Source organism: Mammaliicoccus sp. B-M6, from assembly GCF_022386965.1.
Taxonomy (GTDB): Bacteria; Bacillota; Bacilli; order Staphylococcales; family Staphylococcaceae; genus Mammaliicoccus; species Mammaliicoccus sciuri_A.
In genome coordinates, this window is record NZ_JAJNHJ010000017.1 from 1 (window position 1) to 50,048 (window position 50,048).

Genomic DNA, 50,048 nt, shown 5'->3' on the forward strand with positions numbered 1-50,048 from the left:
ACGATAGTACACAGTTGAAACCTATGGTTGAAAGATTAGAAGCAAAAAATATGTTGCCAATCACATTAGCAGTAGACTCTGGATACAAAACTCCATTCAATGCGCATTATTTACTTGAGAAATCGATTGTACCTGCAATGCCATATACAAGACCAAAAGGAAAGCCAGGCATATTTAAATCCAAAGAGTTTATTTATGATGAATATTACGATAGTTACATATGTCCAAATGATGAATTCCTTACTTTTAAGAGAACTATGCCGACAGGGCATAGATTATACAAATCTGATCCTACTATATGTAAAACATGTCCACTATTAAATGAATGTACAGAAAACAGAAACTATACTAGAGAAATTCGAAGACATGTTTGGCAAGACGATTTAGATATAATCGAAGATTTACGATTTATAGATACTATTAAAAAAGCATATAAACTAAGAAGCCAAACAGTAGAAAGACGATTTGGTGATGCAAAAGAACAGCATGGTATGAGATGGACAAGATATAGAGGTATTAAAAAAGTTTCCATGGACACCACGCTTATTTGTGCTGCCATGAATCTTAAAAAGTTGGCAATGTGGCTAGTAAAAGAGCCACAAATAGCCTAGATTAAACGTAGTTTAATCATGATTTTAGTGGAAATTATTAATCTATACAAAAAAACAAACTGAACTTATAAATTTAAGTTCAGTTTGTCCACAGTCTGAGGAGATGCGTTCGCATCTCCTTTTTGTTATGTTACATTTCTCTAAACAATCCAACAACTTTACCTAATACTGTAACGTTATCTAAATAAATAGGTTCCATTGTACTGTTCTCTGGTTGAAGTCTATAACGCGTTTCTTCTTTGTAAAAACGTTTAACTGTAGCTTCATCATCTTCTGTCATTGCAACTATGATATCACCATTCTCAGCGATTGATTGACTACGTACGATTACTTTATCGCCGTCTAGTATACCAGCTTCGATCATGCTATCACCGACAACATCTAATATAAAGATATTGCTATTATGTGTTGATGTGAAATGTGCTGGTAATGGGAAGTATTCCTCTACATTCTCTACAGCTGTAATAGGTATACCTGCTGTAACTTTACCGATAACTGGAACGTGAATGGTGTTCTCTTGGTTAATGTTCTCTCCAACTGTTTCTGTAATTTCTATTGCTCGTGGTTTAGTTGGATCACGTTTAATATAGCCCTTTTCTTCTAGTCTTGATAAATGACCATGTACTGTAGAGCTTGACGCTAAGCCGACTGCTAAACCAATTTCACGTACGCTAGGCGGATAGCCTTTCGTTTGTACTATATGTTTGATGAATTGATATATTTCAGATTGACGTTTAGTTAATTCTTTCATAGTCGCACGCTCCCAATTAATTATTTAAATTTATTATAGCACATACGTTTCCTTTGAACAAACATTTGTTCGTATTTTTATTGACTACGAACAGTTGTTCTGTTATTATGATAATACAAACAAACGTTCTAGGAGGAATTGAGTATGACAATTACAATTAAGAAGACAGTATTAGTGTATATCGCAGTATTCTTAATGACTCTATTAATTGGATATTTATATTTAGCTCAGTCTAATGATCTTTATAATACAGAACAAACGTACGAAATGACCGATCATCAAATTAAACAACAAAGTGATAATCAACATAACCATATATCTGATTCCAATACATTAGTAGGGTCAATAGATTGAATTTAAACACGAGTAAATCCATTTGGATTTACTCGTGTTTTTTGGTATCTTTTATGTATAAAGAAAGTGGGGATATTATGCTAGATAAAGCAAAAATAGAAAGAATCAATGAATTAGCGAACAAAAAGAAATCTGAAGGTTTAACAGATAGTGAAGCTAAAGAACAAACAAAATTACGTGCTGAGTATTTACAAGCTTTCCGCGGTAATTTTAAAAATACAATAGAGAACACTAAAATCATAGATCCAGAAGGTAATGATGTAACACCTGAAAAGGTAAAAGAAATTCAAAAAAATAATAATATAAGAAAGTAAGTATAAATTAAGTAATAATAATTAATTTTTGAAAAAATTTCATGTATAATGAAAAGGGATTACAAGAATAAAGGAGACTACATTTATGTTTAACGAAAAAGATCAACTTGCAGTAGATTCAATCCGTGCTTTAAGTATAGATGCTATTGAAGCAGCTAACTCAGGACATCCTGGTTTACCAATGGGTGCTGCACCTATGGCATATGCATTATGGACTAAGCATTTAAATTTCAATCCACAATCTAAGAACTATTTTAATAGAGACCGTTTTGTTTTATCTGCTGGTCATGGTTCTGCATTACTATATAGTTTATTACACGTTTCAGGTAGTTTAGAACTTGAAGAAGTGAAGAACTTCAGACAATGGGATTCTAAAACACCTGGACATCCAGAATTTAGACATACTGATGGTGTAGAAGTTACAACAGGACCTTTAGGACAAGGTTTTGCTATGAGTGTTGGTATGGCAATGGCTGAAAAACACTTAGCAGGTAAATTTAATAAAGATAAATACGATGTAGTAGATCATTACACATATGTTTTAGCAAGTGATGGTGACTTAATGGAAGGTATTTCTCATGAAGCAGCTTCATTAGCAGGTCACTTAAACCTTGATAAATTAATCACTTTATATGATTCTAATGATATTTCATTAGATGGTGAATTGAATAAAGCATTCTCTGAAAATGTTAAAGAAAGATTCACATCATATGGTTGGAGCTATATCTTAGTTGAAGACGGTAATGACTTAGAAGCTATTGATAAAGCGATTACTGAAGCTAAAACATTAGAAGGTCCAACATTAATCGAAGTTAAAACAGTTATCGGTTATGGTGCGCCTAATAAAGCGGGTACTAATGGCGTGCATGGTGCTCCATTAGGTGAAGAAGAACGTGAATTAGCATTAAAAGCATACGGTTTAGATCCTTCTAAACGCTTTAATGTACCTCAAGAAGTATATGACATCTTCAGTGAAACAATGCTTAAACGTGCAAATGAAGACGAAGCAGCTTGGGAAAAATTAGTTGAAGCATATACAAATGAATATCCTGAATTAGGACAAGCATTTAAACAAGCTATTTCTAATGAATTACCAGTTGATTATGATAAAGAATTACCAGTTTATGAAGCTGGAAATAGCAGTGCAACACGTGCGGATTCAGGTGAAGTGATTCAAGCATTAAGTAAATCAGTACCAGCATTCTTTGGTGGTTCAGCTGACTTAGCATCTTCAAACAAATCAAATGTTAAAGGTGAAGCTGACTTTAGTAGCGAAACTCCAGAAGGACGCAATGTTTGGTTTGGTGTTCGTGAATTCGGTATGGCTGCTGCAGTTAACGGTATGGCAGTTCACGGTGGTGTTAAACCTTATGGTGCAACATTCTTCGTATTCAGTGACTACTTGAAACCAGCTGTTAGACTTTCAGCAATTATGGGTGTACCTTCAACATTTGTATTCACACATGATTCAATTGCTGTCGGTGAAGATGGTCCAACACATGAACCAGTTGAACAATTAGCTGGATTAAGAGCGATTCCTAACTTAAATGTGATCCGTCCTGCAGATGGTAATGAAACAAGAGTAGCATGGAAAGTAGCTTTAGAATCTGAAACAACACCAACAGCTTTAGTGTTAACAAGACAAAACTTAACAGCTTTAGATGTTGAAGAATCAGTATTAGAAGAAGGCGTTCGTAAAGGCGGATATGTTGTATATCGTTCTGAAATCGAACCTGAATACTTATTAATCGCATCTGGTTCTGAAGTTTCATTAGCTGTAGATGCAGCTAAAGATATCGAAGCACAAGGTAAAGGTGTACAAGTTGTATCATTACCTAACTGGCATGCATTTGATCAACAAGATGCTGAATATAAAGCATCAGTATTACCAGCATCAATCACTAAACGTGTAGCAATCGAAATGGCATCTTCTCTAGGTTGGCATAAATATGTTGGCCTTGAAGGTAAAGTCATTACAATTGATACATTCGGTGCAAGTGCGCCTGGTGACTTAGTAGTTGAAAAATACGGATTTACAAAAGAAAATGTATTAAACCAAGTATTAAGCTTCTAAAGAATGTTAAAAAAGCCTCATCCAAGAAACTTGGCTGAGGCTTTTTCATTTTAAACATTAAGTTTCATCTTGATAAAATGTAATGAATTTAGTAAACTTTTATAGGATACAGAAAGTGGGTGAAATAATGGCAACGTGGTTAGCAATATTATTAATCGTCGTGGCATTAATCGGTGGGCTTGCACTTGGATTCTTCCTTGCACGTAAATATATGATGGATTACTTGAAAAAGAATCCACCAATTAACGAAGAAATGTTACGTATGATGATGATGCAAATGGGTCAAAAACCATCTCAAAAGAAAATTAATCAAATGATGACAATGATGAATAAGAATATGGATCAAAAAATTAAATAATCTTATATTAATCATAAGTAAAAATAAAACGTATAACCGTGATATTTTTAAACGAGTCTCAGACGTACACAACAGTCTAAGGCTCGTTTCTTATTTTGTTTAAGTTTTCACTTATTGTTCAAATAAAGGTGTTTTAACTTAATTGTTATTTGATAAAATAGAATATGAGTGAGAGGGGGATCATTGTGGAAATCACAGTATTTGTAGCTTTTGGTGCAGGCATATTAAGTTTCGTATCTCCTTGCGTATTACCCATTTATCCAGCTTTTATTTCTTATATAACAGGCATGAGTTATGACGACATCAAAACTAAAGGACTTAGTCGTAATGCAATCTTACATACGATTATCTTTTTGCTTGGTTTTAGTGTTATATATATGATACTTGGAATGGGTATAGGATATATTTCTGGTATGTTGATTAATTACCAAACGTTAATCAGGCAATTAGGTGCCATTATTATTATTGTATTTGGTCTCATTATATTAGGTGTATTTCAACCACAATTTCTAATGAAAGACCGTAAAATAAATTTCAAGACGAAACCCACAGGTTATATAGGTACTTTTCTTATAGGTATGGCATTTGCTGCAGGATGGACACCTTGTAATGGTCCGATTATTGCAGCGATCGGTACGTTAGCTGCTACTAATTCATCACAAGCATTACTGTATATGTTGTTATATGTATTAGGATTCAGCATTCCATTTTTCGTACTAACATTCTTTATAACTAAATTACAAATTATTAAAAAGTACAATGTTGCTATCATGAAGTTTGGTGGTATAATTATGATAATTATGGGAATATTACTGTTCTTTGATTTATTAACAGAGATCACGATATTCTTCCAATCATTAGGTTTAAATTAAATATTATTGATATTTCGTACTTATAAGGGGTTTTAGATATGTATTTCCTTTTTTCATTTGTAATAGCAGCTTTAATGGGATTGGCAGTTATTGTTGTTAGAATGAAAGCACAAAATTATCCAACGAATGCTAAAAAGATCGTATTACCGCCGTTTTTTATGGCTACAGGTGCATTAATGTATGTTGTACCGTACTTTAGATTAAATGGCAGTGAAATTATAGAAGCAATTTTAGTTGGTTTGTTCTTTTCTCTATTTCTTATCTTTACTTCTAACTTTGAAGTTAAAGGATCAGAAATTTATATGAAACGTTCTAAATTATTTCCGGTTATTTTAATATCGTTATTAATCATTAGATCAGTCGGTAAATTTTTCTTAAGTGATTCAATCGATCCAGGTCAATTAGCAGGTATGTTTTTCTTACTCGCATTTAGTATGATTGTACCTTGGAGAATAGCCATGTATGTTAAATATAAAAAATTAAAAGACCGTATGCCAATTGTAAATTAAAAAAACAACGCACATCTCAATTATTGAGTGTGCGTTGTTTTTGCATTTGAAATTTCTTCTCTATGATCAAAGATAGAAAATTTATTCTTCTCATCATCAGCTAATTCGAACAATTTTAAATATGGTGTATAATCTATATTAAGTTCGGTTAGCTTTTTCTTCATGAATTTGTGATCTCTTTTTGGTGTTGCTACGATATATCCTCTCATGATATGGTCAAGTTCGATTGTTGTGGCATGTTCTTCTAATGCAATTTTAGAGACACGACCACCTATCTTTTCTTTCGCAACATCCCTAAATAATTCTGGAACAGGTGAAACGAGTTCGTTTAATAAACTACGTGCTTCATCATTCCATAATGGTAAAGCTTTATTAATGTAGTAGTCTTGCCAATCAAGTTCACTCATACCATTATCTTTAGGCATACGTTTTAAGAATTTACGAAACATAAAGAATCCACCGATTGCAAGTAACGAAATAAATACGATGCACCATAAAATAATAAAAAATATAAATGCGTTACTCAATGAAATCACTCCTTAGATTTAGTATAAATGAAGCGTTTCAACCTGTCTAATAAATATTATAAAAGGAGCTATAAAATGAAAATTTTACATACTGCTGATTGGCACATTGGTAAAACCATCAATGGTCAATCCTTAATAGAAGATCAAAAGTATATACTTTCAAAATTATTCGATGCAATTAAAGAACATCAGCCAGATATTGTTGTGATTAGCGGTGATTTATATGACTTGCACTATCCTAATAAAGAGGCAATGGTTGTTCTTGAAGATGCACTTTCAACAATCAATTTAGAACTTAACACACCAATAATAGCCATAAGTGGTAATCATGATGGTAAAGAACGTTTAAACTACGGGGAAAGATGGTTCGAAAAAACAGGCTTAAAAATTATAACAGGGTACAATCAGTTGCTTGAACCTATTAAAGTGAATGATGTCAATATATACGTGATGCCTTACTTTACACCTGCTGATATTAGACATGTATTTGAAGTGAAAGATATTCATACACATCAAGAAGCGACTGAATTTATAGTTAATAAAATGAAAGAAGTTATAAATGAAGATGAAACGAATATTTTAATAGGTCATTTATTCGTTGCTGGTGGTGAATCGACAGACTCTGAAAGACCATTATCTATTGGGACTATAGAAACAGTTAGTGCGCAAACCTTTGATATATTCGATGCTGTATTATTAGGGCATTTGCATCACCCATTTGCAATACAGTCTGATTACATATTTTATTCTGGAACACCAATGCAATATTCATTTTCAGAGGCAAACCAAGCTAAAGGATATAGACTATTTGATTTTGGTCATAAATCTTTTAAACAGTCATTTATTCCAATAGAACCTAGAAGAGCATTTCAAGTGATACAAGCAAGCTATGAAGATGTCATACATGAAAAGTTAGACATCAAAAATCGTGAAGACTATTTTCACTTTAAATTATCTGATATGGACCATGTGACAGATCCACTGATGAAGATAAGAAGTATATATCCGAATACACTACAAATATCTAGGCAAGATTATGAAGTTGCAAATGATGAAATAGATGTGGATGTTCATACTTTGACGGATTTAGAAATTATTGAATCGTTTTACGATCATGTAACGGGAGAACCGTTAGAAGGTATAAAAAGAGAGAAAATTATCGCATTGTTAGAAAATGATTTAAATAAGGGGGCACAAGAATAAGATGAGACCTTTATTATTAAAGATGCAATATTTTGGACCATTTATAAATGAGGAAGTTGATTTTACACATTTATCTAAATCACAATTGTTTTTAATATGTGGTAAGACAGGGTCAGGAAAGACGATGATCTTTGATGCGATGGTTTATGCTTTATTTGGTAAGACATCGACAGAATCGCGTGAAGAAGTTGATTTACGAAGCCATTTTGCTGATCCTAAGTTACCTACAAAAGTAGAATTTGAATTCGAAATTAAAAATGAGCAATATAGCGTCGTAAGAACTGTGAAATATATTAAAGAAGGTAATAAAAACCCTACCAATGCCACTGTTGAAGTTTATAAAAAAGTAAATGATAAGTGGTCATTAGAAACCAAAAGCATTAATACAAGTAATGATTATTTAAAAGCATTATTACATATGAATGTTAAGCAGTTTAGACAAATATTGATTCTTCCACAAGGTGAATTCAAACAGTTTCTCGTTTCAAACAGTACAGATAAAAGAAGTATATTAAGAACACTATTCGATAGTAATCGTTTTGAGTCGTTACAAGAACAATTAGAACTAGAAATGAAGAAAGAAATCGCATTAATCGAAAGTCACTATCAAAAAATCACACAGTATATAAATGATATGCATGATTTTGATGATGAAACGTTACAAGAACATAAACAAGTTGAAGGGTATCGTTATGAAGTGATTCAAGATGCATTAACGTCGTATGAAGCGGTAGGACAAGACAAGTTGAAAGAAATAGCAGAATTGAAGGCTAAAAAACAGCAGCATGTAGATGAAATTGAAAATGTCTTTGAACGGGAGAAAGCATTAAAAGCAAACTTTGAAACGTTAAAAGTTAAAGAAGCAGAATTAAATCAGTTGAAAAGTGAAGAAAAAGAAATAAATGATTTAAAGAAACAAGTCAAATACTTAAAAAGTGTACAGTCTTTAACATATCAATATGACCAACTTAAAGATAAAGAAACTAATCATACAAATGAATTAAAAAATGATGAAGTACTTCAAAAACAAATAAGTGACAATGCGCGAAAATTAGAAGCAATTGTACAACAAATAAATGATCTGCATAAAGAACATGAACAAATAGAAGAATATAGAGCATTTGTTCAAAATACGAAGCATATAAAAGTAAATATTGAAAAATATATAGAAGCAGAACAAGACATCGTAAAACAACAAGAAAAACAAGTTACTTTAAAAAAGGCAATTGAACAAAATAAGCAAGAAGCGGATGAACTTCATAATAAACTTGAACACATTACTTATGATGAACAAGATGAACAAACACAATTAAAAGAACAAGAAACAATGAAGTTAACATTACAAGGTCTAGAAACAACACAAAAACTGTATGCAGATAAACAAGCATTGGAAGAGAAAGTACAAGCATATAATCGTCAATTAGTAGAATATGAAAATGAAAAAACATCACTCGAACAACAAAACGATGCCGAAAATACATTTGATATATTGAATGTTGAAGATGAAATATTAAAAATTCAAAAGCATGTTCATAAAGGTGAAGATTGTCCTATATGTGGATCGATTATAGAAACAATCAATGGAGATGTTGATTTTGAAAGCTTAAAACAAGAAAAAGCGAAGCAATTAGAAGTTGAACAGCAGTTACAAGTAGTAAATCAACACATTACGACTTATAAAGAAAGAATTAATTTAACGAATGAACAATTGAACAAGCTAAGTGATGTTAAGGATGTGCAAAAGGATATAGCATCATTGAATGAAAGACTTGAACAAATAGTGAGTACTTTAAAAACATATCAAGAGAATCGTCAGCATATTCAACATCTAAAAATAGAAATAAGCGATGCAGAAAAGCAAATGACAGAACACACATTGCAATTAAATGATTTAAATCATAAAGTATCGACATATGAAAATGATTTAGCGTACTTTAATAAAGAGACGGGATATAATGAAGTATCATCATTTGTTGAACGAGTGAATACGGTAGAACAAACATTATCCAAGTTTGATCAAAGTATGAAACAATTGAACGAACAACAAGAACACTATCAAAAAGATAAGCAAACATTACAAATGCAACATGCTACGGTTAAAGAACGTTTATCTATGATTAAAGAACAAATTAAATCTACAAAAGACTATTTAAATACCGAAATGAGCAAACATGACATTTCATCATATGCTCAGTTAGATGAATTGTTGTTACAAGTAGAGGATATTGATCGATTAGAAGAAAGCGTTCAGCAATATGATAAAAAATATATAGAAGTTGAAGCGGTCGTTAAAGAGCTTAGTAAAAAGGTAAAAGATCAAGAAATGCCTGATATCGCTAATACGGAAGAACAATTAATAAGTGCTAAAGATTCTCTGAATAATTTAGTTAAACAATTGAATCAACTGCAATTGAAGGTTGAACAAAATGATCAAAAATCTAAAGCGATTCTTAATGTGATAGATAAGATTAATCAAGACCTTAAAGAACAAGAAGAAATGATTGATTTATCGAGAACTATGAATGGGAAGAATAGCCAGAAATTATCATTGGAAAATTATGTGCTTATTTATTATTTAAATCATATATTAGATAATGCAAATAGACATTTTCTTAAAATGACGAATAATCGCTATCAACTCGTACGTAGAAAAGAAAAGTCACAAGGGTTAAGTGGTTTGGAAATAGAGGTGTTTGATAGATTTTCAAATAGGACGAGACATATTACGTCATTATCAGGTGGGGAAACATTCCAAGCGTCGTTGTCATTAGCAATAGGGTTGTCGAATGTTGTCCAGCAAGAAGCGGGTGCCATTCATTTAGAATCGATGTTTATCGATGAAGGATTTGGTACGTTAGATGCTGAAACTTTAGAAACTGCGCTCGATACACTCGTTAATATACAAATGTCCGGTCGTTTAGTTGGTATTATATCTCACGTATCTGAATTAAAGACGAGAATTCCTACCATATTAAATGTAAACAAGAATGGATTTTTAAGTACAACGGCATTCTCGAATAATTGAATGACACACCAAAGACATAAATAGCTTAAATTATGTATTTAAGTTGTGATTTTTATTTGATATATTTTAACTAACAGAGTTATGGGAGTGTTAGGATGAAAAAGGGAATATTTCTAATATTGGTTGCAAGTATGATGATGATAATGAGTGCATGTAGTAATAATGCGATTGAACCGGACAGTCAATTTGGCAATAAAATGCAGTCATTCAATGTAACTGATCAAAATGGTCATAAATTTTCACAAAAAGATATGAAAGGAAAAGTGTATATCGCTGACTTTATCTTTACGAATTGTGAAACAGTATGCCCTCCAATGACATATAATATGAGTACTGTTATTGATCAACTTGAAAAAGATGGTGTCAAAAATTATGGGGTATTAAGTTTTAGTGTGGATCCAGAAAATGACACACCGAAAAAACTTAAAGATTACGTTAAACAATATAATGTACCAGATAATAAATGGACATTATTAACGAATTACGATTTTAAATTTATTAAACAATACGCACAAGATAACTTTAAATCAATTGTGGCGCCACCACCAAAAGGTAGTACTCAAGTGACACATGGTACAAGTTTCTATTTAATAGATCAGAATGGAAAGATTATTAAATCTTATAGCGGACAGGATGCTGGGGATAAAAAATTCCCTAAATCTGAAATTGTAGCTGATGTTAAGACATTAGTAGAAGAAGGCCCTGTAGAAGATTAATAAAGATATAAAAAAACCATCGATTATTGAACAATCAATAATCGATGGTTTTTTAAATATGTAAAACTTACTTTTCGCGCAAAGCGTCGCGGATTTCTGTAAGTAATACAGTTTGTTCATCAACTTCTTCTTCTTCTTCGCCTTTTTTCATAACAGTATTTGCAATTTTAATGAATACAAATAATGCGAATGCGACGATTAAGAAGTCAATGATAGATTGGATGAATAGACCGTACTTGATACCCATTAATGACCATTTTTCAGCGAAGTCTACTTCTCCAAAAATTAATCCAATAAGTGGCATTATGACGTTCTCAACTAAAGATGTAACAATTTTGTTAAAGGCAGCACCAATAACAACGGCGATTGCTAAATCTAAAACGTTACCTTGCAATGCAAAGTCTTTAAATTCTTTTAATAATGACATATTAAACACCTCCTTATCGAATTTTATCATACATGAATATGGCGCAAAAAGAAATAGTCAATTTGATTTTAGGTGTAATATTTGTTAAAGTGGTGAATGTTGCTGTTTTCATATATCACTTATTTGAAAATATCACGAATAAAATAAGTTAAAACGGGAATACATAATTTAAAGTTTGTTATTTTGAAAGGAGAATTATAATGGCCAATATTCCAACATATCCAAATGGAAGAAAAGTTTCAAATGTTTTTACAATTAGTGCCATCGTTGTTGCAATCATTGTTGCACTTGGTGTTATTTTCCCATCTCAGTTTGGTGAGATAACGGGTAATATCAGTGCATGGATTTCAAAATACTTTGGTTGGTATTACATGATTATTACAATTGGTATGGTATTTTTCTGTGTTTTCATTATATTCAGCCCAATTGGAAAGTTAAAACTCGGTAGACCACATGATAAACCAGAATTCAATACAATTTCTTGGTTTGCAATGTTATTCAGTGCTGGTATGGGTATAGGACTTGTGTTCTATGGTGCAGCTGAACCAATGTCTCATTTTGTTTCGCCACCAAACGCAGACCCTGAAACTAAAGCAGCAATGACTGAATCAATGCGATCTACATTCTTACACTGGGGTTTCCATGCTTGGGCAATCTACGGAGTAGTTGCTTTAGCATTAGCTTATTCTCAATTTAGAAAAGGTGAACCTGGTTTATTATCTAAAACATTAAGACCAATTTTAGGTGATAGAGTTGATGGTCCTATAGGTATCATTATTGATGTGTTATCAGTATTCGCAACTGTAGTAGGGGTTGCCGTATCATTAGGTATGGGTGCTTTACAGATCAATGGTGGATTAGAATATTTATTTGGTGTTCCGAATAATATCGTTGTACAAGGTATCATCATCGTTATCGTAACGATTTTATTCTTAATGAGTGCATGGAGTGGACTTAGTAAAGGTATCCAATATTTAAGTAATTTAAATATTGTTTTAGCTTCACTTTTACTGATTGTTACTTTAATTATCGGTCCAACAATTTTAATATTAAATATGTTCACATCATCAACTGGTGCGTTATTTGATTCATTCTTTTTCAATAGTTTTGATGTAGCACCATTAAATCCTCAAAAGAGTGAATGGTTAAATTCATGGACACTTTATTATTGGGGTTGGTGGATGAGTTGGAGTCCATTCGTAGGTATATTCATTGCCCGCGTTTCTAGAGGACGTTCAATTCGTGAATTTATTTTAGGTGTTATGCTTGTACCAACTATCATTAGCTTTATTTGGTTCAGTGTATTTGGTGTAACAGGTATTGAAGTTGGTAAGTCAACACCAGAAGTATTTAAAATGACAACAGAAACTCAATTGTTTGGTGTATTTAATGAATTACCAATGGGTGCGATTCTGTCAATAATTGCATTAGCACTAATCTGTACATTCTTTATCACTTCTGCAGACTCAGCTACATTCGTTCTAGGTATGCAAACAACTTATGGATCATTAGAACCATCAGGTAGAGTGAAGATTGTATGGGGTGTTGCACAATCACTTATTGCATTCGTACTATTATTATCTGGTGGAGATGCTGGATTAAATGCATTACAATCAGCAGCAATTATTTCAGCATTCCCGTTTAGTTTCATTATCATTATGATGATTGTCGCTTTCTATAAAGATGCAAACCAAGAAAGAAAATATCTTGGATTATCGATTACACCGAATAAGCATCGTATGAAAGAATATGTAGAAAAATCTAAACGAGAATATGAACAAGAATTAAAAGAACAACGTCGTTTAGCAAGAGAAATGGAAGATTAATATAAGTGATAGGCTGAGACAAATTGATGTCTCAGCCTATTTTTATATATAGTTGATAATCATTATCAATTAATAACTAAAAATTATGTATATTTGAAAATACATAAGAAAAACTTATAGTATCCTATTATAAACTTGAATGATAAATATATTCATTTTTAAGCGCAATGTATTGTTTTACTAAAGTATTGATTATACAATTGTATATGAAGCATTAACTTGCACAATTTTAAAGGGGGAACAAATAATGAGCTCAAGTTTAAAAGAACAATCTAAAAAATCTTTTGAATTGAACGGCAAAACATACACGTTTTATAGCTTAAAAACATTAGACGAATTAGGTTTATCTAATGTTGATAAACTACCGTATTCTATTCGTGTATTATTAGAATCAGTATTAAGACAGTTTGACGGACGTGTCATTAAAGAAGAACATATTATGAATTTAGCAAAATGGGGTAAATCTAACGATGCTAATGCAGAAGTACCATTTAAACCATCACGTGTTATTCTACAAGACTTCACAGGTGTACCTGCAGTTGTAGACTTAGCTTCTTTACGTAAAGCGATGGATGATGTTGGTGGAGATGTTTCTAAAATCAACCCTGAAGTACCAGTTGATTTAGTTATTGACCACTCTGTACAAGTAGATAGCTATGCATTACCAAATTCATTAGAAATGAATATGAAATTAGAATTCGAACGTAATATCGAGCGTTACCAATTCTTAAACTGGGCAACAAAATCATTTGATAACTATCGTGCTGTACCACCAGCTACTGGTATTGTTCACCAAGTTAACTTGGAATACTTAGCAAGTGTTGTACACATTAGAGAAGAAGAAAATGAACTTGTAACTTACCCAGATACTTTAGTAGGTACTGACTCACATACAACAATGATCAACGGTATTGGTGTATTAGGTTGGGGTGTAGGTGGTATTGAAGCCGAAGCAGGTATGCTTGGTCAACCTTCATACTTCCCAGTTCCTGAAGTTATCGGTGTTAAATTAACAAACGAATTACCACAAGGTACAACAGCTACTGACTTAGCTTTACGTGTAACTGAAGAGTTACGTAAGAAAGGTGTTGTAGGTAAATTTGTTGAATTCTTCGGTCCTGGAGTAGAAAAATTACCTTTAGCAGATAGAGCAACAATTGCTAATATGGCGCCTGAATATGGTGCGACATGTGGTTTCTTCCCAGTAGATGATGAATCATTAAGTTACTTACGTTTAACTGGACGTTCAGAAGAACAAGTTAATGTCGTAGAGAAATACTTAAAAGAAAATAATATGTTCTTCAATGCTGAAAATGTAGAACCAACATATACAGATGTTGTAGATCTAGATTTATCAACAGTTGAGGCATCATTATCTGGTCCTAAACGTCCACAAGATTTAATCAAATTAAGCGACATGAAAAAATCATTTGTTGAATCTGTGACTGCACCAGCAGGTAACCAAGGTCATGGTTTCGATAAATCAGAATTTGATAAATCTGTAGATATTGAATTACAAGATGGTACGAAGACTTCAATGAAGACTGGTGACATCGCAATTGCAGCCATTACTTCATGTACAAACACATCTAACCCATATGTAATGTTAGGTGCAGGTTTAGTAGCGAAAAAAGCAATCGAAAAAGGCTTAAAAGTACCAGATTACGTTAAGACTTCATTAGCACCTGGTTCAAAAGTTGTTACAGGTTATTTACGTGATGCTGGATTACAAGAATATTTAGATGATCTTGGATTCAACTTAGTTGGTTATGGTTGTACAACTTGTATCGGTAACTCTGGTCCGTTATTACCTGAAATTGAAAAAGCGATTGCTGACGAAGACTTACTTGTTACTTCAGTATTATCTGGTAACCGTAACTTCGAAGGTCGTATTCATCCATTAGTTAAAGCGAACTACTTAGCATCACCACAATTAGTTGTTGCTTATGCTTTAGCTGGTACTGTTGATATCGACTTACAAAATGATCCAATCGGTAAAGGTTCAAATGGAGAAGATGTATACTTAAAAGACATCTGGCCATCAATTGAAGAAGTTAGAGACACTGTATTATCAGTTGTTACACCTGAATTATTTAGAGAAGAATACAAAACAGTATTTGAATCTAATGAAGTTTGGAATCAAATTGAAACGACAGATCAACCATTGTACGACTTTGATCCTAATTCAACATATATCCAAAACCCTACATTCTTCCAAGGTTTATCTAAAGAACCACAAGATATTCAACCTTTAAGTGATTTAAGAGTTATGGGTAAATTTGGTGACTCAGTTACAACTGACCATATTTCTCCTGCAGGTGCAATCGGTAAAGATACACCAGCTGGTAAATACTTGCAAGACCATGATGTAGCAATTAGAGACTTTAACTCATACGGTTCTCGACGTGGTAACCATGAAGTTATGATGAGAGGTACTTTTGCGAACATTCGTATTAAGAACCAATTAGCACCTGGAACTGAAGGTGGATTCACAACTTACTGGCCAACAGAAGAAGTAATGCCTATCTTTGATGCTTCAATGAAATATCAAGAAAATGGTATTGGTTTATGTGTACTTGCTGGTAATGACTACGGTATGGGTTCTTCACGTGACTGGGCAGCTAAAGGTACAAATCTTTTAGGTGTTAAAACAGTTATTGCTCAAAGTTACGAACGTATTCACCGTTCTAACCTTGTTATGATGGGTGTATTACCTTTACAATTCAAAAAAGGTGAATCAGCAGATAGCTTAGGTTTAACTGGTAGAGAAGCCATTTCAGTAGATATTCATGAAGGTGTTAAACCACGTGATATTCTTAAAGTAACTGCTACTAGCGAAGATGGTAAAGTGACAGAATTTGAAGCTTTAGCAAGATTCGACTCTGAAGTTGAAATTGACTACTACAGACACGGTGGTATTCTACAAATGGTATTAAGAAATAAATTAGCACAATAATATAAAGCTCATTCATATTAGAGCAGTAGATATTCTTTGTAAATTGAATGTCTACTGCTTTTTATATAAACATTAAATATATGTATTTAAAAGAATATAATCACAGGCGCAATTATATTTATGTTATGATTAGGTTAAGGAATTTAGAAAGAGGGATTGAATCATGATTTATAGTGAAACACCAATAGATGTTAGATATGCAGAGACAGATAAAATGGGCGTTGTTTATCACGCAAATTATGCGATTTGGTTCGAAGTAGCGAGAACAGATTACATTTATAAAGCGGGATTTAGTTACGCAGATATGGAGAATGCAGGGATTATTTCTCCTGTAGTTGATTTGAATATTACTTATAAAAAGTCTATAACATATCCAGAAAAAGTTATTATTAAAACGTGGATTTCTCATTATTCACCTATAAGATCAATTTATTCTTATGAGATATTAAATGAACAACGAGAAGTTGTATCAACAGGATCAACAACACATGTGTGCTTGAAAAAAGGTTCAAACAGACCAATTAGATTAGATAAGAGTTTTCCTGAATGGCATAAAGCATATTTAAAAATTCATGAAGAAACTGAACAAGGTGTAGATCGTAAACTATAATAAATAAGCAGATGTGTTTCGCTAAATACACGAAATACATCTGCTTTTATAGTTTATCTTGAAGCTTTGACTTCATATTTAATTTCTCCATTATCATTTAAATCAATTACTAAGTCATTATCATCAAAGTACCATAAATCTTTTTCATCAATAAAAAATGGAATATCGTTTTTCTCGTCTTTAAAACCAACTTCAGAAGAACTTAATTCTTCTACAGTAAATGCGGGTGAGAAGCCTTGTTTTAACTGAAATTCACCGCCATAACGAACAAAAAATCGTAAGGCTTGATCATCATTGAATTCTAATTCATCTTTAAACCATTCGATAGCTTTTTCAGTAATTTCTAAATTCATAGTGCATTCTCCTTTACATCCATTTGATTTTTGGTTCTTGTCCTTTGAATATTCTTACGATATTTGATTGGTGTCTGACGAGCAGTATAACCAATATTGCAATAGATACGATTAAGAAAGGTATATCACCAATGATAATTGCACCTATAAAACAACTTATACCCGCTACAATACTAGATAATGATACATATTTAGTTAAATATAGAATTACAAAGAATATAATAGCTAGTATAATTAATAGTATCGGATGTACACCTAGAACAGCACCTGCACTTGTTGCAACGGCTTTTCCACCTTTGAATTTCAAAAATATTGGAAATACATGTCCGACTACTGCACAAATACCTACAAATATGCTAGGAATATCTACATTAAACCATATTGGGAAGAAAACTACAATAAAACCTTTGAAGATATCTAAAAACATCACGATAAATCCAGCTTTTTTTCCTAATACTCTAAATGTATTTGTAGCACCTAGGTTGCCACTTCCAAATTGTCGAATATCTTTTTTATAAAATAACTTACCTAACACAAGGCCACTTGGGAAGCATCCAACTAAGTAGCTAAGTATAATAACAACAAATGTCATTATTGAAACACTCCTTTGATAGCAGGTACTAATAGTTTACCATAACTGTATATCGGTTACTATTTAAAAATATGATAATGTCTGTACAATGTAAAGGGAAATTGTACCACAATTAGGGATAGGGCTTGCATTTTCTAGGGATTTATAACAAAATAACTATTGTAAAGTAAAAGAAACGAACGTACGTTTGTAGGAGGAGAAATATTGAATAAACAAGCAAAAGTTCAATATGGTGAAGATTCAATACAAGTACTCGAAGGTTTAGAAGCAGTAAGAAAAAGACCTGGTATGTACATTGGTTCAACAGATGTCCGCGGACTTCACCATTTAGTATATGAAATAGTAGATAACTCTGTTGATGAAATTTTAAATGGCTTCGGTACGGAAATCGAAGTAACAATTCATAAAGATAATAGTATTTCTGTTCATGATAACGGTAGGGGGATGCCTACAGGATTACATAAGACTGGTAAACCGACACCTGAAGTTATATTTACTGTCCTTCATGCCGGGGGTAAATTCGGTCAAGGCGGTTATAAAACATCTGGAGGACTACACGGTGTAGGTGCTTCAGTTGTTAATGCTTTGAGTGAATGGTTAGAAGTAACGATTTATAGAGAAGGTCATATTTATAAACAAAAATTCAAAAATGGTGGCGTACCTATTACAACATTAGAGAAAAAGGGGAAAACACGTAAAACGGGTACAACGGTTCATTTCAAACCAGATTCAAAAATATTTAAAGCTTCAACACATTTTAACTTTGAAACGTTATGTGAAAGACTTCAAGAATCAGCATTTTTACTGAAAGCACTTAAAATAAAAGTAACGGATTTAAGGGGAGAAGAACCAAGAGAAGTATTTTATCATTACGAAGATGGTATTAAAGAATTTGTGAATTATTTAAACGAAGGCAAAGACGTGTTGCATGACGTTGCAATGTTTAGTGGCGAATCAAATGGAATCGAAGTAGATATTAGTTTTCAATTTAATGACCAATATTCTGAAACGATTCTAAGTTTCGTAAATAACGTCCGTACTAAAGACGGAGGTACACACGAAACTGCCTTAAAGACAGCATTTACACGTGTATTCAATGAATATGCACGTAAAATTGGTGAACTTAAACAAAAAGATAAAAATCTTGATGGTAGTGACATTCGTGAAGGTTTGACAGCTATTATTTCTGTAAGAATTCCAGAAGATTTATTACAGTTCGAAGGTCAAACTAAGTCTAAATTAGGTACAACAGAAGCACGTGCAGCCGTTGATTCCGTTATGTCAGATCAACTGCCTTTCTATTTAGAAGAAAAAGGCCAATTATCAAAAGCATTACTTAAAAAAGCGATTAAAGCATCTCAAGCACGTGAAGCAGCAAGAAAAGCACGTGAAGAAGCTAGAAATGGTAAGAAAAACAAACGTAAAGAAACTTTATTATCTGGTAAATTAACGCCAGCACAAAGTAAAAATACAGAGAAAAACGAACTTTATTTAGTCGAAGGGGATTCTGCCGGAGGATCAGCTAAATTAGGGCGTGATCGTAAATTCCAAGCAATTTTACCGTTAAGAGGTAAAGTTATTAATACAGAAAAAGCTAAACTTGAAGATATCTTTAAAAATGAAGAAATCAATACGATTATTCATACAATAGGTGCTGGAGTAGGTGCAGACTTTAATATTGAAGATAGTAACTATAACAAAGTGATTATTATGACAGATGCCGATACAGATGGTGCACATATTCAAGTATTATTATTAACTTTCTTCTTCAAGTACATGAGACCACTATTAGAAGCAGGTAGAGTATATATTGCATTACCACCTTTATATAAATTAGAAAAGGGTAAAGGTAAGTCAAAACAAGTTGAATATGCATGGACTGATGAAGATTTAGAAGTATTAATGAAGAAAATTGGTAAAGGTTTCACACTACAACGATACAAAGGTTTAGGTGAAATGAATGCCGATCAACTATGGGAAACAACAATGGATCCTGAAACAAGAACGTTAATTCGAGTAAGTATTGATGATGAAGTACGTTCACAACGAAGAGTGACTACATTGATGGGTGACAAAGTTGAACCACGTAGAGAATGGATTGAAAGACACGTTCAATTTGGTATGCAAGAAGATCAAAGTATACTTGAAAGTGATGACATTCAAGTACTTGATGATGAAGTAGAATCATTAGAGGAGGAAGTTAAATAATGGTTGAACAAATTCAAAACCTTCCTTTAGAAGATGTAATTGGAGATAGATTTGGTAGATATAGTAAATATATCATTCAAGACCGTGCACTACCTGATGTACGAGATGGATTAAAACCTGTACAACGTAGAATATTATTTGCGATGTATAAAGACGGTAATACGTATGATAGAAACTTTAGAAAAAGTGCTAAAACGGTTGGTAACGTAATCGGTAATTATCATCCACATGGTGATATTTCTGTATACGATGCAATGGTTCGTATGAGTCAAGATTGGAAATTGAGACACGTACTCATAGAAATGCATGGTAATAATGGTAGTATTGATAACGACCCTCCTGCTGCAATGCGTTATACAGAGGCTAAATTAAGTAAATTAGCTGAAGTGTTATTACAAGATATCGATAAAGAAACAGTTGAACATGTACAAAACTTTGATGATACTGCGATGGAGCCGATGGTATTGCCAGCTAGGTATCCTAACTTATTAGTCAATGGATCTACAGGTATTTCTGCTGGTTATGCAACTGATATTCCACCGCATAATCTAGGAGAAGTCATTGATGCGACATTAAAGCTTATAGATAAGCCAAGTACATCTGTAGATGAATTAATTGAACATATAAAAGGACCGGATTTCCCAACAGGCGGTATAATTCAAGGGTTAGATGGCATTAAGAAAGCCTATAAAACAGGTAAAGGTAAAATCGTTGTTAGAAGTAAAGTAGAAATTGAAAAAATTAGAGGCGGAAGAGAACAAATCGTCGTAACTGAAGTACCATTTGAAGTTAACAAAGGTACATTAGTTAAGAAAATTGATGAACTCAGAGCTGATAAGAAAATTGAAGGTATAGTAGAAGTTCGTGATGAAACAGATAGAGAAGGTTTACGAATTGCGATTGAACTTAAGAAAGATATTAATAGTGAAGGTGTTCTGAATTATCTTTATAAGAACACAGACTTACAAGTACTTTATCATTTTAATATGGTTGCAATCAATAATAGAAGACCTGAATTATTAGGCCTTAAACCAATTCTTGAAAGTTATATTGAACATCAAAAAGAAGTCGTAACTAGACGTTCTCAATATGAATTATCCCAAGCGCAAAAACGTATGCATATCGTTGAAGGTTTAATTAAAGCATTGTCTATTTTAGACGAAGTTATTGAAACAATTAGAGCTTCTAAAAACAAACGTGATGCGAAAGAAAATTTAATTGCGAAATTTGAATTTACTGAAGAACAAGCTGAAGCAATCGTAATGTTACAACTTTATAGATTAACAAATACAGATATTGTTTCTTTAGAAAATGAATTTGATGAACTTAAACAAACTATCGAACGCTTAAAAGATATTTTAGAAAATGAAAAATCATTATTTAAAGTAATTAAGAATGAACTTAGAGCAGTTCGAAAAGAATTTGCTGATGAACGTTTAACTGAAATCGAAGAAAAAATCGAAGAAATAAAAATTGAAAAAGAAATTTTAGTTCCAAGTGAAGAAACTATTGTTTCTGTTACGCATGATGGATACATTAAACGTACTTCTAATAGAAGTTATATCGCAAGTGGTGTTGAAGAAGTAGGGCTTAAAGACGGTGACTACTTATTAATGCACGAAAAAATGAATACGCAAGATACTTTAATTGTATTCACAAATAAAGGTAATTACTTATTTATACCTGTACATGAAATTGTAGACTTAAAGTGGAAAGATCTTGGTAAACATATTTCACAAATGATTCCAATTGATGATGACGAACGTGTCATTTCTGTAAATAAAGAAACAGATTTCAAGCCATCGTCTAATTATATTATCGCGACGAAAAACGGCATGATCAAAAAGTCTACAAATGATAAATTTAAAGCGAGCAGAATTACAAAACCACTCGTTGCCATTAAACTTAAAGGTGACGATGAAGTTGTTTCCGTACTGAAAATAGTAAATGATGAACTTATAACAGTGATTACTGAAAAAGGTATGAGCTTAACTTATGATACGGATGAGTTATCCGACATTGGTTTAAAAGCAGCTGGTGTTAAATCTATCAACTTGAAAGATAATGATAAAGTTGTGATGACTGATAAATTACCAAATGATCAATCCGTGTTTATTGTGACAGATCGTGGTTCAGTTAAAAGGATGAAAGCAGAACAATTTGTACCTGCTAAAAGATCTCAACGTGGTTTAATGATCTTGAAAGAACTAAAATCTAAAGCGCATAGAATCATATTTGCTAGAACAATAGCAGAAGATGAAACATGTGTCATGATTTCAGAAAAAGATCAAGTCAAAGTGAATACTAAAGACTTTAACTTTAGTGAACGATACACAAATGGTCGATTTGTTGTTGACGAGAATGACTTTGGTCAAGTTATTGATGCATATTTTGAAGAAAAATCTATAGATTAAAAAAATATAGTCATAATGAATGGCACATGGTAAAATCATGATAGCAATTTATTATGACTATATTATTAGAATTGAGGGATTTATTTGAAAGATTTTGATAGTTATATCCCAGATTGGTTTCATAATTTTGTCCAATGGGGTAATGATTTAATTTGGACTCAAAACTTAATTTTCCTATTACTACTAGCTGGTGTATTCTTTACAATAAGTTCTAGAGTAGTACAACTTAGATGGCTACCAGAAATGTTTAGAGTCATTTTCGAAAAACCTGAAACATTAGAAGATGGAAGAAAAGGTATATCTTCTTTCCAAGCATTTGCTATAAGTGCTGCTTCTCGTGTTGGTACTGGTAATATCGCAGGTGTTGCAACAGCAATTGTACTAGGTGGCCCAGGTGCAGTATTTTGGATGTGGGTTATTGCATTCATTGGTGCAGCAAGTGCGTTCTTTGAAGCAACATTAGCACAAGTATATAAAGTTAAAGATAAAGAAGGTGGCTTCCGCGGTGGACCAGCTTATTACATAGAACGTGGTTTAGGTCAGAAATGGCTTGGTGTTGTGTTTGCAATACTTATAACAGTAACGTTTGCCTTTGTATTTAACACAGTTCAATCTAATACGATTGCAGCTTCTTTAAATGAACAGTATGAATTTTCAAATGTGATAACTGGAATTATCTTGGCTATTATTACAGCATTAGTTATCTTTGGTGGTGTAAGAAGTATCGCAACAGTATCTTCATTTATCGTGCCAATTATGGCAGTTGGATATATCGGTTTAGTTGGTTATATCTTATTTATGAATGTTGATCAAATTTGGCCAATGATTCAAAATATCGTAAGAAGTGCATTTGGTTTACATCCTGCATTTGGTGGGGCAATGGGATTTGCAATTATGCAAGGTATTAAACGTGGCTTGTTCTCCAATGAAGCTGGTATGGGTTCTGCAGCAAACGCAGCAGCAACAGCAGCTGTAAGTCACCCAGTTAAACAAGGTTTAATCCAAGCGTTAGGTGTATTCTTTGATACTATGATTATCTGTTCAGCAACAGCAATCATGTTATTACTTTATACTGATTTACAATTTGGAGCAGATGCGCCTCAAGGTGTGGCTGTAACGCAACAAGCACTTACAACACATGTAGGTGAATTCGGTGGTATATTCTTAACATTAGCTGTATTTATGTTCGCATTCTCTTCAATTATTGGTAACTATTACTACGGTCAATCAAATATTGAATACTTAACTAAAAATAAAATCGTAATGTTTATCTTTAGAGCATTAGTAGTAGCTATGGTATTTGTAGGATCAGTTGTACAAGTACAAACAGTATGGGATACAGCAGACTTATTTATGGGATTAATGGCAATCATCAATATCGTAGCACTATTCGGACTTGCAACAGTTGTATTTGAAGTTGCTAAAGATTATCGTGCACAAAGAAAGCGTAAGTTAAACCCAGTATTTAAAATTGAAAACTTAAAAGTTAACTATAATAATATCGAAGCATGGGGCGATAACCCTTATGCAACATTAAGCAAAAAAGAAACAACAGAACAATCATCTGAAGCAAATACAAAGTATGAAGAACCTAAAGAAGATACTTTCGACATTATTAAAGATGATGATAAAGACGAAGATAAATAATATAAGAAAAACGCCATGGGCACTAGCCCATGGCGTTTTCAATTTATTTAAATAAGTTTGCAATTGAATTGAAGATATCTTTAATAGCATTTACAAGTTTATCCCAGAAACCTTCGTCTTGAAGTTTGTCTTTAATATTGTTTCCTAAGTCTTCAGCTTTTTTCTTTGCATCTTTAAATTCATCAGATTTAACTAAATCATTAACATAATCTTTTGAGTTATTAATAAAGTCTTTTGCATTTTCACCGCTAAAGACACCGTCTTTTTGTGCTTTATCAATAACATTAACAATCATATTAATTTGGTTATCATTAATAACATTTGTTAAACCATTGTCTTCAATCTTTTGATTGACGATATTTGTAATTTCATTGATTGTTACATTACCTGATTTTTCTGCAACAGCTTGTTTTGATTCTGCAATCGTTTTGTTTAATTGTGATTGTGAAAATCCTTCTTGACCTTTATTTTCTTCAGTTATTTGGTTAATTGTAGATAATTCTTCTTGAGCGACTTGTGTTCTGCTTGAATCTACTTCTTCACCTTGTTCTTCAAATGCTTTGTATACACCAGCTAAGGCACTTTCGCCAGTTACATCTTCACTTGATGCAATTGTCACATCAGCATCTTGAATACCTGCTGTCATTAAAGCATTTTTATATGTGTCTTTAGTTACTTTTGTAATTTGACCTTGGTCTTGATTAATCGTTAAGTTAAGACCACTGCCTTTAGAAGTCTTTGTAATACGGATACTTGATTTTAAGACATCATTTGATGATTGCATATTTAAGTATTTATTTAAGTCATCAGCCGTAACGTAAGTTGTCTTGTCACTGTTTTTAGTGCCTAATAAGTTAGAAGTTGTATCTTTAGCACTTGAATTGTTTTGTAATGCTGCACCATAAACAGTAACGGCATTATCCCAAGCCTCTTCAGTTACCGCATGGGCTTGATGTTTCGGATATAAAATTGTAGATAATAATAAAACAGCAAGAACACTTATTATATATAGTTTCGTCTTTTTCATATGTTTGCACATCCTCGTATTTATTGATATAAAATATATCTATCATTATATTATCATCAAATGTATAATATGTAATAGGTCTTCAGAATGAGGTTTAATATATGGGAAAATACATTATCGAAAAGGCATTAAACAATAATGTGTTAATTGCTAATTATTATGATAAAGAAGTTATATTAGTTGGTAAGGGGATTGGTTTCGGAAAAAAACAAGGCGAAGAAATTAATACAGATTTAATCGAAAAGGTATATTTATTAGAATCTGAAAATGATAAAAATAAATATAAGCAATTAATAGATGGTACTAATAATGAAGTGTTTAATATTGTATTAGAAGTTGTAAATGGTATCGATAAACAGTTAGGTGGAAGTGTTAGTGAAAAGACGCTAATATCTTTAACAGACCATATGTTATTTGCGATCAAACGTATTAAAGAAGGTATACATGTTCATAATCCTTTTTTAAAAGAGACTGAACTGCTTTATCCGAGAGAATATCAAATAGCAGAAAAAGCTGTTAAAGCATTAAATGAAAAATTAAACTTACAGTTTATTGAATCAGAAGCTGGATTTATTGCATTACATATCCACTCTGCTGAAGTAAACCATTCAATTCATGATATACACAATATAAAAGCGATTATTCAAAAAGCAATCATTATAATAGAAGAAGGCCTAGAAGTTGATATTAACAAAAATAGTATTAATTATAGTCGTTTTGTTCGGCACCTTCACTTTGCGATTCAAAGAGTATTGGCAGATGAACGAATTCCAGATGCAACTAATATCGAAACACTATTGAAAGCGCAATATCCATTGTGCTATAATATTTCTGTAAAGATAGTGAAGATGATGCAAACACAGTTGAAGAAGCCAGTATATCAATCTGAATTGGCATATTTAACGATGCACATTCAACACTTTAATAATAACTTATAAATTGCGTGTTACTGATACGATCAGGCATGAGCAAATAGACTTTACTGTAATGGTAAGTTTTTTTGCTCATGCCTTTTTTCATGCCGTGATTTATAAAGTTAAACAATTAGGAGGGTATTAATTATGTTTAAAAAGTTCTTTGGACAATTGCAACGTATTGGTAAAGCATTAATGTTACCAGTTGCGATTTTACCAGCAGCAGGTATTTTACTTGCGTTTGGTAATGCAATGCAAAACGATCAATTCGTTGAAATTGCACCTTGGTTAAAATCTGATGTTATTGTCATGATAGCTTCAGTAATGGAATCATCTGGTCAAATTATCTTTGATAATTTACCATTGCTATTCGCACTCGGGACTGCATTAGGCTTAGCTGGAGGAGATGGTGTTGCAGCATTAGCAGCATTAGTTGGTTACCTTATTATGAATACAACAATGGGTGTTGTTAAAGGTATTTCAATTGATGATATTTATAGCTACGCTGAAGGCGCTAAAACTTTAGGACAAACTGCTAAAGATCCAGCAAACGCATTAGTTCTTGGTATTCCAACACTTCAAACAGGGGTGTTTGGTGGTATTATAATGGGTGCTCTTGCAGCATGGTGTTACAACAAATATTATAATATCAACTTACCACCATTCTTAGGATTCTTTGCTGGTAAAAGATTCGTACCAATTATCACATCTGTAGTTGCTATTATTGCAGGTATTATTCTTTCATTTGCATGGCCACCAATTCAAGATGGCTTAAACAACTTATCTACATTCTTATTAGATAAGAACTTAGCTTTAACGACATTTATATTTGGTATTATTGAACGTGCTTTAATTCCATTTGGATTGCATCACATTTTCTACTCACCATTCTGGTTCGAATTTGGTAACTATGTAAATTCTGCTGGTGAATTAGTTCGTGGTGACCAAAGAATATTCATGGCACAAGTTAAAGACGGTGTACCATTTACTGCTGGTGCATTCACAACTGGTAAATATCCATTTATGATGTTTGGTTTACCAGCTGCAGCATATGCAATCTATCGTCAAGCTCGTCCAGAGCGTAAAAAAGTTGTCGGTGGTTTAATGTTATCTGCAGGTTTAACATCATTCTTAACAGGTATTACTGAACCGTTAGAATTCTCATTCTTATTCGTAGCACCAGTATTATACGGTATTCATGTTATTTTAGCAGGTACATCATTCTTAGTGATGCATCTTCTACATATCCAAATCGGTATGACATTCTCTGGTGGATTTATCGATTACGTCTTATACGGATTATTAAACTGGGATCGTACTAATGCACTACTTGTTATTCCAGTAGGTATTATTTATGCGTTAGTTTATTACTTCTTATTCACATTTGCGATTAAGAAATTTAACTTAAAAACACCTGGTCGTGAAGATAAAGAATCTGAAACACGCAATAGTTCAGTAGCTGAACTTCCATTCGATGTATTAGATGCGATGGGTGGTAAAGAAAACATCAAACATTTAGATGCTTGTATTACGCGATTACGTGTTGAGGTATTAAATAAATCTGAAGTAAACAAAGATGAACTGAAAAGTTTAGGTGCATCAGGTGTACTTGAAGTTGGTAACAATATTCAAGCTATTTTTGGACCTAAATCAGATCAAATTAAACACGATATGGCACGTATCATTTCAGGAGAAATTACGAAACCTGATGAAACAACTGTTACTGAGGAAGGCGATCAAGAAAGTGCTGCTATTTTAGCTGAAGGTGGCGCAACAATTTATGCACCAATTAAAGGTGAAGTTGTTAATATCTCTGAAGTACCAGATAAAGTATTCTCTGAAAAAATGATGGGTGATGGCGTTGCAATTATTCCTGAAACTGGTGAAGTTGTTGCACCATTTGATGGTAAATTGAAAATGACATTCCCTACAAAACATGCAATCGGTTTAGAATCTAATGACGGTGTTGAATTATTAATCCACTTCGGTTTAGAAACAGTTAAATTAGAAGGTAAAGGATTTGAAATTTTAGCGGAAGCTGATACAGATATCGTTAAAGGTCAACCGTTAATGAAAGTAGATTTAGACTTCATTAAAGAAAATGCTGATAGTACTGTTACACCAATTGTTGTTACAAACCTTGGTGATGCTTCGTTAGAAGTACTAACAACAGGTTCTGTTGAACAAGGCGATAAAATATTAGTCGTTAAATAAGAGTTTTATAGTTAAGAAGATACATCTTCATGGTGTATCTTCTTTTTATACTCTAAAAATAATTATAATATTATTATGTAAACTATAAATGTAAATTTTTGTTTTTAAAGTGAAACGATTAGGGTATAATAGATTATAAATCTTTAAGAGGAGGGCTTATTTTGGAAAAAGAAAAGCATTCCAATAATTCTTTTAATAAAACAACACGTTTTATGCAGTTTTTCGGTGGACGTGATATTTATTTCATTTTAGGATTATTGATACTGATAGGGTTAACAATATTTATTTTCCAACATGTTTCATTTATTTTTGAACCTATCGTTACGATTACGACAACTTTAATTGGCCCAATTATTGTTGCGTTTGTTGCATTCTATTTGTTTAATCCTTTAATTAATTTTATGGAAAGGTTTAACATCTCTAGATTATGGGGTATCATCATATTATTATGTGTAATTATCGCAGCATTTACACTAATTGTGACGTTATTAATACCTGTTGTGCAACATCAAGTTGAAAGTTTATCTAAAAATTTACCTACATATTTCGATGAATTTAGTGATAAATTAAAAGAGCTTTCTCAAAATTCATTTGTAGCGGATTACTATACACAAGCTCAAAATTGGTTCCAACAAAACTTTAGTGATATTCCAAAGAAAATATCTAATTCAGTAGGGGATTTCAGTAATAAGTTCCAATCATTTGTATCTACAATTACACATGTTGTTGTGATCATTATTACATTCCCATTTGTATTATTCTTCTTACTTAAAGATGGTGCAAAGTTTAGAAATTACTTTATTAGATTAATGCCACCAAAATTCAGAAAAGATACTCATGATTTAATTGATAAGATGAATGTACAAGTTGGTTCTTATATTCAAGGTCAAATGATTGTTGCTTTCTGTATTGGTGTATTACTATTTATTGGTTATTCAATCATTGGATTAGACTATGCACTAACTTTAGCAAGTATTGCTGCTGTAACAAGTGTTGTACCGTATTTAGGTCCAATAATTGCTATTTCACCAGCAATTATTTTAGCGGCAATTGATTCACCATTTATGTTATTGAAACTTGCAATCGTTTGGGCTGCAGTTCAATTTTTAGAAGGACATTTTATTTCACCGAATATTATGGGGAAAACAATGCAAATTCATCCTTTAACAATCATCTTTGTATTGTTATGTGCAGGTAATTTAGCAGGTATACTTGGTGTTATTTTAGGTATTCCAGCTTATGCTATTATTAAAGTAGCTGTGACACATCTCTTCACATTATTTAAACGTCGTTATAATAAGTATTATCAAGATGACTCAGGTCCATACGAGTTTAAAGATGAAGAAGTTGTATACGAAAAAGAATAAACAATAAAGATAGACTGCCTTTAACTTTTGAAGCTTAATGGCAGTCTTTTTTAAACATTTTAATTTATATATTTATATGGTATTATTTGGGAGTATTACAAAATAAAAGAAGGTTGGAATATGAGACTATTAAATCGAAAGAAAATTTTGCCAATATTAAAGGTTCTATTTATATGTATCGTATTATGCATCGTAGTATTTGTATTACATAATGAATTAGGGAAAATCGACTTTAAAAAGACAATCGTTCTTTTTAGAGAAATGAATACATTTTATTTTGTAGGCATCATTATATTAGGTGTACTTTCCGTTTCTGTTTTATCACTATATGACATGATGTTAAAACAATCTTTAAAAATCAGTTTACCGATACACAAAGTTTTATCCATTAGCTATATTATCAATACATTTAACAGTATTTTAGGCTTTGGTGGCTTAATAGGTGCTGGTTTAAGAATTTACTCTTATAGAAATGACGTTGAAGATAAGAAAGATTTAGTTAAAAGTGTTTCATTATTATTGTTATCCATGTTAAGTGGTTTAAGTTTATTATGTGCATTTATTGTATTTAGTGTTTTTAATGCGGATGCATTACTAGCTGATATTTCATGGGCTAAAATTGTCATATATATTGGCAGCTTGTTTCTTCCATTATTTATAGCTGTGTCGTATTTGAAACCATCTATAAGTCGAGATAGATTACTTGGTTTTAAATTTACAATTGTATCTGCACTCGAATGGATTGCTGCGAGCTACTTATTATTTGTCATTTTAAAAGCATTACATATTCACGTAGACTTTTCACACTTAGTCGGGATATTTGTAGTTGCTGCCTTATCAGGATTAATTAGTATGATACCCGGGGGATTTGGTGCATTTGATTTAGTGATCTTATTAGGTATTAAGTCGCTTGGTGTACCTGAAGAAAAAGTATTATTAGCGTTGTTACTTTATAGAGTTGCTTATTATTTCTTCCCATTCATAATCGCACTTGGTTTATCTACATTTGAATTTGGTAGTATCGCTAAAAAATACATCGAAGAAAGTAAATTCTATACACCGGCAGTTGATACAACATCGTTTATCAAGTCTGTTCAAAGTGACTTTATGACTAAAGTACCAACATTAGCACTAGGTTTATTATCAGGTATTACAGGCTTTGTGCTTTATTTTAATCACATATTAATCTTATATGATGCAATTTACTCACATCATTATACTTTTTATTCAATCTTATTAGCATTACATACAGCTGCTACACTCATGTTACTGATTTGTGCCAAAGGTGTAATGTCTGGTACGATGCGATCGATTCTTATGAGCATTATTTCTGTCATCGTGATGTTAGTCGTATCCATATTAACAAATAGTACAATCATAGCATTTTTATGGTTAGCGATACTTTTAGTATTATTATTTATCGGTTACAAAAATGCACTCGTTGTCAAAAAGATAGTAACACCTATGAAAATTGTTTTAAGTGGTGTATTAATTTTAACAATGTTTATCTTCAATAGAATTGTTACTAAAAATTATTTAAATTTATATCCACATGAAGTTACTAAATTTGATAAATATGCCGTGTTTACAATGTTCTTGATTGCACTTGCGATATTGTGTTTAATCGGTATGTGCATAACATATATACTTTCAAAAAAATTCCAAAAAAGTTTATATACAAATGCCAGTTATGAAACAATACAATCCATTATCGATCAAAATCAAGGTTCATATGTGAGTCACTTAGCATTTACAGGAGATAAATCATTTTATGTTAATAAAGATGAAGATGTCTTTATTATGTATCGACATACGATGAATGCAGTTATCGTGTTAGGAGATCCAGTCGGTAACTCGGATAAATATCATGCCGTATTAAAAGAATTTTATGATCAAATGCATTTTTTAGGGCATGATATTATTTTCTATCAAGTACAAAGTAAATTACTATCTTTATATCATGATTATGGAAATGTCTTTTTCAAATTAGGTGAAGAAGCACTCATAGACCTCGAAACATTCAGTTTATCAGGAAAGAAAAAACGTGGTATGCGTGCAACTCATAATAAAATGGCATCAGAAGGCTATCAATTCGACATAATAGAAGCACCATATGCACAAGATGATATCAACATATTGAAATCTATTAGTGATGGCTGGTTAGGTGACAAGAGAGAAATGAGTTTCTCAGTTGGATCATTTGATGAAGATTATTTAAATAAAGCACCTATTGCAGTTATAAGAAATGACAGCAAAGAAATAGTAGGTTTCTGTTCATTAATGTATACGAACTATAATGATTCAATTTCAGTGGACTTAATAAGATGGAACAAAGAAGTTGATTTACCAATGATGGATGCTTTATATATCCATATGTTATTATGGGCACAAGAACAAGGCTATAAACAATTTAATATGGGAATGGCTACATTATCTAATGTAGGACATAATCAATATGCATATTTAAGAGAAAAATTTGCAGCAAAAGTATTTGAAAATATGAATGGATTATATAGCTTCCAAGGATTACGGAATTATAAACAAAAATTTTATCCAGATTGGGAACCAAGATATTTAGTATATCGTAAATATAGTTCATTATTATGGAATTTAATAAGAGTATCTTTAACAATTAATCATAAATAAAAAGAGTCTGTGAGATAATTCCTAACTTAAATTAAATAACACCTCATACCACTGATTTATTCAGTATAAAATGAGGTGTTATTTTTTATAATCTACGATTTTGTTCGTGCATGCTTGCCTAGGGTATGGTTCGAGCCTGTAGTCTCTCACTCATACTATTCCCTCAGGCGTCAGCACTATACAAAATCGTTCCAAATTTCCAATTTTATACAAAAAAAATAAGCGCTCTCGTATTCCAGAAAATGATATTGCACATTATGTTTTTTAGTTAAATCTCACTTTTATTCATTAATAGAAAATACTAAATGCAGAATAAAGTATTAATAATGACATAACAGTATTGAAAATATAATGATATTTATTGAGGTATCTTTTTAAGTAGTGTCCTAATACGCCCCATACAATAAGGCAAGTCCAACCAATAATAATTGTTAGTACCATATATACAAATGGTTTGTAATTGGAATTAGGGATAATAAAGACACCTAGTAACGTGATATAAAATAATAATGTTTTCATATTTAAAATTTGTAATAAAAATCCAGCTTTAAAAGTAGAAAATACATCACCAATTTCATCGTTTTTACTAGCAGTAAACGTTTTATAGGATAGATACAATAAATATATAAAACCAAATATTTTCAGTGTTTGTTCAACTGCTTCAATATATTCATCAAATAAGTATAAACAAATAGAAGCTAAAATAGCTAAAAATAAAAAACCTGCTAATATACCAAGTATAAATTTTTTTGCACCTAATAAACCATGTTTCTTTGTAGAATTCATAATAAAAATATTACTTGGACCTGGCGTAATAGATGTTACAAAAACATAAATTAAAAACGCAGACATGTTCTTCACCTCTATATAAATTTTAATGTCTTTTTGGTTATAAGTGAAATTAATGTTATTATTAATGCATTAATAAAATTAATGGGTGATTGAATGAATATAAAGCAGTTAAAAATTTTAAAGACACTTATAGAAACGAAGAGTTATACAAGAACAGCAGAATTACTAAACTATACGCAATCAAATGTATCTCAACAAATTAATCAGTTAGAATCAGAATTGAAGAATGAATTATTTATATACTCAAACAGAAAATTGATTGAAAGTGAGTTTCTTTTAAAAATATTACCTTTAGTTAATGACTATATTTCGACACACGATCAAATTATTAAATTATCGAATGAGGACATGACTAATAAATTAAAAATAGCAGCACCTGAATCATTAGTAACAACAGGGTTAAGTGAAGTTATAAAAATTTTTTTAGAAAAATTTCCAAATACAGAATTTGATTTACTCAATAATACTTGTAGCAAAAATCAAGCATTACTAATTAATGGTGAAGTAGATATAGCTTTTGTGATTAATACTGGAATCCAAAATAATGCAATAAAAAAACATAAATTAAGTGATGATGAAATTGTTATTGTGGCACATCATTCTGCTCCAGATACATTAGATGAGTTGTTAAGTAGTAGAAGATATAATCATTTTGTAATAAATGAAAAAGACAGTACTTATTGCACGATGTTTGAAGATTTTTTAAGTAGTAACTTAAAGGAAGTTTCTAAAAGAACAGAATTATGGAGTATAGATGCAATTAAGACATTTTTAATAGATGATATGGGATTTAGTGTATTGCCATATAGAACTGTAGAGAAAGAAATAAATTCAAATAGGCTGAAAATCATAGAGGGAAATGAGCAATTTCCTACTTTTTATTCATTTGCTTTAACAAAGAAGAAAAATTGGGATAACAATCTCATTGATTTATTTATTCAAGAAGCAAAAATATATATGGGAAGAAATATGAAAAAGGAAAAATAGATTGAATAACTAATACTAGTAGTAATAAATTTGTTGTTTATAATACAAAAAAACTTTCATAACCATTCCTTAAAAAAGGTGTTATGAAAGTTTTGTTTTTTATTTAATTAACACGTGTTTCTTTAATGCGTTTATACCATAAGTATAAGACGTATAGTACTGCTATTGCGATAATTACAATAAACACTTTAGAATACATACCTACATATACGAGAATTTGATGCCAATGATTGCCTAACATTTTACCGAGCATAATTAGAAATATATTCCACATACCTGTGCCGATTGCTGTTAAAAGTATAAATACGGGTAAGTTCATTTTAGTTATACCGGCTGGTAATGAAATGAGTGTTCTAACGATTGGGATAAAGCGTCCTAAGAAGATAGCCCAATGTCCATATTTATCTAACCATTGTATAGTCTTATCTAAGTCTTGTGTTTTGATACCTATATATTTGCCACGTTTATGTATAAATTTATATAAACGTTCTTCACCTATAAGAGCACCGATACTATATAATACAAGTGCTCCGAGTACAGCACCTAAAATTGTAAGTAAACATACAATTATGATATTCAACTCTGACTGTGAAGTCATGAATCCAGCAAATGTTAATATGATTTCAGAAGGGAAGGGGTGTATAACATATTCTAAAAATACGAGTATGAAGACACCGATATATCCATAATGCGTCATATAATCAGTAATCCATTGTTCCATAATGTTCTCCTTTTATATCTTAAATACTGATAGATGTTATATAAAAATAACAGTATAGCATAATTGTATACGATACTGTTATGCTATACTTGTTTATTTTAAACTTTGTCTAATTGTTTGTTCTTCTTGATATCTTTCAGGATTCTTCTTATAAAAATCTTGATGATAATCTTCAGCTTTGTAAAAAGGCTTATATGGTAATAGTTTTGTAACGACTGATTTTCCTTTTGGTAATTCTTTATTGAGTTGTTCGATATACTGTTCAGCAAGTTTCTTTTGATCAGCATTTGTATAGAAAATAGCTGTTTCATATTGTGTACCTCTGTCTTGGAATTGTCCATTAGCATCAGTAGGGTCAATAATTGCAAAATATATTTCTAGCAGTCTATTATATGAGAATAAAGCTACATCATATTGGATTTCGACAACTTCATAATGTCCGGTATCACCTTTTTTTACTTCTTCGTATGTTGGATTTTCAGTTGTTCCACCCATATAACCTGAAGTCACTTTATCTATTCCTTCATATTGGTCAAATGGCTTAACCATACACCAAAAGCATCCTCCTGCAAAATACGCTTTATTCATATTCATGATATTTTTACCATCCTTTATTCAGTCTCAAGTCTTATTTTTAAGTTAGCTTTGCAATTTTTCTTGATTTTTAGTATATAAATTGGTTAACTTAATGTATGAGTCTCATTATAATATAATTAGACTCAATTTTGAAGATAAAAGGTTGGTAACAATGACTTCGCATAATCAATCAGAAACTGAAGATAATCGTCAAACGAATATACCTACAAGAAGAAAAAAGCGTAGAATTAAAAAAAGACCTTTTATTTTCTTAGGTATAATCTTACTTTTAATTGGACTTGGATTTTATATTAATGCTTCTTATAAATCTGGTTTGAAAGTTTCATCAGATAACGGTAAAAAGCAGCAATTACATAAATTCAATAGTACAACGCGGAATGATGGTAAAGTAAATGTGCTCGTATTAGGTGAGGACCGCAAAGTAGATAATTCACAACCTAGAACAGACTCAATTATGATTGTTCAATATGATTACTTGAAAAAAGATCTCAAAATAGTATCAGTCATGAGAGATATTTATTCAGAAATCCCAGGTGGCTATCGTAATTATAAGATTAATACTGCATATTCATTAGGCGGACCTGAATTATTACGTAAGACATTGAAGAAGAACCTTGATATTGATCCGGAATACTATGCAATTATCGATTTTGATGGATTTGAAGAAATGGTCGATGAAATTGCACCTAAAGGCGTTCCAATCGATGTTGAAAAAGATATGTCTGCAAAAATTGGTGTTTCTTTAAAACAAGGGCAACATAATTTAAACGGGAAAGAATTATTAGGTTATGCGCGCTTTAGACATGATGAAGAAGGTGACTTTGGTCGTGTTAGAAGACAACAACAAGTTATGACTGCATTAAAATCAGAATTGATGAGTGTGGATTCAGTTGTTAAAGCACCGAAATTAGCTGGTATTGCTAGAGGTTATGTTAATACCAATTTAGATGATCAAACAATTTACAAAACGGGAGCTAGCTTCTTAGCTAGAGGCGATAAAGATATTAAGACGTTAACAGTCCCTGTTAAAGGTTCTTATACAAATGAGAATGATATTGAAAATGGGGCAGTATTAAAAATCGACAAAGAAAAAAATAAAGAAGCAATTAAAAAATTTCTTAACGATTAATCATTGAGGAAACTAAAAAAGCAATAAATGGTCATTTTGACCATTTATTGCTTTTTATATTGATATAGTTCTTATGAATCAGATTTACGAGTACCAGCAACACCATAGTGTTCAGGTTTCATTTCTTCAATAATCACATGAATATTTTCTTTTGGTGCTTTTGCATTTTGATGAACAGCTTCTGTAACATCTTTTACAAGACCTTTCAATTGTTCATCAGATCTACCTTCAATTAATTTAATGTTTACGATTGGCATTATAAACGCTCCTTATTATATTGAATATTTGCTGAAGGACCACTATCTCCATTCCAGTCTGTTTGACCATCATCTTCTATGAATTCAATGTTCACATCTTCAACATGAGATAAGTCTAACAATTTTAATATAATCCGTTTTCTGATATCTGACAACTCTTTAAGTGTATAATTGTGATTAACTTCTAATAAACATTCTATATGAAGTGCTTCACCTTCTTTAATAACAGCGAGTCTTTTAATATCACTAATTGCTTTATCATCTAATATGACACGTGAAGCATGTATTTCAGATTCATGATCTGCAATACCAAGAACGCCTTGAGCATTTTCAATGAAGATAATACCCACAACTACAAACATCATCACACCAATGATGACTGAAGCAATACCTTCTAACATACCCAATCCTGTTAATCTTGCGATAATGATTGAAAGAACGGCAATAATACCACCACCAGTTGCAACAGTATCTTCCATGAATACTAATTTTGTTGCAGGTTTAGCTTTACCAATCATTAAATAACTTTTAGTAAATGGTGTCAGTAATCCTTTACTGCTTTCACCAGCTTCTTCCAAGATTTCTTTACCAGCTTTTCTTAATACAGTACCTTCTAAAATAATACCGATACCTAGAACAGCGATATTAATCCAGAAGAATAATATTGGTCCGCCAGTTTCATTGGGATGAACAATATGGTGAAAACCTTCTTTAACTGTCTCATAAGATAAAATACCTACAATAATAACTGCTATTAAACAGACGAGGTTAATTAATCTTCCGTATCCAAGAGGAAACTTCTCATTTGGACTTCTTTTAGAAAATGCTGATCCTAAAAATACAAAAAGTTGGTTTGCTGCATCACCGAAAGAGTGCATCATTTCTGCAAACATAGCGATGTTTCCTGTAAAGATAAAAGCGAATAACTTTAAACAACCTAAAATAAAGTTAACGACTGCAGCAGAAAGCGAAGATTTGCTTCCTTTTTTAAGTAAATTAATGAAAGCTTTCATAAAAAACTCCTTTAAAATATTTTTGTTTTGATTATACCACTATAATACCCAAATTCATTATAATATAAGTATCTTTATTTAAATATCATAATAATATTATGTAAACTATAAATGTTAATTGAAATTTTTTAAACCATCATTTAGGTAATCTGTTATACTATTTATATAGATATATTAATTAAGTTATACTAATTCTCGACTATTTTAATGTAACTTAATAATAAAATTAACTTATTACACATTGTGCGCTTGTTGTCACTTTTTAAATGAAAGTATAAGGTTTATAATAGTAGTAATACATAGATTAATTCATACAAATTATTCATTTGTATATTTTTTATGGACATATATTTAGTCGAAATGGTTAATATTGAAAGGGGCTCTGTAGTTAATTATGAATGCTTTACATAAGAAAACAGATGTAATATTAATTGGTGGAGGCATTATGAGTGCTACTTTAGGTACAATGCTTAAAGAATTATCACCAAACTTAGAAATTAAATTATTTGAAAAATTATCAAAACCTGCTGAAGAAAGTTCTAATGAATGGAATAACGCTGGAACTGGACATTCAGCATTATGTGAATTGAATTATACTAAAGAAGAGGCGGATGGTTCAGTTAATATTGATAAAGCTATTCAAATAAATGAACAATTTCAATTATCAAAGCAATTTTGGACATATTTAGTAAACAAAGGTAGTTTAACAGATCCACAATCATTTATTCGTCCTGTACCACATATGAGTTTTGTGTATGGAGACAAAAATGTACAATTTTTGAAAAATAGATGTGATGCATTATCAAAAAATCCATTATTCAATGGTATGACATTTACGGATAATCTTGAGACGTTAAAGCATTGGATGCCACTTATGATGGAAGGGCGTTCGAAAGATGAAACAATTGCCGCAACTAAAATTGAATCTGGTACGGATGTAAACTTTGGGAATTTAACGCGCTCATTATTAAGTGACTTAAAAGATCAGGGTGTTGAGTTAAATTATAATCATTCTGTTCAGAATATTCGAAGAAATGAAGACAATTCATGGCAATTAAAGATCTATAATGCCGAAACTAAAAAGGTTGAATATCACAATACTCAATTTGTGTTTATCGGTGCTGGTGGCGGTAGTTTACCACTTTTACAAAAGACAGGCATTAAGGAAGCTTCTAATATTGGAGGTTTCCCAGTTAGTGGTTTATTTATGGTATGTAATAACGAAGATATTATTGCTAAACACGATGCTAAAGTATACGGTAAAGCAAAAGTTGGCGCGCCACCAATGTCTGTGCCACATTTAGATACTAGATATATTGAAGGTAAACGTTCATTATTATTTGGACCATTTGCTGGATTCTCACCTAAATTCTTGAAAACTGGCTCTAACTTAGATTTATTTGGCTCAGTGAAACCGAATAATATCTTTACGATGTTATCAGCTGGTTTAAAAGAAATGGGATTAACGAAATATTTAGTAGAACAAGTCTTATTGTCAGATGAAAAGCGTTTAGAAGAACTAAAAGAATTTATACCGACTGCTAAGTTAGAAGATTGGGATATCGTAATCGCTGGTCAACGTGTACAAGTCATTAAAGATACAAAAGAAGGAGGAAAGGGTACATTACAATTTGGTACTGAACTTGTAACAAGTGAAGATGGCTCTATTTCTGCGTTATTAGGTGCATCTCCAGGTGCTTCTACTGCTGTACACGTTATGTTGCAGTTACTTGAAAAATGTTTCCCTAATGAATTTGTAAACTGGGAAGATAAAATTAAACAAATGATACCTTCATTTAGAACAAATTTATCTGATAATCCAGAATTATTTAATGAAATTAATACATCAACTTCGAAAGCTTTAGGTTTATATAAGTAAGTTTATGTTGAAAATTGACGTTTGTTAAAAAAATATCAATTATAATTAAAAAAATCCTCTTTAATCACTTTAAATTTTAGTTTAATCGAGTTAAACTATCTTTAATGAAGATTAAGGGGGATTTGTATTATGTTTGAAAAGTTACTTACCTCTATAGGTGTCGGTAATCTAACAATCGATACGCGTTTAGAAAAGATGACTTTTAATGAAGAAGAGCCCATTAAAGGTAAAGTAATATTTAAAGGCGGTTCATGTGATTTAGAAGTTAAATATATTGAATTGTCTCTTATTGAACGTGTCAATAATCAAAATGAGGATAGTGATTTTTCGGAATTTGATTATGAATTGCATAAGCATAAAGTTAATCAATCCTTCTTGATTAAGAAGAAAGACCACCAAGAATACGAATTTGAATTTAAATTAGAACAAATTGAATTCAAAGGCGAGCCAGAAGAAATATTTTTAAAGACACATGTTCATATCGATCAGTCAATTGGTGCTGATGACGAAGAAAAATTAAGTATAGTACGATAACTTATAATGAAGTCTTACAAAGTTGACCTATAACAGGTTAATACTTTGTAGGACTTTTTTATTTAGATAAATAAATCTCTTGAAATAGAACATGTGTTCGTATATAATAGTGGTACAAACAAATGTTCTGGGAGGTGATGTGATGTACAATTACAGTGATTTCCAAGAGAGATATATTTTATGTTTAAGTCATCATAACTTTTTTGCAAATGTGTCATGTGTTTCTAAAGGTATTAACCCAAATGAATATAAATTAGCTGTTATTTCTGATACGAAAAGGCAAGGCGCTATCGTTATTTCTGCTACTGAGCCGTTACAAGAATTAGGAATCAAGACTGGTTCAAGACTATTTGAAATACCACATAGAAATGATATCTTTATTATCAATCCAAATATGAAACAATATATAAACTATGCAAATGCTATTTATAAAGTATTACTTAAATATGTACATGCAGATGATATCCAACAACATCGTATAGATGAAATTTTTATTGATGTGACACATTATTATAAACAATATTGTGATAATCCAATTGAATTTGCTGCAAGGATCCGAACTGAAATAGAACAAGAAACGCAATTAAATTGTCATATAGGTATTGGACCAAACATGTTGTTAAGCAAGTTGGCTTTAGATAATGAGTCTTACCAACATGATCAATTAATTGGAGTATTAAATTATAGCGATATAAGAGATAAAGTGTGGCCGATACATCCATTGCATAAAGTGTGGGGGATAAATGATCGGTTAGAAAAGGAACTAAATGAGCTTGGTTTATATACTGTTGGAGATTTAGCACGCTATCCAGTTAATAAATTAACACAATTATATGGCAAGATGGGTAAGGAATTGAATTTAATCAGTAATGGTATAGATACTAATATCGTACGTGAAACACATAGTATTTATAATCCGGACATTAAATGTGAAGTCGCGCTTGAAAAACAATACCAATATTATGAAATGAAAGAAATCATTCTTCAACAAGTGGAACGTTTAACGAAACAATTAAGATCTAGAAATTTATTAGTTAAGACCATTGCTTTTTCACTGAAAAGTAATGCCAATACAATTTCTAAATCTTACACTTTAAAAGACGGCACGAATATTACGATGGATATATTTAGAGTAATCTGGAGTTTTACAGAACAGTTATGTGATAAACAGGAGAAGTATTCATCATTAAATATTTCGCTTACACAACTCGTGCCAGAACGAGCTCGTGAATTGAATTTATTTATAGATACATTTGAGCGAGAACGTGATGAAGCATTAGTGTTGCTTACTAATGAAATGAGTGTCAATAACACATATAGTAGACAAGAAGAAAGTAATCATCATTTAATTAAACATAACTGAAATATAATAATTAATCGTTTTGTGTTTAAAATGTAAAATTTATTAACATTTGACAAACTCTTTGCACATTTATATACTTATTTTGATTAACAATCAAATATGGGGAGTGGTGCATGGTGATTAAACAAGTTACACCTTATCTTTACTTTAACGGAACTTGCGAAGAAGCGTTAGGGTTTTATAGTGAAGCCTTAGATGGAAGCGTAAGAGAATCACAAACTTATGGTGACGCAGGTGTAGATGCCTCCGAAGATCCTAATAGAATTATACATGCACAATTAGAAGTTAATGGTCATTTATTTATGTTTTCTGATATACCAAATGACGATGATTCACTTCATAAGAAACACAATATATATATTGTGTTAGAATTTGAGACAGAAGAACAAATTAATGAAGTTTATAATATTTTTAAAGAAGGTGGACAAGTTCAAATGGAACTTGGACAAACTTTCTGGGGACAGACATATGCGAAAGTAATCGATCAATTTGGTATAGGTTGGGATTTAACTTATACACATCAATAAAATAAAGTATAAAGAAAAACCATAAACAATTTTTGAGTAAAGTTTATGGTTTTTTAATCTAGTCATTTAATGAATTAACAATTTCTCCCCACGCTCTTTTTCTGTGAGACTGCATAGCTAATCGTGCGGCATGCTTATCTTTAGCTTCTATACATGCAATAATAGCTTTATGTTCAACGATAGATTGATAAGGAGCAGGTCGGTCATTGATCGTAAATAGTCTAGCTCTATATAATTGGTCTGCATGTATATTAATAACGCTACTTAAGCGTGTATTATTTGCAAAACTAATTAAATCCGCATGAAATTGATCATCTAATATAGACCATTCGTATAAATTATTCTGTTCAAGTTGTTCTTGCTGTAATGCAATTAAATGCTTTAAATGTGCTATATTTTCTTCTGTCACTTTTGTTGTCGCTAATTCTACTGCTAAACCATCTAACGTTTCAGTGATTTCATAGATTTCCTTCAAATCATATTTTTTTATCGGATTGATATGAAAGCCACGCCTCGGAATTAAAGTCAATAATCCTTCAGTTTGTAATCTTACTAAAGCTTCTCTAACAGGCGTACGGCTCATTTCTAAAGCTTCAGCAATTTCCCTTTCTAAAATTGTTTGACCTGGCTCTAGTATTAAATTTTTAATCGCGATACGTAATATATGATAAGCACGAATAGGTAATCGCTGTTCATCTAACTGCTTAGCGATGTCTAGAAGTTTTCCTTTTAAAGAATCATATTCAGTTTGATGTTCCTCTGACATATCTCACCCTCCTCAAAAAAATACACGTCTTTCTTAAAATGAGTTTCCCTCATTATACCAGAAAGACGTGCGGTTATATAAAATGATTAAGAATAAAATTATTGCTTTACATTTGAATGTAAGTTCTCAATAATTGAATCTGCCATTTCTTTAGTTGATGTATTGCCACCTATGTCTATTGTAAGTGCGCCAGAACCTGTCGCTTTCTTAATAGCTTCATTGACTTGATTCGCTTCTTCTTTTAAGCCTAAATGATCTAACATTAATGCTGCACTACCAATAGCTCCAATAGGGTTTGCGATTCCTTTACCAGCAATATCCGGTGCAGAACCATGAACAGATTCAAACATGCTTGGATAACGACGATCTGGGTTTAAGTTTGCACTTGCTGCAATACCTAAACTGCCTGCTAATGCACTACCTAAGTCAGATAATATATCTGCTAATAAGTTAGATGCAACTACGACTTCTAAATCTTCTGGATGTAACACAAAGTGTGCCGCCATAGCATCAACTAACCATTGATCAGTTTCAACATCAGGATATTCTTTGCTCACACGTTTAAATACATCATCCCATAATACCATTCCATATTGTTGCGCATTACTTTTAGTAACACTTGTTACTTTTTTACGTTTACGCTTTCTTGCAGTTTCAAACGCATATCTAATCACACGTTCACAACCTTTTTCTGTAAATAAAGATGATTGAACGGCTACTTCATTGCCTTCACCTCTACCAGTAAAGTTACGACCACCAACACCTGAATATTCACCTTCAGAATTCTCACGGATTAGTACCCAATTTAAAGATTCAACATCAGGATGATTTAATTTACTTTCAACACCTGGTAAAAATTCAACTGGACGAATATTTGCCCATTGGTCAAAACCTTGGCATATAGCAATTCTCAATCCCCATAAGCTAATATGGTCGGGAACATTTGGGAACCCTACAGCACCAAAGTATATAGCATCATAGTCTTTTAAAGTTTCTAATCCATCTTCAGCCATCATGCGACCATTTTCTAAATAGTACTCACATCCCCAAGGGAAGTAATCAAAATCAAATGAAAATTGATTATTGGATTGCTCTGCTAAATGATCTAATACACGAACCCCTTCGTTAATAACTTCTTTACCAATACCATCACCTGGAATGACAGCGATTTTAAATGTTTTTTGTTGTGACATGATACATAACCTCCTGTTTCTTTGTGATACATCCATTATTAAATAATGTATACGTTGTTGTCAATGTATAACTTAAAAAGAAAAATATTTCACTAATTCATTGACTTAATGTATACGTTAATGTATGATGATTGAAATGAAAACGCTATCAAATTTTGAAATAAGGGGTGCTTAGAATGGACGGTTCAATAATTACTTTAATATTTTTAGTATTTGCAATTGTTATGTTTGCTTGGGAAAAGATACCGTTAGCAGTAACTGCAATGATTGTCGCAATAGGGTTAGTTATAACAGGCGTGCTCAAACCTGAAGAAGCTTTTGCAGGATTTGTCGATAGTAACGTACTATTATTTATGGCCATGTTTATTGTTGGCGGTGCGTTTTTCGAAACGGGAATGGCTCAAAAAATAGGGGGAATCGTCACAAAATTTGCTAAAACTGAAAAACAATTAATTATTTCTGTTATGTTAATAACTGGTTTAATGTCAGGTGTACTTTCTAATACAGGTACTGCCGCAGTTTTAATACCAGTTGTAATTGGTATCGCAGCAAAATCCGGTTTCTCAAGATCTACTTTACTCTTACCATTAGTTTTTGCAGCTGCAATGGGTGGTAACTTAAGTTTAATTGGGCGCCAGGTAATATGATTGCACAATCAGCACTTAAACAAATAGGTGATGGGTTTGGATTTTTTGAATATGCAAAAGTAGGGTTACCAATTCTGATTATCGGTATATTATATTTCACTTTAATTGGACATAAATTATTACCAAAAAGAGAAGAAGTTGATCTTGAAGAAGATTCAATATATGCTCAAGAAGTTGATTATTCAAAGGTTCCAAAATGGAAACAAGTTATGTCTTTAGGCGTATTGATTTTAACCGTTATTGCAATGATTTTTGAACAGCAAATAGGTATTGCGTTACATGTTTCTGCATGGATTGGTGCTCTAGTATTAATAGCAACCAGAGTTATTCCAGAGAAAAAAGCAATGAGATCAATTGATATGAATACGATATTATTATTTGTAGGTTCACTTGCTTTAGCAAATGCTATTCAAGTATCTGGTGCAGGAAAGGTTATTGCCAGTACGTTAATAAGTACTTTAGGAAAAGACCCTTCTCCTTATGTATTATTATTTGTTATTCTCGTGTTATCTGCTACGATGACGAATTTTATGTCCAATACCGCAACAACTGCATTATTAGTGCCAATTAGTATATCTATAGCAAATGGTATGGGGGCTGATCCTAGCGCTGTATTGATGGCGACTGTAATCGGTGGTTCACTAGCATTTGCGACACCAATTGGTATGCCTGCTAATACAATGGTTTATGGTCTTGGAGGATTTAAGTTTAAAGACTATGCTATTGCGGGTATCCCACTTATTATTTTATCTATCATTGTTTCAATGATTCTGTTACCAATATTCTTCCCATTTTATTAATTAAATCTGTTAATTTTACATTTTTTCTGTAACATATAAATAGAACGAAATCTTAAGAAGGTGGCGATATTCATGAAAGTATTAATTGCACCAGATTCCTTTAAAGGTAGTATAGATGCGCTAAGTGCTGCGCAAGCGATAGAACGTGGCATTTTAACAGTAGATTCAGAAACTAAAACGTTTCTTCTTCCAATGGCAGATGGTGGAGAAGGCACGATGATTAATTTAGTGCAAGCTACTGAAGGAACAGTAGTTGAATTTAATAGTATAGATCCATTATCAAGACCTATACAATCAAGTTATGGTATAACTGGCGATGGAAAGACAGCTATTATCGAACTAGCAACGAGTTCGGGTATTGATTTACTTAAACGAGAAGAACTTAATCCGATACATACGACCACTTATGGTACAGGATTACTTATTAAAGATGCTGTTGAAAAAGGTATTAAACATTTTATTGTTTGTTTAGGTGGAAGTGCTACAAATGATGCGGGTATAGGATTGTTACAAGCATTAGGATATCAATTTCTAGATGAAAATGGTGTAGATATACCATTTGGTGCACAACATATTCATAATATTGAAACGATAGTTGAATCAAACGTTATGCCACAAATTAAGGATGTTAAATTTGAAATTGCTTGCGATGTGACGAATCCATTTGTCGGTAAACAAGGTTCAAGTTATATATTTGGCCCTCAAAAAGGTGCCACACCAGAAATCGTTGAGAGGCTAGATCAGTCACTTATTCATTTTGCAGATGTTATTAAGACATTTAAAGGCAAAGAAATAAGCAATATAGAAGGTGCTGGCGCTGCAGGTGGAACAGCAGGCGGCATGTTAGCATTCTTAAATGCAGAATTAAAAAGAGGTATCGAACTAGTAGTAGATTTTGTGAATTTTAAAGATATTATTAAAGAAAATGAAATAGACTTGATTATCACTGGTGAAGGTAAAATCGATGGACAAACTTCTGGAGGAAAAGTCATATCAGGAATTGCACAAATTGCAAAATCTTATCAAATACCTGTTATCGCAATTGGTGGTACAGTTGAGAGGCCATTGTCAGCACTTCATGAGCAAGGTTTAACTGCGGCATTTAGTATTGCAAATGGTCCAATAACTTTAGAAGAAGCGATGAATAATGGTGATAAACTCATTGAACAACAAACTGAACAAATTTTTAGAGCGCTTAAATTGAATTAATAAAAAGAGGTGGGAAATTATCCCATCTCTTTTTAATGATTATACCGATATTTCTGAACTTGATGAATAATAAAGACGCCACATATCATGAATAAGATAGCTAAAATAAGTGTGAATTTAAAATCAATTATACTTGTAATAAGTAATGCAATCGTTGTTACAACACCATTAAATATAGCAATCGGTACTTGGGTCTTATTGTGATCTTTATGGTCAGCACCAGCACCTGTTGATGATAGTATGGTCGTATCTGATATTGGAGAACTATGATCCCCAAAGATACCTCCAGAAATAACGGCTCCTATACAAACTGCTAACGAAATGTCTAAATGATATCCTAATGGAATTGCGAGAGGTAACATAATAGCAAATGTTCCCCAAGATGTTCCGTTTGCGAAAGACATACATGCACCTACAAGGAATATTAAAGCAGGTACAATAGCAGGTGGGATTGTGCCATCGATGACTTGAACGATGTAGTTAGCCGTTCCTAATTTGTCCAATACACTTCCTAAAGACCATGCTAATACTAAAATAACTAAAATATCTGTCATATTTTTCATACCGGACGTATAAATATTTAATGATTGGCTAATTGTTTTAACTTTATAAAATAACATTAATAAGATAATTGAAATAGCTGCAAAGAAATAAGATAAACTTAAAGCTATTCTGAAATCTTTACCTTCCACACTTTGGAACGGGAAGCCTTTAGGTGCTAATAAAGTAAACAATGAAACAATTAAAATGACAATAGGTAACCAAATTAGAATGGGTTTACTTTTATTTTCCACATCTTTATCGACTTCCACACTTTCTCTTAATGGCTTCGCATTGTCCCAATAAATTTGACCAGTATTCATTATTCGATCCTCAGCTGACTTCATAGGTCCGAAATCTAATTTTAATAAAATGATGAGAGGAACGATTAATACCGCAAGGACTGGATAAATAAAGTAGGGTAATGAAACCATAAAGGCATCCCATGAGGACATATCTATACTTAATCGCTTAAATTCTGTATCAATTAACCCCATAATATAAACGCCCCAACCAATAAATGGTACCATTACAGAAACTGGCGATGCAGTTGAATCAATAATCCAAGCTAATTTTTCTCGAGAAATCTTCGCTTTATCAAATAAACTTTCATAAATTGGTCCAACAATTAAAGGTGTGCCCATTTCAGAAAAGAATATTATAATACCACTAAACCAAGCAGCGAGTTGAATTTTGATACGACTTTTCGCACCGGATATAAATCGATTTGCAAATGTCTTAGCACCACCTGAATTCTCAAGCAATGCGACAAATCCACCGATAAACACTAATAAAATAAGAATTCCAGCATTATATTCATCCGCAACTGTGCTGTACAAATAATCTCCAAGTAATTTTTTTAAAGAAGATATTGGATGAAAACTCGTTAACAAGAGTATGCCTGAAAATAATCCTAAAAATAATGAAACAATAACACTTCTTGTAAGTAATACCATAATAATGGCTATAATTGGAGGAATAATCGACCAAAAGCCAAAATGATCCATAAAATTACCCCCTTCAAAATATTCTGAAATATGTAATTATTTAATCTTCACATATAATGACGAATAAGTAAATATGATATTAATAAATTAGCAATGATATGTATTCTTATGCGAAGAATTTGTGACAATTATATATAACAAAATGACAAGTATAGTTGTCATTTTGACTATAATCATGTATATTATAAATGTAGGTGGTGGTCAAATGAGAAATAGGGTAAAAGAGTTAAGAGCTCGGGAAGGATTTAACCAAACTGAATTGGCTAAAAGAGCAGGTATTTCAAGACAAACAGTTTCTTTGATAGAACGGAATAACTTTATGCCATCTGTATTGACTGCTGTAAGAATAGCAAGAATACTCAAAGAAAATGTTGAAGATATTTTCATATTCGAGGAGGATGAATTATGAAAAAGAATAAAATTATGTTAATTGGTAACTTTATATTATATATGCTGATCGGTGGTTTAGTAGGTGGATTACTTACAAGTATTTTTAAGAAAGGTCACGACTTTTTAGAAATTGAACTTACAACAGTGCAAACTGATATTACTGCCACCATTTTAACTATTGTATATATTATTTTAATAATCATCTTAATTAATGTTTATAAAAAAGCTGAAAAATATAGAAAATATGAAACAAACCCAGAAAATGAAGATGAAATAGAAATACAGTTAGAAAAAACATTAATTTACCCACCCATATTGCTTGGTATCATTATGACAATAGCATTAACAATCTTAAACATCGTCATTAACTTAACAAAAGAACCAAGTATGCTGTCATTGTTAATTGCAATCGTTTCATTAATATCAACAGCACCAATATCATATATGCATTTATCTAAATTGAGAAAATTATATCCAGAACGAAACTATCCAAAAGCAGGAGATAAACAATTAAACGAAAAAATGATTGATATGATGGATAGTGGAGAACAGTATATTACATTAATTGCACTACAAAAAACTTATACACTGAACCAACAATTAATAATCGGATGTATAGCACTAGCATCAATTTTCTCAATTTCTTCAGACAATAATCAATTCTTTAGTGTGTCATTATTGATTATTTTATATTTAGTCAATACAATGTATTACTCTAAAAAAGTATCAGAATCAATATAAAAAAACTGCCTAATACGGGCAGTTTTTTGTTTGAGTATAGGAGGATGTGAGTTAAAGCTGGAGTAAACAATAGAAGTGAGCCAAGTCTTAGCTTAACGCCTAACTTAAGCCAAGAGATTGTGCAAGTCATGGCTTAATGTCTAACTTAAGCCAAGAGATTGTCCAAGTCATGGCTTAACGACCAACTTAAGCCAAGAGATCACTCAAGTCTTAGCTTAATGTCTAACTTAAGCCAAGAGATTGTGAAAGTCATGGCTTAATGCCTAACTTAAGCCAAGAGATAGCCAAAGTCTGTACTGAACCCAAAAATCTAAACCTTAATTAGTATATTATTTCAAAGGTTTGTCTCCTGTAATTTTTGGGAGATAAGCCTTTTAATTT

The 50,048-nt window shown here is 31.8% G+C and carries 45 protein-coding genes; 31 read left to right on the plus strand and 14 right to left on the minus strand.

The features are described 5' to 3' along the window. The coding region (locus LQ693_RS07820) for a transposase (RefSeq protein ID WP_239703147.1) at positions 1-611 on the plus strand (611 nt) is incomplete at its 5' end. A gap of 130 nt (positions 612-741) precedes the next feature. Here LQ693_RS07820 and lexA read toward each other — a convergent pair. Then, on the minus strand, positions 742-1,362 hold the full coding sequence (gene lexA, locus LQ693_RS07825) for a transcriptional repressor LexA (RefSeq protein WP_025905896.1): 621 nt from the start codon (positions 1,360-1,362) through the stop codon (positions 742-744). A gap of 144 nt (positions 1,363-1,506) precedes the next feature. Here lexA and sosA point away from each other — a divergent pair, with 144 nt between their 5' ends. The 6 genes from sosA (at position 1,507) to LQ693_RS07855 (ending at position 5,843) form a co-directional block, all read left to right on the plus strand. Next, positions 1,507-1,716, plus strand: a complete 210-nt coding sequence (gene sosA / locus LQ693_RS07830) for a DNA damage-induced cell division inhibitor SosA (protein WP_107565978.1) — start codon at positions 1,507-1,509, stop codon at positions 1,714-1,716. Between the two features lie 77 nt (positions 1,717-1,793). Next, a complete protein-coding gene (locus LQ693_RS07835; RefSeq protein ID WP_107565979.1) occupies positions 1,794-2,030 on the plus strand; it encodes a DUF896 domain-containing protein in 237 nt (78 codons plus the stop codon). 85 nt (positions 2,031-2,115) lie between these two features. After that, entirely contained in the window at positions 2,116-4,104 is a 1,989-nt protein-coding gene (gene tkt, locus LQ693_RS07840; RefSeq protein ID WP_049318962.1) for a transketolase, read from the plus strand. A gap of 127 nt (positions 4,105-4,231) precedes the next feature. Beyond that, positions 4,232-4,462, plus strand: a complete 231-nt coding sequence (locus tag LQ693_RS07845; RefSeq protein WP_025905903.1) for a YneF family protein — start codon at positions 4,232-4,234, stop codon at positions 4,460-4,462. A 185-nt stretch (positions 4,463-4,647) separates the two neighbouring features. After that, complete coding sequence (locus LQ693_RS07850) at positions 4,648-5,334, plus strand: cytochrome c biogenesis CcdA family protein (RefSeq protein WP_078104443.1); 687 nt, start codon at positions 4,648-4,650, stop codon at positions 5,332-5,334. A 38-nt stretch (positions 5,335-5,372) separates the two neighbouring features. Beyond that, entirely contained in the window at positions 5,373-5,843 is a 471-nt protein-coding gene (locus tag LQ693_RS07855) for a CcdC family protein (protein WP_025905907.1), read from the plus strand. Positions 5,844-5,863: 20 nt separating this feature from the next. Here LQ693_RS07855 and LQ693_RS07860 read toward each other — a convergent pair whose 3' ends face one another. Next, complete coding sequence (locus LQ693_RS07860) at positions 5,864-6,370, minus strand: DUF2621 family protein (protein ID WP_025905909.1); 507 nt, start codon at positions 6,368-6,370, stop codon at positions 5,864-5,866. Positions 6,371-6,445: 75 nt separating this feature from the next. On the opposite strand from LQ693_RS07860, the gene sbcD reads away from it, so the two are divergent. The 3 genes from sbcD (at position 6,446) to LQ693_RS07875 (ending at position 11,314) form a co-directional block, all read left to right on the plus strand. After that, complete coding sequence (sbcD, locus tag LQ693_RS07865; protein ID WP_025905911.1) at positions 6,446-7,573, plus strand: exonuclease subunit SbcD; 1,128 nt, start codon at positions 6,446-6,448, stop codon at positions 7,571-7,573. A gap of 1 nt (position 7,574) precedes the next feature. After that, positions 7,575-10,598, plus strand: coding sequence for an exonuclease subunit SbcC (sbcC, locus tag LQ693_RS07870; protein ID WP_103360572.1), 3,024 nt, complete (start codon positions 7,575-7,577; stop codon positions 10,596-10,598). 95 nt (positions 10,599-10,693) lie between these two features. Then, positions 10,694-11,314 (plus strand): SCO family protein, encoded by a 621-nt coding sequence (locus LQ693_RS07875; protein WP_103360571.1) that lies wholly within the window; start codon positions 10,694-10,696, stop codon positions 11,312-11,314. A 67-nt stretch (positions 11,315-11,381) separates the two neighbouring features. Here LQ693_RS07875 and mscL read toward each other — a convergent pair whose 3' ends face one another. Then, positions 11,382-11,741, minus strand: coding sequence for a large conductance mechanosensitive channel protein MscL (mscL, locus tag LQ693_RS07880; protein ID WP_025905918.1), 360 nt, complete (start codon positions 11,739-11,741; stop codon positions 11,382-11,384). 200 nt (positions 11,742-11,941) lie between these two features. On the opposite strand from mscL, the gene LQ693_RS07885 reads away from it, so the two are divergent. From LQ693_RS07885 to menI, 3 genes are all read left to right on the plus strand, one after another. Further along, on the plus strand, positions 11,942-13,567 hold the full coding sequence (locus LQ693_RS07885) for a glycine betaine uptake BCCT transporter (RefSeq protein WP_107565981.1): 1,626 nt from the start codon (positions 11,942-11,944) through the stop codon (positions 13,565-13,567). Positions 13,568-13,814: 247 nt separating this feature from the next. Continuing rightward, positions 13,815-16,523, plus strand: a complete 2,709-nt coding sequence (gene acnA, locus LQ693_RS07890) for an aconitate hydratase AcnA (RefSeq protein WP_103360569.1) — start codon at positions 13,815-13,817, stop codon at positions 16,521-16,523. A gap of 163 nt (positions 16,524-16,686) precedes the next feature. After that, complete coding sequence (gene menI / locus LQ693_RS07895; RefSeq protein ID WP_025905924.1) at positions 16,687-17,133, plus strand: 1,4-dihydroxy-2-naphthoyl-CoA hydrolase MenI; 447 nt, start codon at positions 16,687-16,689, stop codon at positions 17,131-17,133. A gap of 53 nt (positions 17,134-17,186) precedes the next feature. Here the strand turns inward: menI and LQ693_RS07900 are convergent, their stop codons facing one another. Both LQ693_RS07900 and plsY read right to left on the minus strand, forming a co-directional pair. Continuing rightward, complete coding sequence (locus tag LQ693_RS07900) at positions 17,187-17,486, minus strand: HesB/YadR/YfhF family protein (protein WP_025905926.1); 300 nt, start codon at positions 17,484-17,486, stop codon at positions 17,187-17,189. A 13-nt stretch (positions 17,487-17,499) separates the two neighbouring features. Continuing rightward, on the minus strand, positions 17,500-18,081 hold the full coding sequence (gene plsY, locus LQ693_RS07905; protein WP_025905927.1) for a glycerol-3-phosphate 1-O-acyltransferase PlsY: 582 nt from the start codon (positions 18,079-18,081) through the stop codon (positions 17,500-17,502). Between the two features lie 201 nt (positions 18,082-18,282). On the opposite strand from plsY, the gene parE reads away from it, so the two are divergent. From parE to alsT, 3 genes are all read left to right on the plus strand, one after another. After that, positions 18,283-20,286, plus strand: coding sequence for a DNA topoisomerase IV subunit B (parE, locus tag LQ693_RS07910; RefSeq protein ID WP_107565606.1), 2,004 nt, complete (start codon positions 18,283-18,285; stop codon positions 20,284-20,286). Continuing rightward, entirely contained in the window at positions 20,286-22,700 is a 2,415-nt protein-coding gene (gene parC, locus LQ693_RS07915) for a DNA topoisomerase IV subunit A (protein ID WP_151359345.1), read from the plus strand. Before parE ends, parC begins: the two co-directional genes overlap by 1 nt. 84 nt (positions 22,701-22,784) lie before the next feature. Next, a complete protein-coding gene (gene alsT, locus LQ693_RS07920; RefSeq protein WP_103360566.1) occupies positions 22,785-24,347 on the plus strand; it encodes a glutamine transporter AlsT in 1,563 nt (520 codons plus the stop codon). A gap of 43 nt (positions 24,348-24,390) precedes the next feature. On the opposite strand, the gene LQ693_RS07925 is transcribed toward alsT, so the two are convergent. After that, positions 24,391-25,374, minus strand: coding sequence for a DUF1002 domain-containing protein (locus tag LQ693_RS07925; protein WP_107565605.1), 984 nt, complete (start codon positions 25,372-25,374; stop codon positions 24,391-24,393). Between the two features lie 101 nt (positions 25,375-25,475). Here LQ693_RS07925 and glcT point away from each other — a divergent pair, with 101 nt between their 5' ends. The 4 genes from glcT (at position 25,476) to mprF (ending at position 32,515) form a co-directional block, all read left to right on the plus strand. Next, entirely contained in the window at positions 25,476-26,312 is an 837-nt protein-coding gene (gene glcT, locus LQ693_RS07930; protein WP_239703146.1) for a glucose PTS transporter transcription antiterminator GlcT, read from the plus strand. Between the two features lie 123 nt (positions 26,313-26,435). After that, positions 26,436-28,502: a glucose-specific PTS transporter subunit IIBC gene (gene ptsG, locus LQ693_RS07935; RefSeq protein ID WP_103360563.1), complete on the plus strand. Its 2,067-nt coding sequence runs from the start codon at positions 26,436-26,438 to the stop codon at positions 28,500-28,502. A gap of 161 nt (positions 28,503-28,663) precedes the next feature. Then, positions 28,664-29,869, plus strand: coding sequence for an AI-2E family transporter (locus tag LQ693_RS07940; protein WP_103360562.1), 1,206 nt, complete (start codon positions 28,664-28,666; stop codon positions 29,867-29,869). Between the two features lie 120 nt (positions 29,870-29,989). Beyond that, complete coding sequence (gene mprF / locus LQ693_RS07945) at positions 29,990-32,515, plus strand: bifunctional lysylphosphatidylglycerol flippase/synthetase MprF (RefSeq protein ID WP_103360561.1); 2,526 nt, start codon at positions 29,990-29,992, stop codon at positions 32,513-32,515. A gap of 288 nt (positions 32,516-32,803) precedes the next feature. Here the strand turns inward: mprF and LQ693_RS07950 are convergent, their stop codons facing one another. Beyond that, a complete protein-coding gene (locus LQ693_RS07950; RefSeq protein ID WP_103360560.1) occupies positions 32,804-33,367 on the minus strand; it encodes a LysE family translocator in 564 nt (187 codons plus the stop codon). Positions 33,368-33,460: 93 nt separating this feature from the next. On the opposite strand from LQ693_RS07950, the gene LQ693_RS07955 reads away from it, so the two are divergent. Continuing rightward, complete coding sequence (locus LQ693_RS07955) at positions 33,461-34,354, plus strand: LysR family transcriptional regulator (protein ID WP_239703145.1); 894 nt, start codon at positions 33,461-33,463, stop codon at positions 34,352-34,354. Positions 34,355-34,457: 103 nt separating this feature from the next. On the opposite strand, the gene LQ693_RS07960 is transcribed toward LQ693_RS07955, so the two are convergent. Beyond that, positions 34,458-35,075 (minus strand): DedA family protein, encoded by a 618-nt coding sequence (locus tag LQ693_RS07960; RefSeq protein ID WP_103360558.1) that lies wholly within the window; start codon positions 35,073-35,075, stop codon positions 34,458-34,460. A 93-nt stretch (positions 35,076-35,168) separates the two neighbouring features. Continuing rightward, on the minus strand, positions 35,169-35,669 hold the full coding sequence (gene msrA, locus LQ693_RS07965) for a peptide-methionine (S)-S-oxide reductase MsrA (RefSeq protein WP_103360557.1): 501 nt from the start codon (positions 35,667-35,669) through the stop codon (positions 35,169-35,171). Between the two features lie 154 nt (positions 35,670-35,823). Here msrA and LQ693_RS07970 point away from each other — a divergent pair, with 154 nt between their 5' ends. After that, the gene (locus tag LQ693_RS07970; RefSeq protein ID WP_037587964.1) at positions 35,824-36,801 is read left to right on the plus strand and encodes an LCP family protein; all 978 of its coding nucleotides are present in this window, start codon (positions 35,824-35,826) and stop codon (positions 36,799-36,801) included. Positions 36,802-36,872: 71 nt separating this feature from the next. Here LQ693_RS07970 and LQ693_RS07975 read toward each other — a convergent pair whose 3' ends face one another. Both LQ693_RS07975 and LQ693_RS07980 read right to left on the minus strand, forming a co-directional pair. Further along, positions 36,873-37,058 carry a 2-hydroxymuconate tautomerase gene (locus LQ693_RS07975; RefSeq protein WP_037560206.1) on the minus strand — a complete coding sequence of 62 codons (186 nt, stop codon included), beginning with the start codon at positions 37,056-37,058 and terminating at the stop codon, positions 36,873-36,875. Next, positions 37,058-38,071 carry a cation diffusion facilitator family transporter gene (locus tag LQ693_RS07980; protein ID WP_107565603.1) on the minus strand — a complete coding sequence of 338 codons (1,014 nt, stop codon included), beginning with the start codon at positions 38,069-38,071 and terminating at the stop codon, positions 37,058-37,060. Before LQ693_RS07980 ends, LQ693_RS07975 begins: the two co-directional genes overlap by 1 nt. Positions 38,072-38,465: 394 nt before the next feature. Between LQ693_RS07980 and mqo the strand changes: the two genes are divergently transcribed. The 4 genes from mqo to LQ693_RS08000 all read left to right on the plus strand — a co-directional run bounded on the left by mqo (position 38,466) and on the right by LQ693_RS08000 (position 42,374). Beyond that, complete coding sequence (gene mqo, locus LQ693_RS07985) at positions 38,466-39,950, plus strand: malate dehydrogenase (quinone) (RefSeq protein WP_107565602.1); 1,485 nt, start codon at positions 38,466-38,468, stop codon at positions 39,948-39,950. A 129-nt stretch (positions 39,951-40,079) separates the two neighbouring features. Further along, a complete protein-coding gene (locus LQ693_RS07990) occupies positions 40,080-40,484 on the plus strand; it encodes a sporulation protein (RefSeq protein WP_025905962.1) in 405 nt (134 codons plus the stop codon). A gap of 142 nt (positions 40,485-40,626) precedes the next feature. Further along, positions 40,627-41,847 (plus strand): Y-family DNA polymerase, encoded by a 1,221-nt coding sequence (locus LQ693_RS07995; protein WP_103360554.1) that lies wholly within the window; start codon positions 40,627-40,629, stop codon positions 41,845-41,847. Positions 41,848-41,960: 113 nt separating this feature from the next. Further along, on the plus strand, positions 41,961-42,374 hold the full coding sequence (locus tag LQ693_RS08000; protein WP_180991426.1) for a VOC family protein: 414 nt from the start codon (positions 41,961-41,963) through the stop codon (positions 42,372-42,374). 58 nt (positions 42,375-42,432) lie between these two features. Here the strand turns inward: LQ693_RS08000 and LQ693_RS08005 are convergent, their stop codons facing one another. Together LQ693_RS08005 and LQ693_RS08010 are read right to left on the minus strand one after the other, a co-directional pair. Beyond that, positions 42,433-43,140 (minus strand): GntR family transcriptional regulator, encoded by a 708-nt coding sequence (locus LQ693_RS08005; protein WP_239703144.1) that lies wholly within the window; start codon positions 43,138-43,140, stop codon positions 42,433-42,435. A 98-nt stretch (positions 43,141-43,238) separates the two neighbouring features. Continuing rightward, positions 43,239-44,333 (minus strand): tartrate dehydrogenase, encoded by a 1,095-nt coding sequence (locus LQ693_RS08010; protein ID WP_103360552.1) that lies wholly within the window; start codon positions 44,331-44,333, stop codon positions 43,239-43,241. Positions 44,334-44,509: 176 nt separating this feature from the next. On the opposite strand from LQ693_RS08010, the gene LQ693_RS13705 reads away from it, so the two are divergent. The 3 genes from LQ693_RS13705 (at position 44,510) to LQ693_RS08020 (ending at position 46,989) form a co-directional block, all read left to right on the plus strand. Continuing rightward, positions 44,510-44,980, plus strand: coding sequence for an SLC13 family permease (locus tag LQ693_RS13705; protein WP_275584177.1), 471 nt, complete (start codon positions 44,510-44,512; stop codon positions 44,978-44,980). After that, a complete protein-coding gene (locus LQ693_RS08015; RefSeq protein WP_275584178.1) occupies positions 44,977-45,780 on the plus strand; it encodes an SLC13 family permease in 804 nt (267 codons plus the stop codon). The genes LQ693_RS13705 and LQ693_RS08015 overlap by 4 nt, the downstream gene beginning before the upstream one ends. A gap of 72 nt (positions 45,781-45,852) precedes the next feature. Continuing rightward, positions 45,853-46,989 (plus strand): glycerate kinase family protein, encoded by a 1,137-nt coding sequence (locus LQ693_RS08020; RefSeq protein WP_103360550.1) that lies wholly within the window; start codon positions 45,853-45,855, stop codon positions 46,987-46,989. A 32-nt stretch (positions 46,990-47,021) separates the two neighbouring features. On the opposite strand, the gene LQ693_RS08025 is transcribed toward LQ693_RS08020, so the two are convergent. Further along, entirely contained in the window at positions 47,022-48,536 is a 1,515-nt protein-coding gene (locus LQ693_RS08025; protein ID WP_103360549.1) for a Na+/H+ antiporter NhaC family protein, read from the minus strand. Positions 48,537-48,741: 205 nt separating this feature from the next. Here LQ693_RS08025 and LQ693_RS08030 point away from each other — a divergent pair, with 205 nt between their 5' ends. Both LQ693_RS08030 and LQ693_RS08035 read left to right on the plus strand, forming a co-directional pair. Then, positions 48,742-48,945, plus strand: a complete 204-nt coding sequence (locus LQ693_RS08030) for a helix-turn-helix transcriptional regulator (protein ID WP_103360548.1) — start codon at positions 48,742-48,744, stop codon at positions 48,943-48,945. Then, a complete protein-coding gene (locus tag LQ693_RS08035) occupies positions 48,942-49,667 on the plus strand; it encodes a DUF3169 family protein (RefSeq protein ID WP_103360547.1) in 726 nt (241 codons plus the stop codon). Before LQ693_RS08030 ends, LQ693_RS08035 begins: the two co-directional genes overlap by 4 nt. Positions 49,668-50,048: the final 381 nt, after the last annotated feature.

What these genes read in the sequence shown, in the direction of transcription:
- LQ693_RS07990 (WP_025905962.1), top strand. Translation starts at nt 40,080, where the DNA reads ATGTTTGAAAAGTTACTTACCTCTATAGGTGTCGGTAATCTAACAATC.
- LQ693_RS08010 (WP_103360552.1), bottom strand. Translation starts at nt 44,333, where the DNA reads ATGTCACAACAAAAAACATTTAAAATCGCTGTCATTCCAGGTGATGGT.
- LQ693_RS07900 (WP_025905926.1), bottom strand. Translation starts at nt 17,486, where the DNA reads ATGAATTTAGAAATTACTGAAAAAGCTATCGAATGGTTTAAAGATGAA.
- LQ693_RS07875 (WP_103360571.1), top strand. Translation starts at nt 10,694, where the DNA reads ATGAAAAAGGGAATATTTCTAATATTGGTTGCAAGTATGATGATGATA.
- lexA (WP_025905896.1), bottom strand. Translation starts at nt 1,362, where the DNA reads ATGAAAGAATTAACTAAACGTCAATCTGAAATATATCAATTCATCAAA.
- LQ693_RS07925 (WP_107565605.1), bottom strand. Translation starts at nt 25,374, where the DNA reads ATGAAAAAGACGAAACTATATATAATAAGTGTTCTTGCTGTTTTATTA.
- LQ693_RS07950 (WP_103360560.1), bottom strand. Translation starts at nt 33,367, where the DNA reads ATGTCTGCGTTTTTAATTTATGTTTTTGTAACATCTATTACGCCAGGT.
- mscL (WP_025905918.1), bottom strand. Translation starts at nt 11,741, where the DNA reads ATGTCATTATTAAAAGAATTTAAAGACTTTGCATTGCAAGGTAACGTT.
- acnA (WP_103360569.1), top strand. Translation starts at nt 13,815, where the DNA reads ATGAGCTCAAGTTTAAAAGAACAATCTAAAAAATCTTTTGAATTGAAC.
- sosA (WP_107565978.1), top strand. Translation starts at nt 1,507, where the DNA reads ATGACAATTACAATTAAGAAGACAGTATTAGTGTATATCGCAGTATTC.
- LQ693_RS07980 (WP_107565603.1), bottom strand. Translation starts at nt 38,071, where the DNA reads ATGAAAGCTTTCATTAATTTACTTAAAAAAGGAAGCAAATCTTCGCTT.
- LQ693_RS08025 (WP_103360549.1), bottom strand. Translation starts at nt 48,536, where the DNA reads ATGGATCATTTTGGCTTTTGGTCGATTATTCCTCCAATTATAGCCATT.
- LQ693_RS07845 (WP_025905903.1), top strand. Translation starts at nt 4,232, where the DNA reads ATGGCAACGTGGTTAGCAATATTATTAATCGTCGTGGCATTAATCGGT.
- LQ693_RS07970 (WP_037587964.1), top strand. Translation starts at nt 35,824, where the DNA reads ATGACTTCGCATAATCAATCAGAAACTGAAGATAATCGTCAAACGAAT.
- msrA (WP_103360557.1), bottom strand. Translation starts at nt 35,669, where the DNA reads ATGAATATGAATAAAGCGTATTTTGCAGGAGGATGCTTTTGGTGTATG.
- menI (WP_025905924.1), top strand. Translation starts at nt 16,687, where the DNA reads ATGATTTATAGTGAAACACCAATAGATGTTAGATATGCAGAGACAGAT.
- LQ693_RS07995 (WP_103360554.1), top strand. Translation starts at nt 40,627, where the DNA reads ATGTACAATTACAGTGATTTCCAAGAGAGATATATTTTATGTTTAAGT.
- LQ693_RS07960 (WP_103360558.1), bottom strand. Translation starts at nt 35,075, where the DNA reads ATGGAACAATGGATTACTGATTATATGACGCATTATGGATATATCGGT.
- LQ693_RS07975 (WP_037560206.1), bottom strand. Translation starts at nt 37,058, where the DNA reads ATGCCAATCGTAAACATTAAATTAATTGAAGGTAGATCTGATGAACAA.
- LQ693_RS08030 (WP_103360548.1), top strand. Translation starts at nt 48,742, where the DNA reads ATGAGAAATAGGGTAAAAGAGTTAAGAGCTCGGGAAGGATTTAACCAA.
- LQ693_RS07855 (WP_025905907.1), top strand. Translation starts at nt 5,373, where the DNA reads ATGTATTTCCTTTTTTCATTTGTAATAGCAGCTTTAATGGGATTGGCA.
- LQ693_RS07835 (WP_107565979.1), top strand. Translation starts at nt 1,794, where the DNA reads ATGCTAGATAAAGCAAAAATAGAAAGAATCAATGAATTAGCGAACAAA.
- LQ693_RS08015 (WP_275584178.1), top strand. Translation starts at nt 44,977, where the DNA reads ATGATTGCACAATCAGCACTTAAACAAATAGGTGATGGGTTTGGATTT.
- LQ693_RS08020 (WP_103360550.1), top strand. Translation starts at nt 45,853, where the DNA reads ATGAAAGTATTAATTGCACCAGATTCCTTTAAAGGTAGTATAGATGCG.
- LQ693_RS08005 (WP_239703144.1), bottom strand. Translation starts at nt 43,140, where the DNA reads ATGTCAGAGGAACATCAAACTGAATATGATTCTTTAAAAGGAAAACTT.
- sbcD (WP_025905911.1), top strand. Translation starts at nt 6,446, where the DNA reads ATGAAAATTTTACATACTGCTGATTGGCACATTGGTAAAACCATCAAT.
- LQ693_RS07955 (WP_239703145.1), top strand. Translation starts at nt 33,461, where the DNA reads ATGAATATAAAGCAGTTAAAAATTTTAAAGACACTTATAGAAACGAAG.
- LQ693_RS07885 (WP_107565981.1), top strand. Translation starts at nt 11,942, where the DNA reads ATGGCCAATATTCCAACATATCCAAATGGAAGAAAAGTTTCAAATGTT.
- mqo (WP_107565602.1), top strand. Translation starts at nt 38,466, where the DNA reads ATGAATGCTTTACATAAGAAAACAGATGTAATATTAATTGGTGGAGGC.
- sbcC (WP_103360572.1), top strand. Translation starts at nt 7,575, where the DNA reads ATGAGACCTTTATTATTAAAGATGCAATATTTTGGACCATTTATAAAT.
- LQ693_RS08000 (WP_180991426.1), top strand. Translation starts at nt 41,961, where the DNA reads ATGGTGATTAAACAAGTTACACCTTATCTTTACTTTAACGGAACTTGC.
- glcT (WP_239703146.1), top strand. Translation starts at nt 25,476, where the DNA reads ATGGGAAAATACATTATCGAAAAGGCATTAAACAATAATGTGTTAATT.
- ptsG (WP_103360563.1), top strand. Translation starts at nt 26,436, where the DNA reads ATGTTTAAAAAGTTCTTTGGACAATTGCAACGTATTGGTAAAGCATTA.
- tkt (WP_049318962.1), top strand. Translation starts at nt 2,116, where the DNA reads ATGTTTAACGAAAAAGATCAACTTGCAGTAGATTCAATCCGTGCTTTA.
- parC (WP_151359345.1), top strand. Translation starts at nt 20,286, where the DNA reads ATGGTTGAACAAATTCAAAACCTTCCTTTAGAAGATGTAATTGGAGAT.
- LQ693_RS08035 (WP_103360547.1), top strand. Translation starts at nt 48,942, where the DNA reads ATGAAAAAGAATAAAATTATGTTAATTGGTAACTTTATATTATATATG.
- mprF (WP_103360561.1), top strand. Translation starts at nt 29,990, where the DNA reads ATGAGACTATTAAATCGAAAGAAAATTTTGCCAATATTAAAGGTTCTA.
- LQ693_RS13705 (WP_275584177.1), top strand. Translation starts at nt 44,510, where the DNA reads ATGGACGGTTCAATAATTACTTTAATATTTTTAGTATTTGCAATTGTT.